We start from the raw sequence: 57,671 nt of genomic DNA on the forward strand, positions 1-57,671 counted from the left end.
TTCCTAATGCGACAATTATGTGCATAGAAGGGGCCGAGCGCTTTGGCTTATCCCAATTACACCAATTACGAGGTCGCGTGGGACGTGGTGACATTCAGGCGTATTGCATATTAGTTAGCGATTCTAAGGGGGATGTTAGTCAAGAGCGTCTGCGATTGATGGAATCCACGCAAGATGGATTTGAATTAGCAGAACAAGATTTATTGCTTCGAGGTTCGGGGCAATTGTTTGGACTTGCGCAATCAGGATTACCTGATTTGCGGGTGGCTAATATCATAAAAGATATAGATATACTAGTTACGGCACGTAATGATGTACTGTCATATATTCGAGAATTTGGCATCGATCAACTAGAAATTCAAATGAAAGAAGAATTATCTAAAAGATTTGGTGAAAAATTTCTTAGAATATTGTATAATTAAGAGGTAGGGCTAATAATTCTATAAGGTGCGATAATACTAGGTTTTATCTAGGTTTTCCCCTTGTATATAACGGCCTATTCTCGTATAATATAAAAAACAATATTTTTGTATCTATGGAGGTGCCATATGCCATTAATTCATGTTGAACTCGTTGAAGGTCGTACAAAAGAACAAAAGAAACAATTAGGTGAAGCAATCACTAAGGCTACTGTAGACATCGTAAAGGTTCCTGCAGAAGCAGTAAAAGTTATTTTTGTAGATATGAAAAAAGATGATTTCATGGAAGGCGGCATTTTGCGGTCTGAACGCTAATGAAAGCTACGATTATCCGTTCTAGCCCAATGGGCTAGAGCGGGTCGTAGTTTTGTTTTTTATTATACGAGAAAGGAAAAAACAAATGAGAGACGATAAATTCGGTATGCGTGGATTGACTTTTGATGATGTATTGTTAGTGCCGGCAGCATCTGATGTATTACCATATCAAGTAGATTTAAAGACACAATTAACACGTGATATTTCACTGAATATTCCAATGATTAGTTCTGGCATGGATACTGTTACTGAGTCCCGTATGGCTATTGCCATGGCTCGTGAAGGTGGTATGGGTGTTATCCATAAAAATATGTCCATTGAAGAACAAGCTCATGAAGTTGATACAGTTAAACGTTCTGAGCATGGTGTTATCGTTGATCCGATTTTCCTAAGCCCTCAAAATCTTCTTTCTGATGCAGAAGAATTGATGCGCAAATATAAAATCTCTGGTGTACCTATTACAGAACATGGTAAACTAGTAGGGATCATTACAAATCGCGATATGCGTTTTGAAACTGATTTATCCCGTCAAATTGGTGAATGTATGACAAGTGAAGGTTTAGTTACCGCTCCTGAAGGTACTTCCTTGGAAATGGCTAAATCCATTTTGAGCAAACATCGTATTGAAAAATTACCATTAGTTGATAAAGATGGTAATTTAAAAGGCTTAATCACTATTAAAGATATTGAAAAAGCTACAAAATATCCTAATTCTGCAAAAGATACTAGTGGCCGTCTATTAGTTGGTGCTGCTGTTGGTGTATCCAAAGATATGTATGATCGCCTAGATGCTCTCGTAGCAGCTAAGGCTGATGTAATCATCGTCGATACTGCCCATGGTCATTCTGCAGGTGTATTGCGTACACTAAAAGAAATTAAACAAGCATATCCGCATATTCCAGTTATTGCTGGTAATGTGGCAACGGCAGCTGGTACGGAGGCTCTTATTGAAGCTGGTGCAGATGCTGTTAAAATTGGTATTGGACCTGGCTCTATTTGTACAACACGTGTCATTGCTGGTATTGGTGTACCTCAAATCACTGCTGTCTATGAGTCCGCTCAAGTAGCAAGACGCTATGGTATTCCGATCATCGCTGATGGTGGTATTAAATATTCTGGCGACATTGCGAAAGCGATTGCAGCTGGGGCCAATGTTGTTATGATGGGTAACATTCTTGCTGGTACTGATGAAAGCCCAGGAGAAACTGTTATTTACCAAGGCCGTTCCTATAAAGTATACCGCGGTATGGGTAGCTTAGGGGCTATGAAGCTTGGTAGTAAAGATCGTTATTTCCAATCAGAAGCTAAAAAATTAGTTCCTGAAGGTATCGAAGGTCGTGTACCTTATAAAGGTATGTTGGCGGATACTATTTTCCAAATGGTTGGTGGTTTACGTGCAAGTATGGGATACTGTGGTTGCCATAATATTAAAGAAATGATTGAAAATACTCAATTTATTCAAATTACGGCAGCAGGCTTGAAAGAAAGTCATCCACATGATGTAAGTATCACCGTAGAAGCACCAAATTATAGTGGTTTATAATGGAGTATTATTTTGAGTAAACGTATTTCGGTATTATCCGTCCCTATTGATTGCATCACTATGGACGAAGCAGTTTCAAAAATTATAGAGATGACAGAGCAACCAGGGCTACATCTTGTAGCAACTGCCAATGCTGAAATGGTTATGCTAGCAAATCAGGATCCCGTGTTACACGGGATCTTGAATTCAGCTAGTCTAGTTGTTCCTGATGGAGCTGGTATATTGTGGGCAGCGGAACGCATGGGTGAAAGAGTGCCTGAACGCGTTACTGGTGTTGATATTACCAAAGAATTGTTTAAACAAGCTGTAAGCAATCAAATCCCCGTATATTGTTTAGGTGCTGCTCCTGGGGTAGCACAAAAAGCAGTTTCTAATTTACAAGCAATGTATGGTACTATTAATATAGCTGGTATCCATGATGGTTTCTTTGATGAAGCAGAGGAACAACGTATTATTAACGATATTAAAACTTCGGGTGCTAAGCTCGTATTTGTTGCATTAGGTGTGCCAAAACAGGAACAATGGATTTCAAAAAAACTATCCTCTTTACAAGGCGTTGTGGCCATTGGTATAGGAGGGTCTTTTGATGTATTGGCTGGAAATATTCCACGCGCACCACATTGGATGCAACGAAATCGTTTAGAATGGTTGTATAGATTGTATCTAGAACCTAAACGTATAGGCCGAATGTTGGCTATACCAAAGTTTATGTGGACTGTTATTAAGAATAAATAGGGGAGTTTAGTTGTGCCTACAGGACCAATAATAAAAGAAGGATTTCCTTTAATCGGAGTGATGCTCTTCATCACGATTATAGCGGCGTATTTTGGATATTATAGTATCGCAATTATTACATTTATTTTGGCATTATTCTTTGTGAACTTTTTTAGAAATCCAAAACGCAACATTCCTACTGATCCAGATGCTATTTTATCTCCTGCTGATGGAAAGGTTATGGAAATTGAAGATGTATATGAAGATTTGTACTTACATCGGGAATGTAAAAAGGTAACAATCTTTTTATCTGTTTTTGATGTACATGCAAACCGCGCTCCTATTGAAGGTAAAATTACATATCGTCATTATACGATGGGGAGTTTTTTACCTGCTTTCAAAGAAGATGTGGGGTTTGAAAATGAACGTCATACAATTTGTATAGAAAACGATAAAACAGAAGTACTCGTAACACAAATTGCAGGTTTATTAGCTCGTCGTATTGTTTCTTGGACAGATCTTGATAGTGTATTACAACGTGGCCAGTTATATGGTATGATTAAATTTGGTTCATGTACTGAAATTTACATGGATAAAAATGTAGAGATTTGCATTGAAAAAGGTCAACATATTACTGGTGGCGATACGATTATCGGGAGGCTCGGTCATGAATAAATCAATTATTCCAAATTTATTTACTAGTTCTAACTTAGCATTTGGTGTTATCGGCATTACATTGGCCGCTACGGGCAATACATTTGGAGCGGCTATTTGTGTGATATTATCGCTGATTGCAGATGGTTTAGATGGACGTGTGGCACGTGCATTAGGCGTAGCAGGCCCAATGGGACGTGAGCTGGACTCTTTATCCGATGTAGTTGGGTTCGGTGTTGCACCAGCATATATGTTGTATGTTCATGATTTACAAGGCTTAGGGTGGATCGCCTATGTTCCATTGTTGGCATTTGCTGTATTCGGTGCATTTCGTTTAGCCCGTTTTAATATCAAAACAGATGAAGTTCACGGCTATTTTGAAGGGCTACCTATCCCAGCAGCAGGTTGTTTAGCGGCTACTTATGTATTGTGTGGTGTACAAGTACCACAATTGGTTGTGTTTGTATCCATGATTATTGTTGGTATCCTTATGGTTAGTGAAGTAAAATATCCTGACTTTAAAGGTCACAGTGCAGTTCGTATTAGCAAAATTGCTATCGCATTGGTTGCTCTTATCATCATTGCTGCATTGGTATATGATTGGCATACATGGGCTGTTATGATTTTTACTGGTTATGTGTTGTTTGGTCTGTTTAATACGGCGTTGAATATAGTGCGCAAATAGACTGTGGAGGTTTGTCTTATGGATTACCTACTGGATCTGATATTGATCCCTATGCAGGTAATAATCGTAATTTATACGGTTTATTATTTCGTACTTGCCGTTATAGGTATGTGGCGGTCTCGAGTTCATAAAAACTATACGCCAAAAAATTCATTCGCCATTGTTGTGTGTGCTCATAATGAAGAGGCTGTAGTAGGAGAGCTCGTAAAAAATCTAAAAAGTTTAGACTACCCTGATGAATTATATGATATCTTTGTCGTAGCAGATAATTGTACTGATAAGACTGCTGAAGTGGCTAGTGCTGCTGGGGCTAATGTACATGAACGCTTCAATAAAGAAGAGGTCGGTAAAGGCTATGCCATGGGGTGGATGTTTGACCGCGTGGATCAGATGGATAGGAAATATGATGCGTTTCTTATCTTTGATGCTGATAACCTAGTACATCCTCAATTTATGTTAGAAATGAATGATCACCTCGAAAAAGGTGAATCTGTTATTCAAGGGTATCTTAACTCCAAAAACCCTACAGATTCATGGGTTGCGGGCACTTTCTCCATCATGTTCTGGATGGTTAACCATATGTGGCATTTAGCCAAATATCGTATTGGTTTATCAACGGCACTTGGCGGTACGGGTATGTGTATTCGTACATCTATTATTAAAGAATACGGATGGGATTGTACAAGCTTAACGGAGGACATGGAGTTCTCTATGAAGTTATTAACACATGGCATTAAGACGACATGGGCTCATGATGCTATCGTGTATGATGAAAAAGTAACAACTATGATGGCTTCTTGTAAACAACGTTTGCGTTGGGCACAAGGTCAATTTGATTGTGCAGATCGTTATATTCCTAAATTATTTGCAGCGGGTATTAAGCAAGGTAATATTGTCATTTTAGATGGTATTTTGCAAGTGAGTCAGCCTTATTTCTTATTGTTGACGACTGTATATTTGGTATTTTCTTATATCAATGCATATGTACCGATTTACACCAATATTTTGTACCAAATTATGCCTATGTCCGTATGGCAAATTATTGGTATTGGACAATATCTATTCCCATTAATTGTATTGTTGAAAATTAAGGTACCACCTAAAATTTGGTTTTACTACTTGTTATATCCAATTTTTGTATATTCATGGGTTCCAGTAAATATTTTAGGCTGGTTCCGTCGTCATAATAAGGAATGGTCTCATACGGTGCATACAAGAGCTGTTGGCTTGGAGGATGTTAAATTAACTCGTATGGGAGATATGAATAAGAATAAAAAATAGAATCTATAGGAGTGACTATGCATATCTTAATGTGTAACGATGATGGCATTTTAGCTGATGGCTTACGCCAATTAGCGACGTATTTAAGTCAATATTATCGTGTTACCGTTGTAGCACCAGCTACTGAACAAAGTGCTAAATCCCATGCATTGACGACTGAGATTCCTTTAAAATTAGATGCGTACAATGGCGAGGATGAAAATCCTCGCCTTTATGCACTTACAGGAACTCCATCTGATTGTATGAAATTTGGCCTCAGTTATTTATTAGCCGATGACATGCCTGATCTTGTTATTTCAGGTATTAATCATGGCTTTAATTTAGGTTCTGATGTATTGTATTCGGGAACCGTATCTGCAGCCATGGAAAGTGCTTTTTATGGAATCCCTGGCCTTGCTTTATCTGTAGAGCGATATTCGATTGAGCGTGGTCATGAAATGCATCCGTTTATTCATGAATTAATTGAGAAGATTTATGTAAATGAACATTTTGATGGCCTATTAAATGTTAATTTCCCAATGCGAGGCATTTGTGATTGGGAACATTTTAAGATTGTGAGCCAAGGACTTCAAACGTATAGTAATATAATAGATGCTAGAATCAATTCGCGAGGCCAAGATTATTATTGGTTGGCTGGTGATTTGGATTGTGGTAAAGAGGATGTACCTACAGATGTCGAATACGTTCGAAAAGGTTATATTACAGGTGTAACATTGACTTGGAAACAACAAGATAATGAATCGATGAATAGATTAACAAATATTTTAGATAAAATATAAAATTTTTGTTGACATGCATTTGTTATTCCGATATAATAACAAATGTTCCGAGATGCCGGAGTGGCGGAATGGCAGACGCACTTGACTCAAAATCAAGCGGGTAACACCGTGTGGGTTCAAGTCCCACCTCCGGCACCAACTACAAGCGGAAACGCTTGCACAGGTGATAAGAGTAATCTTATCACCTGTTTTTTGTTTATAAAGCTTGCATAGATAATAGAGGTCACTATGGATATACAACATATTATGGATTATCTACCAACAACATATGCACTGCATCAACAGGAAGTGACTAAGACTATGGTTGATTTAAAACTATTAAAGGAAGTACCTATTGATAGCTCGGTCAATCAATGTCAAGGATTTTGCTATAACTCAAAAAAAGACGTTTTCGTACTGGCTTGTATCAATTCTGAGAATACGAGACAAGTTATATATGAATTGGACCCGAAAACATTTGATATTGTTGGGATCTATAAGTTTCGTAATTCTATGGAGTTGGCTCATATGAATACGCTTACCTATAATCCGGATACGAATTTGTTGTATACTACGAATGCCAAGGTTGATGGACATCGTATCACTACAATAGATGCAGATACAATGATAATTAAGGGCTCTATTACTATTCCTGAACGGGTATTTAATTTAGCCTATGATAAAAAGACGAATCAGTTTATATCGATTGTCCCTATCGATGCTACAATGAGACGTATCAATTACTATACATCACAGTTTCAACTAGTTCAGTCTAAAGATATAGATGCTAATTATGATGATTATAATAATAATGGTGCCTTTGCTAATGATGGTAACACTATATTTGCAACATTATCCACCGTTATTACTGTAGATAAAACGGGTAACGTTACTAAGATTGCTTCTTTTCCCAAAAATCTTGAAATTGAAGATATGGATATGCGTCATAACATAATGTATGCAGCTGTTAATATGAATCATAAGGTTTTTATTTATACTATGCTTAACTATTAATAGACTGCACTTCATCAATGATTAATCTAACAAAATTGTGTATAATGAAATGATAGATAATCAACATATAAGAGGTTATGATATGAGATTAGGCACAGATATAATAGAAATTGATAGAATAAAAAAAGCCATAGAACGTTCGGACCGCTTTCGACAGCGCGTATATACGGAACGTGAAATTGCTTATTGTGAAAGTAAACGCACAGGAATCTATCAATCCTATGCGGGGATTTACGCAGCAAAAGAGGCTTTTTTGAAAGCACTGGGGACTGGATTACGTTACGGTTCATGGCATGATATTGAGGTGAGCCATGATGAATTCGGGGCTCCATTTCTAAGCATAACAGGGGCTTTCAAAACAATCATGCAAGAACGAATGTATACTGAATCTATAGTTTCTATTAGTCACTGTCAGTCGTACGCTATGAGTACGATCATCATAAAGGGGTAATTTATGTACAGTTTAACGAGAGAAGCATCACAGCATATTGATGCTTATGTACCGCGTCATCTACACGTACCGTTGGAGTTGCTCATGGAAAATGCAGGTCGAGGTATAGCTGATGCGTTGGTAGATGTAGAAGGAGAACGTTTTCACGAGGATCCTTTTACAGGTATGGTTCTATTTGTGTGCGGTGTTGGCAACAATGGAGCCGATGGACTGGTAGCGGCTCGTCATTTAATGGAACAAAGAATTCCCGTTACCATTGCATTAGTAGGCAATGTATCACATGGTAGTGAGCTATTTAATAAACAACTGACCATGGTGCGCGCCATGGGAATTGATATTGTTTCTTTTGAAAGTTTTAGTGACTGGTCCCGTGTTCATGTTGTCGTAGAAGGTTTGATGGGAACAGGTTTTCAAGGTGAATTACGAGAATCTGTAACATCTGTACTACATGACATCGATGTGGAACGCAATCAATATGGATTTTCTCTATGGGCTATCGATGTGCCCGCTGGTGTTGATGCCACTACAGGACAGGCTTCTGATTATGCATTATCTTATGATACGACAGTAACCTTTGGATCTATTAAAGAGGGGCTATTGTTATATCCTGGTAAATCCTTGGCAGGCACAGTAATAATCGCACCATTGGGAGTGCCTTGGGAATTAGCATTAGAATCAGAGGCGCCGTTTAACACATCTCATTATGTTTTGTATGATCGTTTAGCCTCATTGGAACTCAGTGATCGTATGCCGCAGGCACATAAGGGGGTTAATGGTAATGCTTTAATTGTGGGCGGTTCTGAATCAATGGTAGGGGCACCTATCATGAGCGCAGAGGCAGCTGTACAAGGTGGGGCCGGTAAGGTTTCATTAGCAGTTCCTAATGGTGTGCGACCTATTGTTCAGTCTAAATGCATACCAGAAGTCATGGTATTGCCATTAGAAAATATAGGTTCCATTAATTTACAATCGTATGACGTCGTTGCCGTTGGCCCTGGACTAGGTCGCACAGATGAAGCTAAAGTATTGGTAAATTTTTTGTTAGAACGACAATCGGGACATATGGTTATCGATGCAGATGGCCTATATGCTCTCGGTACGATTGGTCATGTATATGCACATGGTGATAAGACAATTACTTATGAAGGTAATATGCAGTTCAAAAATTGTATTATGACCCCGCATTTAGGAGAATTCAGCCGGCTTATTGATACATCCATTGATTTTATAGAAAAACATTATGTAGATTTAGCGATTCAATTTGCTGTCGCTCATAATGTAGTGCTCGTTTTAAAAGGAATACCTAGTTTAGTTGCCTTCCCTACAGGAGAAGTATATATCAATATGCAAGGTAATCCTGGTATGGGAACCGGCGGCATGGGTGACGTGTTAACTGGCATTATCACGGCCTTTGTAGCACAAGGCTATGCTTTACAGTCTGCGGCTTTATTAGGTGTGTATGTACACAGTCGAAGCGCTGATATATTGGCTGAAGAAAAACCTTGGGGTTATACGCCAAGTGATGTAAGCCAATCCGTTGGTTTGGTACTACAAGAGTTATTGAAAGGATAGGTATATGACGCGATTACAACGAATACTACTATGCTTCGTAGCTTTATTAGTGCCACTGTTTGTGCTAGCAGGTTGTTCAAATTCAGATGTATCCAAAGCAGCTACACAAGCCGTGTCGGCATCATCCAATTATTCTATTGATACAAAGCAGACCAATGCAGAAGGTCATGTTGATATTTATATGCTAGATATTGGCCAAGGGGATGCAATACTTCTTAAAGTTGGTGATGAGTATAGCATGATTGATACGGGCGATATAGAACATCGTGAAAATATTGTAGCCCAACTACATAACCTTGGTGTTACTAAGTTAAAAAATGTTATCATCACACATCCTCATGCAGATCATATGGGTGGTTTCTTAGCTATTGCAAAGGCGATGCCTATAGAACATGTATATGACGATGGTATCTCTGTCGATAATAATATGTATAAAACATATGAAAAATGGATTGAGAAAAAGAATATTCAACGCACTACGTTAAAGAAAGGTAGTACTGTTGATTTTGGTCATGGTGCAGTATTTGTAGTATATGCGCCTTGGGATGATACATTAGTAGATAAAAAAGGGCAACCGGATTTAAATAATAATTCTATTGTTGGTAAATTTATATTTGGTAAATTTTCTATGCTCTTTACCGGTGATGCAGAATTACAAGAAGAACAACGGCTTATAAAAGAGCAAAATAGTAAGCTCTTTGCTCGTATTTTGAAGGTGGGGCATCACGGATCGCGCACAAGTAGTTCTGAAGATTTCCTAAAATCCGTCAAACCAGAGAGTGCATTAATCTCTTGTGGGTTATATAATAAATATGGTCATCCTCATGATGTGACATTACGTCATTTGAATGAACACAATATCGCCATTTATCGTACAGATACGATGGGACGTATTCACATTAGTACGGATGGGAATGAATGGCAAATTTCTACAGAACGATGATAGATATGTATAATCCGTATACATATCTTCATGTTTGTATGAAATAATTTATCTATAATCTAACATTAGTTTATGGATAGATTGGAACGATGAGACGAAGCATTAGTATCATCGGCTCATCTCTATGGTTTGGACAAAAAGTATGTCAGTTAGATTGGAGTGAATGTATTGCGTAAACTATTTTTGATTTGCTTTGCTTTTCTCATGGCTATTCCACTGATGTTAAGTCAAGCAAAGGCTGCTAATTTACAGGATGCTCGTTGGGTAACGAGAACTGATGCACCTGTTCCATATGTACGTATGGTTATGGATTTATCGACTCCTGTAAAAGCGGCAGCGTCCATCAGTAAAGATGGAAAAATGACAACGGTTACTTTGAAGAATACAAAGCTAAAAACAGCGAAGAATACAATTTATATGGATTCTTCTATTGCTAGCGTAGCTCAATTTTCACAAGTTGGTAAAGATGTGGCAGTTACGATTAAAACTCCATCCGCATTGGATACTAATGATGTGAAGGTATTTTCTTTGAAGAAGGATACAGTCAATCAAAAGCCGTATCGAATCGTTGTAGATGTACAGAAAAAAGGCGTGGCTCCAAAACCTATCAATTATGGTAAGAAACCATCCCCAGCTACAGCGCCAGCAAGTAGTAAAGGGTCCGGTAAATACTCTGTATCAGGAGGATTATCCGGTAAGGTAATTACTATTGATCCAGGTCATGGTGGTAGCGACCCAGGTGCTATTGGCCCTACAGGGTTCCAAGAAAAAAGTGCAACATTACCGATTTCTAAATATTTGAAATCAGCTCTAGAAGCTCGCGGTGCTAAGGTATTCATGACTCGTACTACAGATGTCGATGTTTATGGTCCTAATGCGAGTGGTGTTGATGAGTTGGGGGCTCGCGTTAATATAGCAAACTCCCATAATTCAGATGCTTTTGTAAGTGTTCATATTAACTCTTTCAACAACCCAAGTGTAGGTGGCATTGCTACATACTACTATTCTAAAACTAGTAATGACGCTCGCTTAGCACAAAAAGTACAAAATCAAATTGCTAATGTACCAGGTTTCAATGGTGACAGAGGTATCCAAGAAGGTAATTTGTATGTATTGAGACATACAAATATGCCGGCTATTCTCGTAGAATTAGGCTTTATTTCTAATCCTAATGAAGAACGTGCATTGAAGAGCGACCAAACAGAACAAGACTTTGCTAATCGCATTGCTGCTGGTATTGCTAGTTACTTTGGAGGCTAAGGATGAATATTCGAAATCAAATAACAGTGATTGCTTGTATCGGCATCCTAGCTTTTACAGCGGGCTGTAATTCCAATCAAATGCAAAACACAGGTTCTGCAAACGTAAGCCAAGAGGTGAAGGTCAATAAAGATGCTGAAACTGCTAAGGCTTCTAGTGAATCCGTTAAAATGGTATTCTTTGTTCCTACTGAAGATGGTTCCGGTGTTAAACAACAATCCGTGGATATTTCAGCAGATAAGGTAACGCCAAAGGCTGCATTACTTGCCATGTTAAAGGCTGATCGCCAACAAAAGTATCCTATTTTTGATAAGGCGATAGAAATCAATTCTGTAACTGTTAAAGATGGCATTGCCTCTGTAGAGGTAAACAAAGCTTTTGTTGATGGCAAAGGTGGCGACCTGACTGTTAAGTTGCAAATGGCTGCTATCGTGAATACATTGACATCCTTTGATAATATCAATGGTGTGCTCTTTGTATGTGATGGCAAAAAGGTTCCTGTCGTAGGGGCATTCGATACGAAAAGTCCTGTTAAACGGATGGATCAACTCATAAAAAAATAATGTACGAATCGACCTCATCGGTATGATGAGGTCGATTTTTTTTGCATTCCTATATATGTTACAATACATATAGTGCATAAGATAAAAAGGGTGATATTGTGGAACTTAAAACTCTTGGTGAATTTAATTTCATACATAGTATTGAATCGGATACAATATATGACGATAGAACAGTGGTGCAAGGCATCGGCGATGATTGTGCTATTTATAGGGCAACGGAAGGGTATGACCAACTCGTAAGCACGGATACCATGGTGGAAGGCGTTCATTTTAGCTTTCACTACATGATGCCTTATGATGTGGGATATCGTTTGATGACGGCTAATTTGAGTGATATTGCTGCGATGGGAGGTATACCTCGTCAAGTTGTACTGTCTGTGGCTGCATCTGGTCATATAGATACGCGAATTTTAGATGAAATTTATAGAGGTATTAAGGAGCAATGCCAACGATATCATGTAAATCTTATTGGTGGTGACACGGTCAGTACAGATGGACCTATGGTATGGACCATTACCATCATAGGCGAGGTACCTAAAGGTAAAGCGATACTACGAAGCGGTGCCGAACCTGGAGACGTAGTGGGCGTTACTAATTATATCGGTTATGCTGCAACAGGGTTAGGCTCTTTATCATATAACCTTGATGGCTATCCTATGACGCGCATTGGTCATCAACGACCAGAACCACAGATTGAATTAGGCCAATCGTTACGCGAACTTGGTATTCACAGTATGAATGATATTAGCGATGGTCTTAGCAGTGAGTTAAATGAAATCGCAAAAGCATCTCAAGTTTCGATTGTCATTGATGAATCGCTTATACCGTTGCATGAAGAAACATATAAATTAGCAAACACATTACATACTAATCCTGTTGATTATGCATTGTTGGGTGGCGAAGATTTTCAGCTCGTATTTACGGCGCCTAAGGAGCTTTCACAGACATTAGAACAGTTGGGACCTATTACATTAATAGGTGAGGTCATAGAAGGAAAACCGATGGTACAATCGGTGACTAAGGATAAAGAGATACGCTTATTAGAAGCGAAAGGATATAATCATTTTCATGAGTAAAAATAAAGTTATATTAGAAACGTATTCCGTACAGGATACGCAATGTTTTGGCGAACGCCTAGGACAGTGGGTCAAAGAGTCTGGTAGTCCACTATGCATGGCATTAATTGGTGATTTAGGGACTGGTAAGACTCATATGTCTCAGGGTATAGCAAAGGGACTTGGCGTGTCGGAGGATATTACAAGTCCTACATTTTCTCTTATGAATACCTATATGACATTGGCCGGTGAAATATACCATTTTGATTTATATCGCATGGACGATGTAAGTGAATTAGAAAATATTGGATTTTATGAATTTACAGAGAATCAAGTTGCCATCGTAGAGTGGGCAGATAAGTTTGAAGATGAATTGCCCGATGAAACGTTATGGATTCATATTGATTCGATTGATACTCACTCTAGACGGATTACATTAGAGAGCGATGTACTTGACGCTGAAACATTAAATACTTTAGGAGGTACGTATGTGGTTGGGAATTGAAACGAGTTCTGTCGTTTCTAGTGTTGCTGTAATGAATGAAAGTCAGTTACTTGGTGAAATTACAATACAAGCCAGCCTGACTCATTCTGAGCAATTAGTACCTCATATTCAATCATTGCTAGAGATGACGCGGGTAGAAAAATCCGATTTAAAAGGAATCGTTGTTGCTAGTGGTCCTGGTTCCTTCACGGGTTTGCGCATAGGAATGGGAACGGCAAAGGCGATGGCGTATGCATTACACATACCTTTATACGGTGTTATGACTATGGATGGATTAGCGCGTAATATTCCATACACTACAGATACGATTTGTACGGTAATTGATGCGCAAAAGAAACATGTCTATGCGGCTCTGTATATATATGATGGAGAGCATTTACAGGTTAAAGAAGAGCCATTCGTAGTAGAGGCTGCTTCATTAGTAGAACGATTACGAAACCAACATAAACGCGTCATATTTGTGGGCGATGGTATTAAGCGGATTGCTCCACTAGTAGAAGATGATGAGTTATTAATCATTGGTGATTCTATCTATCGCATACCTAAGGCTAGTTCTTTATTATTAAGTGCTCGTCCTATGATTGAACGCGGGGAAAGTGCCGATCCTATGGATATGATACCGTACTATATTAGACGGTCCGAAGCAGAAGTATTGTGGGAAGAAAAACATAAAGATAATCCTGCTATGTTACAGGAGAATCCTACAGTCACTGTAATCGAAGCGGCAGGTGAAAAATAGAGATGACAGTCCGTAGAGCAACGATTGAGGATGCAAAGGAAATTTTTGCTATTGAAATGGAATGCTTTTCTGTTCCTTGGAGTTTAGATTCCATAGAAACAGAATTACTGAATGAAGATAAGAAACTCTATTATGTCATAGAAGATGCTAATGGTGTTGTAGGTTATGCAGGCGCGTGGCTTGTATATGATGAAGGGCAAATTACGAATATTGCGATACGTCCATCTGCAAGACGCCAAGGCTTTGGTGCTAAACTAACAAGTGCATTAATAGAGGAATGTTTTAAACGAGGCATGCATGAAATCTTTTTAGAAGTTCGTATATCTAATCTATCTGCTTTATCCCTATACCGACAATTGGGGTTTACTGTAAAAGGTATGCGAAAAAATTATTACTCTGAGCCTAAAGAAGATGCGTATATCATGTCGCTTATTAAAGAGGAAGGAAAATGAGTGTATATACATTAGCATTAGAAAGTAGCTGTGATGAAACATCGGCAGCTATACTTAAGGATGGCCGTACAGTACTTTCTAATGTCATATCGAGTCAGGTGCCAATTCACCGAAAATTTGGTGGTGTAGTGCCAGAAATTGCATCCCGTCATCATATAGAACAAGTTATCCCTGTTATTGATCAAGCATTAGCAGATGCTCATGTCACATTGAATGATATCGATCATATAGGGGTTACCTATGGGCCTGGATTAGTAGGGGCCCTATTAGTTGGCGTAGCAGCTGCAAAAGGATTATCCTTTGCTACGGGGATTCCTTTAGTACCTGTTCATCATATGGAAGGTCATATTTTTGCTAATTTCTTAGCTAATCCTACATTAGAACCACCATTTTTAAGCCTTGTTGTATCAGGTGGTCATACTATGTTAGTTCATGTGAAAGGCTATGAAGAATTTGAGATTTTAGGACAAACACGGGATGATGCGGCAGGTGAAGCCTTTGATAAAATTGCCCGTGTTATGGGGTTTCCATATCCTGGAGGACCTCATATTGATGCATTAGCAAAAGAGGGCAATCCAGATGCTATTGAGTTTCCGAAGGCCCTTAGTGAGTCGGGGAATTTTGAATTTAGCTTTAGTGGTTTAAAATCAGCTGTTTTGAACTACTTAAATAGTAAATCTCAAAAAGGTGAAGACATAAATAAGGCTGATGTGGCAGCGTCCTTTCAAAAGGCCATCGTAGATGTTCTGGTAGAAAAAACTAAGGATGCAGCTCATACACTAGGGGAAACTAAAATAACCATCGCTGGTGGTGTATCGGCCAATCAAGGATTACAAGTAGCATTAGAGAATATGTGTAATGAAGAAGGGTTTACGTATTATAAACCCGGTAAAATTTTAGCTACTGATAATGCGGCTATGATCGGGTGCCGTGCTTACTATATGGCACAAGCCGGAAAGTTCTGCGATTTACATTTAAATGCTAAGCCTAGTGTGCCAATTGGTACCGTTGCATGGGTAGAAGGTAAGTAGTATGACTGTACATATATATGATGAACTTGTTAAGGAAACAAACCTATCTAGTTTGCAAGCAGCCTTACTAGTTCATATTAGTCATATGATTCGCTTTGGCCAATCGGTGAGTAAACACAAGATTGTCTTGTTTACAGAGATTGCGAATGATGACATGATGTGTATATATGAGTCTAATGACTCATTAGTTACATCTCGCATACCTAGTTCTGATATGTGGAAAAAACTAATCACCACCGGTGAAAGCTTTCAACAATCCACACAAAATGGATTTGAATATCTATTTCCCATTGTCGATAATGGCGGTAAGACGATAGGCGGAATTTCTTTTTCCTATGTAGCACTTGCTAATGGATTAGAAGGTAAACGAGGATTTATCGTAGCCGATACAATGCAACGACTGATGTTGACGGCCACAGATGAACAAATTAAAGAATATGAGCCTATATCGTATTTGGATGGGCTCATCATTTTTGACCAAAATGGGACTATCTTGTATGGTAATGATACGGCATTACATTTAGCGGATATTGTTGGTGTTGATCGACGTTTGGTAGGCACATCCATTTTTGGTAGTTCTTTAAAAATATCTGCGATTCATCGTGTGCTAGCAGATAGAAATGATTATGTATCAGAAGAAATCTATCATAACATGGTCCTTAGGCAACATATGATCCCTATACCTATGGGGCGCAATGAATGTCGTTGCTTTTTAATTCTTCATGATTGTACCCGTGAAAGTAAACAGCAACAAGAACTACTAGTTAAAAATTCCATTATTAAAGAGATACATCACCGTGTTAAAAATAACTTACAAACAGTAGCAGGTTTACTACGAATGGAAGCGCGTCGCTCTGATTTACCAGAGGTAAAATCCGCATTGCAAGAGGGCATTTCACGCATTGAAAGTATGGCTCTCGTCCATGATTTAGTATCCCATTATGATGAGGATTATATTTCTATACGGTCTATATATGATGAATTATGTCGATTATTACGCCAAAGTATGGTGGAGCGAAATCAACATGTAGAATTTCGCTATCACGGGGATGATTGTATTATTTCATCTCACCAAGCCAGCTATATTTCCCTTGTATTCAATGAATTAATTTCAAATAGTATTATTCATGGATTAACGGGTGATGATGGTGTGATTTCCATCTTAGTATCATGTATAGACGATATAATAGCCATTACCTTTACCGATTCAGGGAAAGGATTACCATTAGATTTTGATATGACAAAAAGCAAGCGTCTTGGAATGCAGATTATTAATAATTTAGTAACCCATGAGCTAGAAGGTCATATGACAATTGAAAATGGTGATGTGGGCGTTATTGTTACAATTCATATTCATAAGGAGCAATAAATGCGTATTTTAATCGTCGATGATGAATCATTAATTCGCATGGATTTGCGAGATATTTTAGAATCTGAACACCATGAAGTAGTGGGGGAAGCATCGAATGGTGTTGAAGCTATTACGTTGTGTAAAGAGTTAAAACCTGATGCGGTGTTAATGGATGTAAAAATGCCTGAGCTAGATGGCATCGAAGCGGCACGTCAAATAGGATTTAACCATTTGGCACCTGTTGTGCTTTTAACTAGTTATAGTCAACAGGATTTGGTGACAAAAGCTCGTGAATCTGGTGTATATGGTTATTTAATAAAACCTGTCAGAGAAGAACAATTAATTCCAACACTAGAAATGGCATGTGGCCGATTTTTAGATGAATTAGAATCTCGTCAGCAAATGGCTGATTTAGAGAAAACACTAGAGGAACGAAAATTAATTCAAAAATCTACAGGGATTCTCATGGATTTATATAAAATCACTGAGGATGAAGCATATAATCGAATTCGTCAGTTAAGTATGAAAAAGCGTGAATCCATTGCTAGTATATGTGAATTAGTTATTAAGCAAACATCATCTAATTAATATAATAGAGAAAAAATACAAATAGCCTTCTATAAATTTATATAGGAGGCTATTTTATATGATTTAATACATATAAAAACTAAAAAGTCAAAAAATCAAAATTAGTACTTGCAATTATTTTAACATCGGTTATAATAATACATGTGATTAGCACTCAGTAACTTAGAGTGCTAATAGATTATAAATAATAACTAGTAAATAAGGAGTGACATCATATGTTAAAACCATTAGCTGACCGCGTTCTTATCCGTTTAGAAGCAAAAGAAGAAAAAACTAAAAGTGGTATCTTCCTTCCTGATACAGCAAAAGAAAAACCTCAAGAAGGTGTTGTTGTAGCTGTAGGTGCTGGTAAAGTATATGACAATGGTCAACGTGTAGCTCCAGAAGTTAAAGTTGGCGATACTGTTATGTTCGCAAAATATGCTGGTAGCGAATTAGAAATCGATGGCGCTACTCACTTGATCATTAGCGAACGCGATATCTTGGCAGTATTATAATAGCTGATTAATAGCTTTCACGGCTATACATATTAATGATACATTCTATATTGCCTTAGGGCATATATTTCTTTACATTGGATAGTGTTACTATCTAGGAGGTAATACATATGGCAAAAGAAATCTTGTTTAATGAAGAAGCTCGTCGCGCTTTGGGTCGTGGCGTTGATCAATTAGCTAACGCTGTAAAAGTAACATTAGGACCAAAAGGCCGTAATGTTGTATTGGATAAAAAATTTGGTTCCCCAACAATCACAAATGATGGTGTAACTATTGCCCGTGATATCGAACTTCCAGATCCATTTGAAAACATGGGTGCTCAATTGGTAAAAGAAGTTGCAACTAAAACAAACGACGTAGCAGGTGATGGTACTACTACTGCAACAGTATTGGCACAAGCTATGATTCAAGAAGGTATGCGCAACGTAGCAGCTGGTGCTAACCCAATGATCTTGAAAAAAGGCATTGAAACAGCTGTAAAAACTTTGGTTGAAGAAATCAAAAAACGCTCCATCAAAGTTTCTGGTAAATCTGAAATTGCTCAAGTAGCTAGCGTATCTGCAGCTGATGAAGAAATCGGTGGTTTGATTGCTGAAGCTATGGAAAAAGTAGGTAACGATGGCGTTATCACTGTAGAAGAATCCAAAGGCTTGCAAACTGCATTAAATGTGGTAGAAGGCATGCAATTTGACCGCGGTTACATTTCCCCTTACATGGTAACTGACCCTGATCGTATGGAAGCTGTTATGGATAACCCATACATCTTGATTACTGATCGTAAAATCAGTGCTATCGCAGATATGTTGCCAACACTTGAAAAAGTTGTAAAAGTAGGTAAAGAACTTCTTATCATCGCTGAAGATGTAGAAGGTGAAGCATTGGCTACATTGGTAGTAAACCGTTTACGTGGTACATTCAAAGCTGTAGCAGTTAAAGCTCCTGGCTTCGGTGACCGTCGTAAAGCTATGCTTGAAGATATCGCTATCTTAACTGGTGGTACTGTAATCACTGAGGATATGGGCCGTAAACTTGATTCCGTAGAACTTACTGACCTTGGTACAGCTCGTCAAGTTCGCATTACTAAAGATGAAACTACAATCATCGATGGTGTAGGCGATAAAGATGTAATTGCTAAACGCGTTAGCCAAATCCGTGCACAAGTTGAAGAAACTACTTCTGAATTCGACCGTGAAAAATTACAAGAACGTCTTGCTAAATTGTCCGGTGGTGTTGCAGTTATCGAAGTAGGTGCTGCTACAGAAGTTGAAATGAAAGATAAGAAACTTCGTATCGAAGACGCATTGAACGCAACTCGTGCTGCTGTTGAAGAAGGTATCGTAGCTGGTGGTGGTACTACATTCATCGATATCATCCCTGCATTGAACACATTGGAAGCCACTGGTGATGTTCAAACTGGTATCAACCTTGTTAAACGTGCAGTAGAAGAACCTCTTCGTCAAATCGCTTACAATGCTGGTCTTGAAGGCTCCGTTGTAGTTGAAAAAGTTAAAAATACAGAAGCTGGCGTTGGTTTCAATGCTTTGACAGAAGAATATATCGACATGGTAAAAGCTGGTATCGTGGATCCTGCAAAAGTAACACGTTCTGCTCTTCAAAATGCTGCATCCATCGCTTCTCTTGTATTGACTACTGAAACAATCGTAGCTGACAAAGTAGAAGAAAATGCTGCTGCTCCTGCAATGCCTCCAATGGGCGGTATGGGCGGTATGATGTAATCAACTGTTTTTAGCGACATATAGATAATATATTAAAATCCTAATGAATGTAACTTACTGCATTCATTAGGATTTTTTATTCTTAGAATAAGTCTTGATAAATTGATTTCATAAACAATTTATGATATAATTCTATAGAATTTCATATAAGAGTCTTAGTTTGACAGACACTAGTATATAGCATATAATTTTTATATCTAAAAATATCTATATAATAAAGAGGTGTTACTATGTTGAACTTTTTATTTAAAAGTAAACCTGATTATATTAATTTTGGTCTTTTATTCTATCGCTTTGCATTAGGTATTTCCATGTTCTATCATGGATACTTAAAATATGTAAGTGGAGAACAAGTTCTCTATAAGGTAGGGGCTATGTTATCCGCTTTAGGTGTACCAAGTGGCTTTGAGGTAATTCTAGGTACTATTGCCTCCTATGCAGAGATGGTTGGTGGTATTCTTATCATCATAGGTTTGTTTACACGTATAGGCTCCCTTCTGATTATAGGTACATTAGCAGTGGCTACTATACTAAATCTTAATGGTAATTTCTTTAGTTGGGATTATCCATCTCAAATGGGCTTTGGCGCTATTATGTTGTTCTTTGCTGGTGCAGGTAGCTATAGTTTAGATAAGGCCTTATTTAAATAATCAGTTAATTAGAAGACTCATCATAGATGAGTCTTTTACTATGTAGAGAGGTTATTATGAATCAAAAAACAGTTCCATTTACATCTGAACAATTAGAAGCAATTATTGCTAAATATCCGACTCCATTTCATATTTATGACGAAGAAGGCATCGTTAATAATATGAAGAGATTCATCGCCACATTCTCTTGGAATAAGGGCTTTAAACAGTATTTTGCTGTGAAAGCTACTCCAAATCCATATATTATGCGTGTATTACAAAAACTAGGGGTAGGTGCTGATTGCTCTTCCTTAGCTGAATTACTTCTTTGTGAAAAGGTAGGTATCACTGGACATGATATTATGTTCACATCCAATGACACACCTTATGTAGAGTATAAAAAGGCGTTGGATATGGGGGCTATCATCAATTTAGATGATATTACTCATATTGAATATTTAGAACAACATCACGGCTCTCTACCAGATACATTCTGCGTACGTTATAATCCAGGTCCTTTGAAAGAAGGGGGCAATACGATTATCGGCCTTCCAGAGGAAGCAAAATATGGTATGACTCGTGAACAAGTGTTTGAGGCATATAAGCAATTACAAGCAAAGGGTGTAAAACATTTTGGTTTACATACTATGGTTGTATCTAATGAACTTGATATTGATGGATTGGTAGGTACAGCTGAAATCTGCTTTAACCTTGCTGTAGAAATTAAAGAAAAATTAGGCATCGATGTTGAATTTATCGACCTTGGTGGCGGTGTAGGCGTAGCGTATAAACCAGAACAAACACCTGTTAACTTTGAAATCTTGGGCGAACGCGTTCATGAAGCTTATGATAAAATCATTAAAGGCAATGGTCTTAATGATATCGCGTTGGCCTATGAATGTGGTCGCATGGTAACAGGCCCATTTGGATATCTTGTTTCCACAGCTATTCACAAAAAAGATATCTATCGTCATTATATCGGTTTAGACTCTTGTATGGCTAATTTAATGCGTCCAGCATTGTATGGTTCTTACCATCATATTACGGTAATGGGAAAAGAAAATGCCCCTAAAGATTATGTGTATGATGTAACTGGTTCCTTGTGTGAAAATAATGATAAATTTGCTATTCAACGGGAATTGCCAAAAATTGATATTGGTGACCGTATCATCATTCATGATGCAGGTGCACATGGTCACTCGATGGGCTTTAACTACAATGGCAAATTACGTTCTGCTGAATTGTTGTTGCACAAAGATGGATCTGTTACACAAATTCGTCGCGCTGAAACATACGATGATTTGTTTGGTACATTGGACTTCTCCAATTTATAATATTGAGAATTAAATAGAGTTGAGAACTACTATTAATAAACCATGAGATATACGGATTTATAGGGATTTTTCTTAATTCCTGTATATTTTAGTAGGAATATCTTGCTATCATTTAGATAAGAATGTATAATGAGTATAGATTGTTATGCACATACTTGCTAAAGTGGCGAGAGAATACGGCGGTATCACCCTTGTGCGTACCGCCGTTTTTCTATGTGACTATAAAGTTTTAATCATATAATCAGATTATCTGATACGAAGGAGTGAAATATTTTGGCTGAATTACTTCAGATTAAAGATTTGGAAGTGTCTGTAGAAGAGAAGAAAATTCTTAAAGGCATTAATTTAACAATAAATAAAGGTGAGATTCACGTCGTAATGGGTACGAACGGTGCTGGTAAATCCACATTGGCAAATGCTATTATGGGTAACCCATTGTACACAGTAGATAAAGGTTCTATCGTATTTGATGGCAAGGATATTACAGAAGATGCTGTAAATGATCGTGCAAAAGCAGGTATCTTTATGTCATTCCAAAGCCCAATTTCCGTTCCTGGTATTACTGTAGAAAACTTCATCCGTACTGCAAAATCTACAATTACCGGTGAAAATGTACGCGCGTTGGCTTTCAAAAAAGAATTGAAAGAAAAAATGGATGAATTGTCCTTTGACACATCCTATGCACAACGTTATGTAAACGAAGGTTTCTCCGGCGGAGAACGCAAGAAAAATGAAATTCTTCAAATGTCTATTTTAAATCCAAAATTGGCTATCCTTGACGAAACTGACTCTGGTCTTGACGTTGATGCTGTTCGCATTGTATCCGAAGGCGTTAATCGTTTCCACAATGAAGATAATGCAGTATTAATCATTACTCACCACAATCAAATTCTTCAAAAATTAAAACCTGATTTTGTACATGTTTTGATTAACGGTAAAATCGTTAAAACTGGTGATGCTTCATTGGTTCGTGAAATTGAAGAAAAAGGTTACGACGCATACAAAGCATTAGCATAGGAGGCAACATGGAAGAAAGAAAGAAAACCCAAGTTGCGGATATGGACCGTGGCGTCTATGATATAAAGAATAATTTTGAGTATTCCTATATTGCTGATGCTGGGTTAACAGAAGATATTATCCGTGAAATTTGGTCTAATAAAAATGAACCGGAATGGATGCTTGACTTCCGTTTGAAATCCTTAGAGATTTATAATCGCATGGAAATTCCTAACTGGATTCCTGATATTTCTGGCTTAGATATGGAACATATTTATACATATGTAAAGCCTAAAGTAGATATGAAGGGCGATTGGGACGAAGTACCTGACGATATTAAGAGCACATTTGATCGCCTTGGTATTCCAGAAGCAGAAAAAACATCTCTTGCAGGTGTAGGTGCCCAATATGACTCCGAAGTCGTATATCACAGCATTCAAGAAGATCTTGTAAAACAAGGCGTAATTTATACTGATATTGAAACAGCTCTTCATGAGCATGAAGAAATCGTAAAAAAATACTGGATGACATTGATTCCTCCTACAGATCATAAATGGGCAGCTCTTCATGGTGCCGTTTGGTCTGGTGGTTCCTTTGTATATGTTCCGGCAGGCGTGCAAGTAGATATTCCATTGCAATCCTATTTCCGTTTGAATGCACCAGGTGCTGGTCAGTTCGAACATACGATGATCATCGTAGAGGAAGGTGCTAAGGTACACTTTATCGAAGGTTGTTCTGCTCCTAAATACGATGTATCTAATCTTCATGCAGGCGCAGTAGAATTGTTCGTTAAGGATAACGCTACATTGCGTTATTCCACAATTGAAAACTGGTCTAAGAATATGTATAACCTCAATACAAAACGTTGTGTTGTAGGTAAAGGTGGTACTATTGAATGGGTATCTGGTTCCTTTGGTTCTCACGTATCTTGTTTGTACCCAATGAGTATTCTTAATGGCGAAGGTGCTCATGCTGAGTTTACAGGCGTAACATTTGCCGGCGAAGGTCAATTCCTTGATACTGGTTGTAAGGTGGTTCACAATGCGCCATATACAACAAGTAATGTAAACTCTAAATCTATCTCCAAATCTGGTGGCGCTGCTATTTATCGTGGCCTTTTGAAAATTGGTCCTAATGCAGAACATGCAAAAGCAACAGTATCTTGTGAATCTTTGATGTTAGATGAAATTTCACAATCTGATACAATTCCAGCTATTATTGTAGAAAATGATAATGTCGATTTAGGTCATGAAGCTAAGATTGGCCGTATTTCCGATGAAGCTATTTTCTACCTTATGACGCGTGGTATTAGTGAAGAAGAAGCTCGTGCAATGCTTGTTCGTGGTTTCGTAGAACCAATTTCTAAAGAATTGCCATTGGAATACGCTGTTGAAATGAATAATCTAATCAATCTTGAATTAGAAGGTTCTATCGGTTAAGGAGGTACTATGAGCGAATTACTATTTAATGAACTTCCTAGACCTACCTTTAGATGGTTGCGTGTTAACCATACTCCAGCAAGTCTTTGGGGAGAATCAGAAACAACTACATCTGTATTGGTAAAAGGTAATGATGCCATTATCAGCCCATTGCCAGCTGGTACAGCTTTGTTGAATACAAATTATAAAGGTGCTAATGGTGAGGCCGTAGCTAAGCTTGTAAACGAAGCTGAAGGTTATCGTATCCACGTGCCTGCTAAGACAAAAGAAGTGGTGGGTATTCGCATTGATGCGAGTGCACGTATTGCCGGTCGTTTCCAATTTATCGTCGAAGAAGGTGCTGATGTAGAAGTACAATTCTTCTTAGATGGCGGTACAAAAGAGGCGACTAATATTCAATACCTTAACGAATACGATGTAAAATCTAATGCTAAGATTGTTGTTAAAAAAGTAAATCTTTTAGATGAAACTGTACAGCATATCGAACATCGCTATACAAAACTAGAGGATAATGCCGATGTAGAATACATCAATGTAGAAATTGGTGGCAAAGAAAACTTCTTAAACTATGAACATGATTTACAAGGTGAATCTAGTAAAGTCGTTCATGACATTGCTTATTTAGGCAATAAGGAACAAAAATTTGATATTGCTATGCTCATGACACATGTTGGTAAAAAATCCTTTAGTGATATTCATACATTAGGTGCCTTAAGCGATACATCTAAAAAATCTTTCCGTGGTACATTGGATTTCCTTCGCGGTGCCGTTGCCGCTGAAGGTGCTGAAGAAGATACATGTTTATTGTTAGATCCTACTGTTAAATCTATTTCTTTACCATTGTTATTGTGTAAAGAAGATAATGTAGTAGGTAATCATGCAGCTAGTGCGGGACAAATTGATCAAAATAAATTGTTCTACCTTATGAGCCGTGGCTTTAGTGAAGTAGAAGCTAAACATATTATTGTAGAATCAATGATTCGACCAATCATCGATCGCATTGGTGATGACGTGATTGAAGAAGCTGCATTAACTGCAGTACGTAATAAGATTTAAGAGGATTGACTATGAGACCTATTACAGAAGCATATAAGGATTTTCCTATTTTACATAAAGAACATAATGGTCATCGCCTTATCTATTTAGATAGTGGTGCAACAGCGCAAATTCCTCAAATGGTAATGGATCGCCTTACAGACCATATGCTTCATCATAATGGTAATCCACATCGCGGTTCTCATATCCTCGCTATTGAAGCGTCGGAAGCGTATGAAAATGCACGTGACCGCGTTGTTGAGTTTATCAATGCCCGTGAACGAGAAGAGATTGTCTTTACCCGTAATAGTACGGAATCGATGAACTTAATTGCTCATAGCTATGGCGCTAATTTTGTAAAAAAAGGTGATAAGATTGTCATTACTGTTGCAGAACATCATGCCAATCTTGTTACATGGCAATATGTTGCTGAGAAAACAGGTGCTACATTAGAGTATATGTACTTAGATGAATCAGGCCATTTGAAAGATGGTGAAATCAATAAGATTGATGAAAGTACTAAAATTGTGGCATTTGCCCATGTGAGCAATGTTCTTGGCATGGAATTCCCTGTGAAAGAATTGACTAAAAAAGCTCATTCTGTAGGGGCTATTGTCGTTCTTGACGGAGCTCAGTCTACACCTCATATGAAGGTGGATGTACAAGCCTTGGACTGTGATTTTTTCGTATTCTCTGGCCATAAAATGTGCGCTTCTCAAGGTATTGGTGTGCTATATGGGAAAAGAGGATTACTTGAAAAAATGCCACCATTCTTACTCGGTGGTGATATGATTGAATATGTAAAAGAACAATCTACTACATTCAATGAATTACCATATAAATTCGAAGCTGGTACACCAAATGCTCATGGTGCTGTAACGTTACATGCCGCTATTGATTATCTCGAATCTTTCGGCATGGATGCTATTGAGGCACATGAAGAAGAATTGGTATCCTATGTATTGCCTAAGATGCTTGAAATTCCTCATGTTCATGTATTGGGCTCTCAAAACCCTCGTGAAAAACATGGTGTTATCGCTTTCACAATAGATGATGTACATCCTCATGATGTAGCGACTATCCTTGATTCCAAAGGTATCTGTGTACGCTCTGGACATCATTGTGCACAACCTTTGGGGGCATTCTTTCACGTAGCAGCATCTACACGCCTCAGCATGTATTTATACACGCGTAAAGAAGATTTAGATGCATTCTTAGAAGTATTAAAAACTGTCCGTTCGGTAATGGGCTTTAAAGATTAGGAGACATTCACATGGAAATGGATCAATTGTATACGGAACTTATTTTGGAACATAATCAAGATAAGCGTAATAAACGTGAGTTAAGTGAATTTACTGCTTCCGAACATGGCCACAATCCAAGTTGTGGTGATGATTTGACGCTACAAATTGATGTACAAGATGGCATTATTAAAGATGCAGCGTACACAGGCTCTGGTTGTGCTATCAGCCAAGCTTCAGCATCCATGATGATTGATATTATCAAGGGTAAATCTGTAGAAGAAGCATTGCGTTTGGTAGAATTATTCTTGGGTATGATTAAAAAAGAGGTTACCGACGAATCTAAGCTTGAAGATTTGGAAGATGCTATGGCCTTACAAAATATTTCTAATATGCCTGCTCGTGTAAAATGTGCTGTATTAGCATGGCATACATTAAAAGAGGCTTTAAAGAAATAATTATGAATAAGACCATTATTTTTGACTTGGATGGAACCTTAACAGATTCAGAAGAAGGAATTTTGAAGAGTGTCACATATGCACTCGAATCCTTTGGATATGAAATTCCACCTCGTGAAACATTGTTATTGTTCTTAGGTCCTCCACTTGTAGATTCATTTCAAGAACACTGTGGCATGTCATTAGAAGAAGCAGAAAAAGTTTATAAAAAGTTTGGTGAACGCTATGGTACTATTGGTAAATTCGAAAATCAATTGTATCCTAACATCATCGACTTATTGGACAAGGTTAAAAATGAGCATTATACTGTGGCTTTGGCTACGGCTAAGCCAGAAGTGTATGCACGCGAGATTTTAGATCATTTCTCTATTACACCATACTTTGATGTCATCGTAGGTGCCAATTACAAAGAAGGCTTGGTTCATAAGAAAGAGATTCTTCAAAAGGCTATCGAATTGTGTGGTAATCCCCTAACTGATGATACGGGACGTCGTCTCGTATACATGGTAGGGGATAGAAAATACGATGTTGAGTCAGGCAATGAATTAGGCTGTATATCTATAGGTGTTACCTATGGATATGGTACTGAGATAGAGTTAAACGATGCAAATGCAGAATATCTTTGCGATGATGTTGATGATATTGTTATGACCTTAGACTTAGAGGAAATGCTTGTTCGTAGATAAGATTATAAACGTTCATATTAAAAGGCTAGAGATTCGTCTCTAGCCTTTTTGGTGCAGTAAAAAGACCTTGTTCGTATTGAGCAAGGTCTTTTAGATTTTTCTTATGCTATTTTTTTAGGCCACTTTTTTTTGCTAATGATTTGATAACCTTAGCGCTTTGTTTTTTGAGTTTGCCCCCAGTTTGTTTTAATTGGATACGTGTACGGAATACGCGACCGAGTGTTGTAATTTTGGTTTTGCGACGCGGTTTCATATCTCGTTCGTTCCCAAAATCGCCACGTTGGACCGTGGTTGCTTTTACCTTTTCAGAACCAAATGATTGACGTAAGGATTTCATAAATTGTGTAAGTGGTAGAGTACGATTGAAGGCGAATAAATCAACTGCTACATAACCCAATTCCGGATAGGCATGTAATGTGAAGTGAAATTGTTTTGCAATAGCAAGAACGACAATTTCATCATCCATAACTTGATAGTTTATTTCGTCTAACTCAATGTCTGCTAACTCAAATGCAGCAGCTACACTTTCTTGTACGGCTGCAGCGGAAGAGAGGGATTCTTCATTGCAAGAATATAAATCTAGTAATAATTGATGACCTAATGCATCTGCCATTGTAGCACCTTCTTTCGTACATACGTTATTATATCTTTAATATTATACATTGAATTCTTGTATTAGTCTATTCGTAGAAACATTCACGTATATGCATTGATTTGTTAGCGCAATTCATGCAATAAATTTACGTATTTTGGTAATAGTCAAATAATAATTAATAAAAATTTGACTTTTTATTTGACAATGGTCAAATAGTCAAATATAATAAAGTTATATTAAAAGAACAAAAAGACAAATTAAGAGATAAATTTATAAAGAGGTGTTATTATGAGCGTTATAGCTGATAAAATAGAAAAATTTATACTTAATAAATTGACAGAAGAACAAGAAAAATTGATTTTAAAGAGAAATGAGTTGGCCGATGAATTAGATTGTGCACCATCTCAAATTAGTTATGTATTGAGTACGCGTTTTTCTAATGAACGAGGATTTGATGTTGAATCTAGACGTGGATTAGGTGGATATATTAGGATTCGTAAGTTGCAACCAGAATCTTCTAATATGGTACCAGCAGTGACAACTTATCATATCTATGAAGGTCCAAATCGCGTGGAACGGTTAATCGATTTGCGCGATGTTGATCAATCTTTATTTCAATTGTTACAAGATAATAAAATTACAAAGCGCGAGGCTCAAATGATGCATAATTCATTTGCTAGCATCATTGAACATGTAGATTATGAATCTAGAAATGATGCTATTCGCAGTCTTTATGCATCTATGATAGAGACATTGCGGAAGGAGTGATGTCATATGAAATGCGATCATTGCCATACAAACGAAGCAACAGTGCATATGACAAATATCATAAATAATCAAAAAACAGAACAACATTTATGTTCGTCCTGTGCTAATAAATTACAAAAAGATGGTAAATTATCACCGTTTAGTTCTTTCGTAAATGATATGTGGGACAATGATTTTTTCTCCAATGATTTTTTCAAGAATATGGTGTATCCAGACCATATGTTACAATCTCAACAGATGAAACGCTGTCCAAATTGTGGAAATACATTTGAAGATTTTAATCGATTTGGAAAATTTGGATGTCCTAGTTGTTATGACACATTTAAAGATCAGATCTTATCGCTTGTTCAACGTATTCAAGGGGCTGGTGAATATGAAGGGCGTGTGCCGAGTCAAGGACATAATATGTTTAAGGCCCAGTATGAAATTAAGCAACTACGTCGTCAATTGGACATGGCTGTCAGTGATGAAAAATTTGAAGAAGCCGCTCAAATTAGAGATAAAATCAAAGCCTTAGAATCTAAGGCCCATAATAAAGAAAATTGAGGAGGATAGTATGTTTGATAATATTTTAGATGCAGCCCTTAGTAAATGGCTCCAACATACGACATCCGATTCAGATCATATCGTTATTTCTAGTCGTATACGATTAGCTCGGAATTTTAGAGACACATTATTTACCAATAAAAATGATGAATCAGCTCTAAATCATGTTGATTCCATTGCACGTGGATTGGTTACTACGTTAAAAGATTCAGACAATCAAGATTATTACTATATCAGTCTAGATAAATTGTCTGATACAGAGCGTGCTATTCTTGTGGAAAAACATTTGATTAGTCCTGTTATGGCTGAAAAACTGCCATATCGTAGCTTACTTGTATCCGATGACGCATCGGTGGCAATCATGGTTAATGAAGAGGACCATTTACGCATACAAACTATGGAGGCGGGCCTCAACTTAATAGATGCTTTTCACCATGCAGAACGCATTGATGATGCTATTGATGAGAAGCAACCATTTGCTTTTAATGAATCCTTTGGATATTTGACGGCATGCCCAACGAATGTGGGCACTGGTTTACGCGCTTCTGTTATGCTTCATCTTCCTGCATTAGCAATGACTGGACGCATTAATCGTCTCGTTCGCAGTATTGTTCAGCTTGGCTATTCTGTGCGCGGTTTATATGGCGAAGGTTCTGAAGCATTAGGTCATATTTATCAGGTGTCTAATCAACGTACGATGGGCATCAGCGAAGCCGATACCATTGAGCAATTGACGAAGATTGTAGAAGGTATCATAGCAGAAGAACGAAAATGTCGCCAAACATTGGTGCACAACGATAAAGATGGTCTTGAAGATCATTTGTGGCGGTCTTATGGTATATTGCGCTATGCAAGGTCTATGAGTGGTCATGAGTCCCTAGAAAAATTAAGCGATGTTCAATTAGGTGTAGATTTAGATATCTTACCCGCATGGTCGAGCGATAGTTTTAATGAGGTGGTGGCTATTACAAGACCTAATTCTTTACTTAAATATATGGGAAAAGAAGAGGTAAGTCCTCAAGAACGCGATAATTATAGAGCGACAGTCATTAGAGAAAAACTTTCACAAAAACAATAAGTGATTTTCCTATTTTTTATGATATTTAAGAATACTATTCATGGAGACATTCCATTTAATATAGATTGATAAAATGTACCTTCATTTCATGAATGAAGTTTATATAGAGAGCGCAAACTGATGTTTGCGAACGAGGTAATACATATGATGCAACGATTTACAGATGATGCACAACGAGTGTTATCCTTCGCCCAAGAAGCGGCCTTAGAACTAGGGCATGACTATGTGGGAACGGAACATGTACTCATTGGGCTCACAAAGGTTAAAAATGGTGTTGCCGCAAAAGCTCTTAATGAGCTGGGTCTTAGTGCGGAGTCCATTATTGAAGATGTGGAAAATCACATTGGGCGTGGACATAAGAAAGCCAGTTCCGTATATATGACACCTCGCGTAAAACATGTGCTAGAGTTAGCTGTTGAAGTAGCTAATCGTATGAATCACAATTATGTGGGAACGGAACATATTCTATTAGGTTTGTTGAGCGATGGTGGCGGTGTAGCAGTCGGTCTGTTACGCAATCATAATATTCGCGCTAATGATGTTGTTGACGCAATTCGGGATATCCTTGGTTCGTCTGGCAGTACTAGTCATAGTGGTGAAGATAATAAAGAAAGTAGCTCATTAGGCGATCTTGCTGATTTTGGAACAGATTTAAATGAATCTGCTAAACAAGGGAAAATTGATCCTGTAATTGGTCGAGATAAGGAGATTTCGAGGGTTATTCAAATTTTGAGTCGTCGTACCAAAAATAATCCAGTACTTATCGGTGAACCAGGTGTAGGCAAAACGGCTATTGCAGAAGGCTTGGCACAGCGTATCGTAAACGGTAATGTGCCAGAAATTTTACGCAATAAGCGAATTATTTCATTGAGCATCAGTTCGATGTTGGCCGGTGCTAAATATCGTGGTGAGTTTGAAGAACGGTTGAAAAAAGCCATTGATGAAGTTCAAAAACATGACGATATGATTATATTCATCGATGAAATTCATACATTAGTTGGCGCTGGTGCCACTGAAGGCGCCATGGATGCAGCGAACATCTTAAAACCTGCATTAGCTCGTGGTGAGTTCCAAGTGATTGGTGCTACAACCTTAGATGAATATAAAAAGCATATTGAAAAGGATGCAGCCTTAGAACGTAGATTTCAACCGGTTTTAGTCGGCGAACCTTCTGAAGAGGATGCACTCGAAATTTTAAAGGGGCTACGCGATCGGTATGAGGCCTTTCACAAGGCTAAGATTACTGATGAAGCACTGGAAGCTGCCGTATCATTATCAAGTCGATATATTACGGATCGATTCTTGCCGGATAAGGCAATCGATGTTGTCGATGAGGCGGCTTCCAAGGTGCGGATGAAAGTGTTTTCTGCCGCACCCGATGTGAAAGCATTGGAAACACAATTAGCAGATGTCAAAAAGGAAAAAGAAGCTGCTGTAACAGCTCAGGAATTTGAGAAGGCGGCTGAGATGCGTGATGAAGAAAGGCGCATTGAAAAGGAAATTAACGATAAGAAAAAAGCGGCCAAGGAAAATAGTGATGCTAAGTTAGTTGTGACTGACGAAGATATCGCCTCTGTTGTAGCACAATGGACAGGTATTCCGGTTTCTAAAATCGCACAGGAAGAATCTGAATCATTATTACACTTAGAAGAAGAGCTTCATAAACGCGTCATCGGTCAAGATGAGGCCGTTGTGGCTGTCTCCAAGGCTATTCGCCGTGCGAGAGCCGGCCTAAAAGATCCAAAACGTCCTATTGGATCCTTCCTATTCCTAGGTCCTACTGGGGTTGGTAAGACCGAATTGGCTCGTGCCTTAGCTGTTGCCTTATTTGGTGATGAGACAGCCCTGATTCGTCTAGATATGTCAGAATATATGGAAAAACATACAGTATCTCGTTTAGTTGGTGCACCTCCAGGCTATGTGGGCTATGAAGAAGGTGGTCAGTTAACAGATGAGGTACGGCGTAAACCATATAGCGTAATTCTTCTTGACGAAGTAGAAAAGGCTCATGCAGATTTCTTTAATATCTTATTACAAGTTCTTGATGATGGTCGATTAACAGATAGCCAAGGTCGTACTGTTGATTTTAGGAATACTGTTATTATCATGACAAGTAATTTAGGTACAAATGCACTACGTAAAGGTTCTCCTGAACTTGGTTTCTTGGCCGCAAAGAAGTCTGATAGTGCATCTGATACTTCTAATGAAGTTAATTTTAAGGAAGCCAAGAAATCTGTTATGGATGCGGTAAAACGTCATTTCCGTCCTGAATTTTTGAATCGTATCGATGAAATGATTGTATTCCATGCTTTAACATCAAATGATTTAAAACAAATTGTTACAATTTTAATGGATACTGTAGTAAAACGCCTTGATGATATGGGTTTATCCCTTGAAATTACTCCAGCAGCTATGGATATGCTTGTGAAAGAAGGATCTGATTTTTCAATGGGCGCACGTCCATTGAAACGAGCTATTCAACGGTTGATTGAAGATCCTATTTCAGATCTTATTTTACAAGGTAATGCTCCGGAAGGTGCTACCATCAAGGCTGATGTAGAAGATGAACACATTATTGTAAAATCTTCTAATTAACTGGGAATAGATATTGTTCTCATACAGTCTTTTATGTAAAATTTAATGTCAAAATGGTATACTATTAGTGATAATAGTTGACCGTAGTATAAATTATGCACAAAAGGTCATGAGTGAATTATCATTCATGACCTTTTACTTTTCATGGGGGTTGTATGGTAAAGGTAAAAACCGTTTTCTTTTGTAATAATTGTGGTGCTGAATCTGCCAAGTGGATGGGAAAATGCCCTCAATGCGGTGAATGGAATACACTGGTTGAAGAAGTGGTAAAAGACACTAAACATAGTCGTACGCCATCTGTGCGTGGTGTGGGCACCAATACGACTAAACCTGTGCCATTGCCAGATATTGAAATGTCCGCCGTATCTAGAATTCCCACGACCTATAAGGAAATAGATAGAGTGCTTGGCGGTGGGATTGTGCCTGGTGCGTTAATGTTATTAGGTGGCGATCCTGGTATTGGCAAATCAACATTGCTCTTACAAGTTTCTCAAAAGGTAGCCGATACAGTTGGTACTGTTTTATATGCATCTGGCGAAGAATCACAATTGCAATTAAAACTGCGGGCGGAACGATTACATATTAATAGCGAACGATTACATGTTATAGCCGATACAGATTTAGACCACATTCTTGAGGTCGCATTAGGCCAAAAACCGTCTTTATTGGTTATCGACTCCATACAAACCATGTATACTGCAGATATTGAAGCAGCACCGGGGAGTGTTAGTCAAGTTCGTGAATGCACATCCCGATTATTGAGATTTTGTAAGGAACAGAATATTCCAACCATCATCATTGGCCATGTAACAAAGGAAGGTAATATTGCAGGCCCACGTATGCTCGAGCACATGGTGGATGTAGTACTTTATTTTGAAGGGGAACGTTCCTATCAATTCCGTATATTACGAGCTATTAAAAATCGTTTTGGATCTACATCGGAAACCGGTATTTTTACCATGATTGAAGATGGTTTAGCAGAGCTTGCTAATCCGTCGGCGTCCTTGTTAGCTGAACGAGCTGATGATGAAAGTGGTAGTGCGGTCATGATTTATCTAGAAGGGGTTCGTCCCATTCTGGTAGAGGTTCAAAGCTTGGTAGCTACAACAGCATTTGGAATGCCAAGACGTACGGCTATTGGCTATGATTTGAATCGTCTAATTGTGCTACTAGCAGTATTGGAAAAACGCTGCGGATTTACGCTGGGCAATAAGGATGTTTATGTCAATGTAATTGGTGGGTTAAAGGTTAATGAACCGGCTTGTGATTTATCGATGGCCGTTGCCATTGTATCTAATCTTAAAAATCGTGTAGTACCGCATGACATGGTAATTCTTGGTGAGGTTGGATTGACAGGTAATGTTCGTAGCATCCCACGCATAGAACAACGGATTAACGAAGCTAAGAAATTAGGCTTTACAAAGTTTATTATCCCAGAAGGAAACTATAAACAAATTAAGCACGATGATAAGTCTATTCAAATCCGCGGTGTTACGTCCATTGCACAAGCGATGCAACTTGTATTCTCCTAATTATTTTTTTGTTCATAGTAGGCTAATTCAAACAATATACACTTTATCTATTTGAAGGAGGTGATGCCATGATTTATGGCATTTTACGGTATGTGATTGCTATCCTCATTGGGACGGCAGCATACGTAGGTATGGACAATTTAGCCCCTATTATCGATCCTTATTTAGTATCTCAATTCGCAAGCTTTGGAGATATGTCGCTCACTGTAGCGCGTATTTCAGTTATTGTAATTGGTACGATTATTGGTATTTTAATAGGCTATTTTATTTCGTCCTTTATTTTAAAACAAGGTTTAGTTATTGCTAGACGATTGGAACGGGTATTAACACATATTCCTAACCAAGAATTGATTGCAGGCACCATCGGTTTATTATTTGGTCTTATTATTGCTAATTTAATTGGTGCAGCATTTAATCAGGTTCCTATTATTGGCCCGTATATTTCAATCATTTTAAGTGCTATTTTTGGCTATAGTGGTGTACGTTTGATGGCGCGTAGGGGACCAGAAATGTATATGAACTACTTGAAACAATGGAAACGCAGTGAGGCGGGGACTAAAAAAGGTAGAGGATTCAATATGTTTGGGTCTCATAAGTCCACCGATTCTAATGCGACTGCGAAATTACTAGATACTTCTGTTATTATTGATGGTCGTATTAAGGAGTTGTGCGCAACTGGCTTTATTGATGGGCCATTGGTAGTTCCAGTCTTTGTTTTAAATGAGTTACAAATTATTTCTGACTCCGCAGACGCGATGAAACGAAATCGTGGACGTCGTGGATTAGATATTTTGAAAGAAATGCAGGATGCAAAACTTGTACCTATTGAAATTGTAGAAGATGACTATGATGATCTACACGAAGTTGATTCTAAATTGATGCGATTAGCCTTAGAGAAACAATGGAAGCTCATGACCAATGATTTTAATCTCAATAAGGTGGCTCGCGTACAAGGCATTAAGGTTTTAAATTTAAACGAATTAGCCAATGTATTAAAACCGGTCCTCATTGCAGGTGAATGGATTCGCGTACAAGTGATGAAGGAAGGTAAAGAGGTTCAACAAGGCGTTGCCTACCTAGATGATGGTACCATGATTGTCGTAGAAGATGGTCGCCCGTATGTAGGTCAAGAGGTTGAGGTTATGGTTACATCCATTTTACAAACCAGTGCAGGTCGTATGATTTTTGCGCGTGTAGATGGAGGTAAGCATGAGTAAGGTTAGCTGTATTGTATTAGCTGCCGGTGCAGGTCGCCGGATGGGTCATGATGAGAACAAAATTTTCATTAAACTTGGCAATAAATCGATTATTCAATGGACGTTAAGTCATATTGAACAAGTTAAAGCCGTTAATGAAGTCATTCTCGTTGTTGCTGATGGTGAAGCAGCCTATATGGAGCAGCATATTGCGTCATTAGGGCTTTCAAAATCAATTAAAATTATCACAGGTGGCAAAGAGCGTCAAGATTCTGTGTATGCAGGTTTACAAGCGGTTAGCGATGATATGGATATTGTCCTCGTTCACGATGGCGCTAGACCTTTAGCAAAGCCAGAGTTATTTGAACGGGTCATTGAAGGCGCCAAGACTCATGGTGCTGTGACTATAGGCGTACCATCTACAGATACAATTAAGCGTGTTGATATCGATGGACAGGTTTTAGAAACATTAAATCGTAACGAGTTGATGAATATTCAAACGCCACAAGGCTTCCTAAAAGATATATTCAAAGAAGCTCAAGAAACGGCTAAGCGTGATGCTTATTTGGGAACGGACGACGTGTCCTTAGTTGAATTTATCGGCAAAGATGTGTACATTTTAGATGGTGATTATGAAAATATCAAGGTCACGACACCAAATGATATAGCAGTGACTAAGCGGTATTTAGGAATCAAGGAGCATCGTATGCGCGTAGGTTTTGGATATGATATTCATCGATTGAAGGAAGGAAGACCTTGTATTTTGGGCGGTGTTCATATCGAATCGCCTGTTGGCCCCGATGGTCATTCCGATGCAGATGTATTGATTCATGCGTTGATGGATGCCTTACTTGGTGCTGCTGGTTTAAAGGATATAGGCTACTATTTTCCACCGGAAGATGATGCATATAAAGGGATTTCTAGCATGATTTTATTAAAACATGTGAATTCCTTGTTGAAAGAAAGAGGCTTAGAAGCCTATAATATAGATATTATGGTTATTTCTGAAACGCCAAAATTAAAGCCACACATCGATATGATGAAGGCTAATTTACAATCTGTTTTAGAAATTCCATTAGATCGCATTAGTATTAAGGCTACTACCAATGAAATGCTTGGTGCCATCGGGCGCCGGGAAGGCATTGCAGCACAGGCAGTAGTTTCCGTATATGAAGGAGAGGTTTAATTATGAAGGTACGTTTTGCGCCAAGTCCAACAGGTCCATTTCATATTGGCGGTGCTCGATCCGCTTTGTTCAACTGGCTATTAGCACGTAAGGAAAAAGGTACGTTTGTACTTCGTATTGAGGATACAGATTTATCTCGTTCTACTCGTGAAAGTGAAGAAAATATTAAAGCATCTTTGCAATGGCTCGGTATGAATTGGGATGAAGGCATCGACGTAGGTGGTGAAAATGGCCCTTATCGTCAAACAGAACGTCTTGATTTATACAAAGAAGTAACACAACGCTTACTTGATGAAGATAAAGCTTATGAATGCTTCTGTACAGCTGAAGAGCTTGATGAAGTACGTCAGGCGCAAATGGAACGCGGTGAAACCCCTAAATATAATGGTCATTGCTGCCATCTTACAGAAGAAGAAAAAGAAAAATATCGTGCAGAAGGTAGAAAACCAACAATCCGTCTTCGTGTACCTTTGAATAAAACCTATGCATTTGATGATATGGTTCGTGGTCATGTATCCTTTGAATCCAATGGTGTAGGTGACTTTGTAATCGTAAAATCCGATGGCATCCCTGTATACAACTTCGCCGTTGTAATGGATGACCATATGATGAAAATCACTCACGTTATCCGTGCAGAAGAACATCTATCCAACACACCACGTCAAATGGCTATCTACGAAGCACTTGGATGGGAAATTCCTACATTTGGTCATATCTCCTTGATTCTTGGCAAAGACTATAAGAAGATGTCCAAACGTCATGGTGCTACATCTGTTGATCAATATAAGCAATTGGGCTACTTGCCAGAAGCATTAGTGAACTTCTTGGCACTCCTTGGTTGGGCTCCAGAAGGTGAAGAAGAATTCTTTACACAAGATGAATTGATTCAAGCCTTCTCCATGGACCGCGTTGCTAAGAACCCAGCTGTATTTGATATTGATAAATTAAACCACATCAATTTCCATTACATGAAAAACTTGAGCGATGAAGAATTATTCCGCCTCTGCTTGCCACATTTAAAAGAAGTCGGTTTAGCTCCAGACAGCTTGAATCAATCTGATATTGATTGGTTAACATTACTTTGCTCTACATTCCGTGATCATATTAGCTTTGGTGCTCAAATTAAAGATCATGTAGGCATGTTCATGGGTGAAACAGTATTCCTCGAAGAAGGTCATGAAGAAGAGTTAAAGGCTGTACTTAACGAAGAATCTGCGCCAACTGTATTGGCAGCTTTCAAAGAAAAATTAGAAGACATGGACGAAGTTACACCAGAAGCCGTTAAGAAGGCTATCAAGGCTGTTATGAAAGAAACTGCTTTGAAAGGTAAATTTGTGTTCATGCCATTGCGTGTTGCCTTGACCGGACAAATGCATGGTCCTGACTTAAACAATATCGTTACATTGCTTGGTAAAGAGAAATGCTTACATCATTTAGATAATGTAAGTGCATTAACTAAATAATGTAACAGCAGTTAACCAAAAACAAATTGCTGAAACAGGGTTCATTATCTTTGTTGCTTGTTTAGCACAAAATCTAAGTGGTTATGTAGTTACATTCTTTATATGTAAAGCTCTTAGTGTTGATGTATCATCCCGTCGTGCTATGCAAATCGAAGTGGCTATGCAAAATTCCGCTTTATCCGTATCCTTAGCAATGAAACATTTTACTCCACAAGCTGCGGTGGCAGGGGCCGTATTCTCGATTATCCATAACTTTACAGGATCCATTTTTGCTGGTATTTGCCGCAAACATGATGATAAAGAGAAATTAGAACAGGCATAATCCATAAAATTGTACATATGAATATTGAGAATTTATTTCAATAAAATCGTATAAAAACCTCCATTTTCATAACCTATAATATGTTTAATTCCCTTGATATGGGGACATATTTAATGGTGCTGAAGGTGGAGGCTTTTCTTGTAATTATTGACATTATATAGCATTATTGGTAAAATATTTCTATATCTTAATATAGGTATTGATTAATAGCTAAGATTGAAAGAAGTACTCTACAACTAACTTTTTAGCGAGAACCGATGGTGGGAGGGTTTAAGGATAGGTAGACGAAATGCATTCATGAGCTGACATCCCGATTATAGGTAGGTTTGTCCGGTGACGCGCCGTTATGCGATGAGTGGGTACCATAAATGGCACCTAACAGAGTGGAACCGCGGACCATCGTCTCTGTATGAGATGAGGGTTCTTTTTTATTTTTCGAACATGGAGGCATCAGTATTGATGAGAGAAATTACAGTTTATAATACAATGACGCGCCAAAAAGAGGTATTTACGCCTGTAACAACAGGGGAAGCAAAAATGTATGTATGTGGTGTAACACCATACAATCATCCTCATATTGGTAATGCCCGTCCTTTTGTAACATGGGACGTGATTCGTCGCTACATGAAACATGTAGGATATAAAGTGACATATGTACAAAACTTCACTGATGTAGATGATAAAATCATAAATACATCTAATGGAGAAGGCGTGGCATGGGATGTAATTGCTAATCGTTATATCGATAGCTATTTTGAAGTAATGGATGCGCTCGGTGTGGAACGTGCCGATGTATACCCACGCGTATCTACACATATTCCTGATATCCTTAAGATGATTGAGACTCTTATTGATAAGGGCTATGCGTATGAACTCGATGGCGATGTGTATTTTAGTGTAGAAAAATTTGATCATTATGGCGAATTATCTGGTCGTACATTAGATGATATGGAAGCAGGCGCTCGTATTGAAGTAGATGGTCGTAAAAAGAATCCTATGGACTTTGCACTTTGGAAGGCTGCAAAACCTGGTGAACCATTCTGGGAAAGTCCTTGGGGCAACGGTCGACCAGGTTGGCATATCGAATGTTCTGCTATGAGCCAAAAATACTTAGGTGAGGAATTCGATTTCCATGGTGGCGGTAGTGATTTGATTTTCCCTCATCATGAAAATGAAATTGCACAATCTGAAGGCTGTTCCGGTCATCATCCATCTGTAAAATACTGGTTACATAATGGATTCATTACGATTAATTCCGAAAAAATGTCTAAATCCTTGAATAATTTCTTCTTGGTGAAAGATATTTTAGAACAATATAGCCCAGATGCTTTACGTTACTTTTTATTGAGTACACATTATCGCAGTCCATTGGATTTCTCCGATGAACGCTTAGAAGAAGCTAATAAATCTTTGGAACGATTAGGTACTGCTATCGAAAATCTTTTATATCTTGAAAAATGCGAAGCCGGTCCTTGCGATGATGCTCAACGTTTATTAGAAAAAGCTAAAGAATATGAAGAAGAATTCGAAGCTGCTATGAGCGATGATTTTAACACTGCATTGGCTACATCCAGTATGTTCGGTCTTGCTAAGGAAATCAATATTTACTACCAAGTTGTAACAGGTAGAGAAGGCGTTGTTTGCCAAGATGCTATTGCTGAGGTAAAACGTATCTTTAAATTTATGACAGAGGTTATTGGCGTATTAGAAAAAGCTTGGGAAGGTAATACTGGTGCTGACGCAGCAGAATACGAACAATTGATGGACGTTATTCTCTCTGTTCGTCAAGCATGCCGTGAACAAAAACAATGGGCTCTTGCCGATTGCATTCGCGACCGATTAGCTGAAATTGGTATTACTATTGAAGATTCTCCTACAGGAGCGCGGTGGAAAAAGCGTGAAATTTAAACAATTTCAATTTCTGAAACAAGAAGCTATTAAAAAATTAATACTCTTAGATACGGAGGATCATTCTTTTGTATCTAAACCAGCATCTGAAGTTTTAGCTTCAGATGCTGTTATGTTGGCCTATATTGGTGATGCTGTATATTCTATGTACATTAGACAACGCGTTGTAGAAATGAGCATTTCAAAGGTTCAGGTTCTACATACATTGGTAACCGAATTTATTTGTGCAAAATCTCAGTCAAAAGTATTGGAACAATTAGAATCAATACTTACAGAGGATGAACACACAATTGCTAGACGAGCCCGAAATAGTAATGTCAATGTACCTAAGAGTAGTTCTGTACGAGAATATCGAAATAGTACCGCCTTTGAAGCAGTCCTTGGTTTCTTATATGAAACAGGTCAGCAGGATCGACTTAATGAATTGATGAAAGAGGCCTATTCTATTACATTAAGAGGACTTTCACATGGATAATTATATTGTAGGCAGAAATGCCGTAAAGGAAGCATTAAAAGCAGGCCGTTCTATACAACGCATTTTAGTGAGTGACGACAAAATTAAAACGGGTTTATCTGATATCGTGGGTCTAGCGAAATCTAAGGGTGTAGAAGTTCGTCCCACACCTGTTAAGCAGATGAATCGATATGAAACAGATGTACCTCATCAAGGTGTCATTGCATTTGTTAATGCTGTAGAATTTAAAGACCTTGGAGAAGTGCTGCAAGAGTCCAATCATGAGAATCCATTGCTTATTTTAACGGATGGTGTAGAGGATCCTCATAATATGGGGGCTATTATCCGTACTGCTGAATGTGTGGGAGCCACTGCAGTTTTGATTCCCAAACGTCATAATGCACCTATTAATGCAACGGTTGCTAAAACATCTGCCGGTGCAGTAGAACAGATTCCACTCGTTCAAGTGGGGAATGTTACGCAAACGATTAAACAATTACAAAAGCAAGGATTCTGGGTCCTTGGCGCTCATATGGAAGGTGATCGCACCTTGTATGAAGCGGATTTAACCATACCTACGGTCCTCGTCATTGGCAATGAAGGGAAAGGCATTAGTCGCGTTGTAAAAGAAGCTTGTGATTTTCTAGTCACCATTCCGATGTATGGCAAGTTAAATTCTTTGAATGCATCTGTAGCAGCGGCTATCCTTATGTATGAAGCTGTTCGTCAACGGACTATAAAGGCGAAATAGAGGTGCTGTATGCTAAAGGATATATTAATCGTCGATGGGTATAATGTCATCTTCGCATGGCAACAATTAAAGCAGTTGGCTAATGAATCCTTGGAACATGCTCGTATGGAACTGCGTAATCAACTATTGAATTATGGCAAATTTAAAGGATATGAGGTTATACTTGTTTTTGATGGTAAATATACCAAGTCAATTGTGAGCATAGAGGAAATCACTAAAGGATTTATTGAAGTATATACTGATGATGGTGAAACAGCAGATTCCTTTATTGAAAGAGAGGTATTTTTGCGCCAAGGTAAGTATACCAATGTTTATGTTGTAACCTCTGATGGAGCCGAACAAAATCAAATATTAGGTTCTGGTGGATTGCGAATCCCTGCGAGAGAGTTGCAAAATGACATGCGCCTTGCTAAGCAAGAAGAACGCTTGCAATATACACATAAACACCATCGCGACCAGATGGTACTTAGGAGAAATGAAGTATATGACCACTTAAATCCCGATGTGGCTGAAAAATTAGAAGCTATACGGAGAGGTACAAAGTAAGCAGAACAGATAGACCTACTGTAGTAGTATGAAGTACATTCTATTTCATAAATATTGCAGAACATATATAATTCAAGTATAATAACATATATTGGTATTTCTACAATATGTGATTGTATGGAGGACCTATGAACAATTTTCATATGCAAAAGTCCGATTACAATTTCAAAGAAATGACTGATGAGCAAGTTGTGGTCATAGCTCAACAAGAGCATAATGAGTTTGCAATCGACTATATAGTCAATAAATATAAAAACTTTGTGCGCGCTAAGGCGCGTACGTATTTTCTCGTAGGTGCCGATCGAGATGATATCATTCAAGAAGGTATGATTGGTTTGTATAAAGCCACTCGTGATTTTAGACATGATAAGTTAGCCTCGTTTCGGGCCTTTGCGGAACTATGTATTACACGGCAAATTATTACGGCCATAAAATCTGCGACGCGTCAAAAGCACGCACCACTTAATTCTTATATTTCTTTAAATAAGCCTGTGTACACAGAAGAGTCTGAGCGGACCCTGTTAGAAATGCTTTCATCAGCACGAAATACAAACCCAGAGGACTTAATCATTAGCCAAGAGGAGCTAGATGATATAGAAAAAAACATAGGACATATTTTAAGTGAGTTAGAGTGGCAAGTGTTAGAAGGCTATTTAGATGGTAAATCATATCAAGAGATGGCTAAAGGTACTAATCGAAGCATCAAGTCGATTGATAATGCTTTACAAAGGGTTAAACGTAAATTAGAGAAGTTTTTGGAACATCGTGTATTAGATGCTCCTACACAGGAAGGATGACTATTGTGACAAATTTTTTGATGGTTTTAGAAATCATTGTGTCCATTTTATTGATTGTTGTTGTAATTGCTCAAACTAGTAAGAGTTCTGGTATGGGCGGTGCCGTTTCTGGTGCAGCAGATTCTACATTCGGTGGTAAAGAACGTGGTTTAGATGGGTTCTTATCTCGTTGTACAGTCATTTTAGGTGTTATCTTTGCTGTGTTGAGCTTAGTGCTAGGGGCAATGATTAACCAATTCTAATTTGAAAGCCTGCCTAGCAGGCTTTTCTTTTTTTCAGCAAAAATAAATATAAAGGAGGTGTTTATATGAAAGAAAAAGTGTTAGCGTTTTATAAATCTATTTATCCCCATACATATCATATAGATGATGCTGCTATGGATTGTCATATTAAAGGCGGACGTGAATTGGATGCCTTTATGGATGCCGCAAAGGAACTTTTAAAGGAAGGGCACTTAAGTTTTATTCGACGCGATGTGTATGCTTATAATAATGATACTGAGTTTATTGAGGGTATCTACAAAGGCTATAGAAAGTCATTTGGATTTGTCATCACCGTGCCTGATGAAGAAGATGTGTATATAGCAGAACAAAATAAGGGTACTGCTATGCACAATGATAAGGTTCGTGTACGTATTATCACATCCCGAGATTCACGCCATAAACGAGAAGGCGTTATAACTGAAGTGTTAGAACGTGCTAATGAAACTGTTGTAGGCACCTATGACAGACAGCAATCCTTTGGATTTGTTATCCCTGATGATGAACGGTTGGGAACCGATATTTATGTCGATTTACATAATACCCTAGATGCTCGTAGTGGTGCTAAGGTTCTCGTAAAAATCATCAAATGGCCAGAAGACGATAAGAAACCAGAAGGTGTCATTACAGAAGTATTGGGCTATAAAGGTGACGTAGGCCTTGATATTAACTGTATTATGGCTAATTATGACTTGCCATTTTCCTTCCCAGAAGATGTTGTGAAAGCGAGTCAACATATCAACACGACCATTACAGATGATCCTAAACGTTGGGATTTACGCGACGTGCCAATGGTTACCATCGATGGAGAAGATGCAAAGGACCTAGATGATGCAGTCAGTGGTCGTAAACTCGATAATGGTAATTATGAACTAGGTGTACATATTGCTGACGTAAGCCACTATGTAGTGTCGCAAAAGGCTATTGATAGAGAGGCCTATAAACGCGGTACATCTGTCTATTTGGTAGACCGAGTTATCCCCATGTTACCAGAGATACTATCCAATGGTATCTGTAGCTTAAATGCTGGTGAAGATCGGTATGCCATGACCTGTATGATGGAAATTGATACACATGGTAAGGTAGTGAACTATCGGATTCAACCATCTATTATCCATGTCAATCGCCGTTGCAGTTATAAAGAGATTTATAAAGCATTAACCGAAGATATTATTCCTGATGACTTGGCACCTCTTATGCCGATGATTCACAATTTATCCGACATCGCAAAAACTTTAAATGATATGCGTCGTCGGCGGGGTGCACTGGATTTTGATTTCCCTGAATTTAAGGTGCTGTTAGATTCAGAAGGCACACCATTGCGCATCGTACGTCGCGACCGGACATTAGCGGAACGGCTCATTGAAGAATGTATGCTTATAGCTAATGAAACGGTAGCTACTCATCTAAAGACTACAAACCGTACTAGCGTATATCGTATCCATGAAACACCTAGCGAAGAAAAGATGAGTATGTATCAAAAGGTACTCAATTACTTAGGGCAAGATATTCGCTTACATCTTGATGAATTGGAACCACGCGTGTTCCAGCATATTTTAGATGCTGTTAAGGGAACCGATGTTGAACAAGTGGCTCAAATTATGACATTGCGTTCTATGCAACAGGCTAAATATAGCATCGAAAATGTTGGTCATTTTGGGTTGGCATCGAAATGCTATACGCATTTTACATCGCCTATTAGACGGTATCCAGATCTCATGGTACATCGCTTATTAAAAGCTGATCTGGGATGGCCTGATGGATATGCAAATCGCGATACTAAAACAGAATTTTTAGAACGTGCCGCTGTGCATTCTTCAGAACGTGAACAAGTGGCTGTAGCTGCTGAGCGTGACACAGTCGATTTAAAGAAAACCCAATATATGGTTCCATTTATTGGCGAAGTATTTGAAGGCAAAATTTCCAGCATCACATCCTTTGGTATGTTTGTTGAGTTAGATAATGGTATCGATGGTCTTGTTCATATGAATATGATGACCGATGATTACTATTTTTATGATGAAGAACATTTCCTATTAGTTGGTAAGCGTACAGGTCAAATCTATCATTTAGGCGATACGGTAACAGTGACATTAGTGAAAGCTGATGTAGAAAAACGTCAAATCGATTTCGTACTCGGCGAAGTGGATAATCTTATGAGAATTCAAGAAATGATGAAGAATTTCGAAGGTTATGTAGGCTCTAGAGAAAAGAAACCGTTTGGCCGTTCTGGTATCTCTAAACAATCAAAACGAAAAGGTAAGGGACATAGTAAGTCTTCTAAACGGAGAGAACGGTATGTTGGCACGTCTAGTGCTCCAAAGAATAAAAAGGGACGTAAAGACCATATAGGGTCTAAGAAGAAAGTAAAAAAACGTAAACGATAATGAAATATTAATACCTATTGTGAGGTGACTATGGCAAAAAAAGATGCACAATCATTAATTGCAGATAACCGCAAGGCGCGTCATGATTTTAATATTCATGAAACCTATGAAGCGGGCATCGCATTGACGGGAACAGAGATTAAATCAATTCGCCAAGGTAAATTAAATCTTAAGGATAGCTTTATCCGTATAGATAAGGGAGAAATGCTTCTATATGGTGTTCATATTAGTCCTTATGAACAAGGTAATCGCTTTAATCATGAGCCTGAGCGAACACGCAAACTATTGATGCATAAATCGGAAATAAAAAAATTATTCCAACAAGTGAAAGAAAAGGGATTCTCCTTGATTCCGTTAAACTTTCATTTTAGTCGTGGCTATGTGAAGGTAACGGTTGGTCTTGTAACAGGCAAAAAATTGTACGATAAACGCCAAGATATGGCAGAACGCGATGCAAAACGAGATATTGCTAAGCGTTTAAAAGAACAACAAAAATACTGATATATAATAGGAGGATGTTTAGTGGAAGTTAATCAATACTTTTATAGTTTGGCAAAAATATCAGCTCAAAAAGCAGCTGAAAACGGAGTGCATGTAGATCCTAAATTTATATATACTCAATGGTACATTGAAACAGGTGGGTTTACATCTCAACTACAAGCAACACATCATAATCTAGGTGGTGTTACAGCATCAGATGGTAGCTGGAGACATTTTACAGATTTTATTGATTTTGCAAACTATTTTGGCAATTATTTGACATACTATAGAGAAGATGGCATGACAAATGCTACATCTTTGTATTCGTATATCAATGCCTTGTATAATGGCGGATACTTTACAGCAGATTTTAATTCCTATTATGGCTCTGTATTACAAGTATTTAATACAATTAATTTCTAAATATGTTAAGGGACTGTGTTACAGTCCCTTTTTTTCATGCGTATTGTTAACTTAATACAAAGTATAAGTTGATAAAAATCACATATTTTCTTATAATGTAAACAAAGTGTGATTTATTTAGTTGACAATGTAAGTACATGAAGAGGTGAATACTATGAGTCAAATTCGTCAAATCACAGAAATCGGTATTCTAACAGCTATGATTACAATCTTGGGAGCCATTAAGATTCCAAATCTCGTACCAGGCATTGAGTTCCAGCTATCGGCACCACTTGCTGTTGCTATTTGTGCAGCCTTTGGGTTTAAAAAGTACATCATTAGCGGTTGTTTATCTAGCCTTATCGGTTTAGCATTGGGGACACAAAATTTTCTAAGTGTTGCTATTGCTATGCAGTTTAGATTGGTTGTTGGTTTCTTATTATGGATTTGCAAAAATCATATGCTTGGTGTTATCCTAAGTGGTCCTATTGCGTCTACTGTGGCTCGATTAACACTATCTGTCTATGTAGGTAAAGGTGCTCTTGCTATGGTTATGCTCGCTGTACCTGGTATGATTTTTACTGCTATTATGGCACCTATCATGACGGCCGTATTTAAAAAGGTTGTATCAATGGCTACCCATAGTACACCACGAAAGGTCGTGCGGTAATGGGCTTGTACAGTATTCGTATGCGCGGTGCAGAAGGAGGACCTCATGAAGAAGGTGGCCGCCATATATCTGGAGCTGAGCGCATCGTCGATGAAAGTGATCTAGAATCGGTAGCATCCTCGTTAATTCATCGTGCATTGCATCACAGTAAAGGAAAATCAGATTTTATAAATATTCGTATAGACTCAGTTCGAGATGAAGATATTACGTATGTTGATTGTATTGGTATAGATGAACATAAGACTGAGTCTGTTAAAGAATCTCATGAATTAGCAAAAAAATTATTACAGTCTGTTGTAAGTCATAAAGCCATAGAACATGCTTTCACAGAACTAGTACAACTACCAGGCAATATGCGTGGCGCTATTTTGATGGATGCTAAAACAGGTGTGCGATTGGATCAAGATACGATGCGCGGTATTCGTGTAAGTCATATGGATGCGTGTGGTAACGAAACACGACCTATGAATGTGCACATGCGTGAAGCACTAGTACTAGCTACAAAGGTACAGTCCTGCCCTGGTATTGTAGGAGAACTTTGTTGGTCCGACGATCCAGATTATACAGTGGGGTATGTGGCGTGTAATGGCATATATCATCGCATTCCGAATATGAAAGAAATGGGAAATCCTATCGGGGGCCGCGTATTTTTTGTAGATACCAATAGGCCTATTCGTGAAATTGTCGATTATTTAGAGAATACAACAGTATTGGTACGGTGGTAACGTGGATTATTATCAAGACTTTCAGAAGCAACTAGAGGCTAAAGAACAAGAACAAAATAAGAGAGTGATTAAGACCTATAATCCTGTAGATGCGGTTCGTGTACAACGCGATGACCGTGAGTATATTATGATGGCATCTAATAATTATCTAGGTCTCACTCACGATTCTCGAGTACAACAAGCAGCAATTCAAGCAATTCAACAATATGGAACTGGATCTGGTGGTGCTAGACTCACATCTGGTTCATTTCCGTTGTTTAAGGAATTGGAAATGGCCATAGCCAATTTTAAAGAAACGGACCAATCTCTTGTATTTAACACAGGTTATATGGCTAATGTTGGTACGATTACTGCCTTGATGAATAAACATAGTGTTATCATTAGCGATGAACTGAACCATGCTAGTATTATCGATGGGTGTCGCATTAGTGGAGCTCATATTGAGCGGTATAAACATAAAGATGTAGAACATGCAGAATATATTCTTAAGAATTACAAATCGGCGTATAAAATGATCATTACAGATGGTGTATTTAGTATGGATGGTGATATTGCACCATTGGATAGACTGTATGAGTTAAGTAAAGAATATAATGCTCTTCTTATGGTAGATGATGCGCATGCAACTGGTGTCATCGGCAATGGACGCGGTACGGCTCATCATTTTGGTCTTACCGATGTAGATGTACAGCTTGGTACCTTGAGCAAGGCCTTAGGTTCTGTTGGTGGCTATGTGGCAGGTCGTAGTGAATTAATAGAATACCTGATTAACTATAGTCGTAGCTTTATATTTTCTACAGCTTTGTCCCCAGCGGATATCGGTGCAGCTTTAGAGGCCTTACGAATTGTACATGATGAACCATCTGTGGTCGATACATTGCGTGACAACACTGTGTATATGGCTCATAAATTACAGGCTATGGGCATTGATTGTGATGACGAAACACCAATCTTCCCGATTGTGGTAGGCGAGAATGATCGAGCCTTAACATTGGCCCGTGAGTTGGAGGAACGAGGCATTATTATTACAGCGATTCGACCTCCTACGGTTCCTGTTGGTGAAAGTCGGCTACGCATGACGGTTACAGCTGCTCATAGTAAGGAACAACTTGATTATGTAGCACAAACGCTACATGAATTACTTATTGACATGAATATACATTAGGGGTATGATAGATAAACCAACAAACCCATGGGGATGTAAAGGTTTCGACAGGGGCGAGTGTGGTATAGATAGCGAGTCGGCGTTCCATTGGGCCGTTAAACGGTGGGAAAACATTTAAACGCAGAAGAAAATTTTGCATTAGCTGCATAAGCTACGTCCCTCATACTTGTGCCTACCAAGTGTGAATGGACGTCAAACCGTAGGCTGGCTTAATTTAGTCGTTCATATGAATTAGGCGAGACAACATGAACTGGAGTGCTGTAGTTTGTCTGTGAACGATAGGTACTTGAGACTTAAATCATAGACTGTGCTCGGAGAAGTCTATATGGCAACGCTTTTGGACAGGAGTTCGACTCTCCTCATCTCCACCATGAGATGATTCATACCGAAGATTTAGTATCTTATGATGATACAAAATCTTCGGTATTTTTTGTTTTGTACACAAATTTTAATGAAAGTCAACGATATATAGAGTGAAATTGTACACAATTAAACATATAAAAATATAGATAATATCTAGCTTTATTAATGGTTTATAGGATATAGAAATCTTGACTATCTAATCGGAATAAAGTACAATATATTGAGATATTTATGAATTTGGATCTTATAAATTTGGTGTTATGAAAAGGAGTACATGTAATGAAGTCTCGATATTCACGCATGTTAGCAGTATTAGCAGTATCTGCTTTACTGGTGGCAGGCTGTGGTAGCCAACAACAGCAATCAGCTGATGTGGCGGTAAACTCGTATAAAATTGTATCGCAAAACGCACAAGTTGATCAAACCTATACGGGTACGGTTAAGGCAGAAAATTCTGTGGCTGTACATGCTCGTGTTACTGGTTATGTGGTGGAAAAATTTGTTAAAGGCGGGGACCAAGTAGTAGCAGGTCAACCTTTATATCGAATCGATTCTCGCCAATATGAATCCAATGTAGCAACAGCGGAAGCTAATGTGGCAAGAGCAAATGCAGATTATAAAAATGCAGAAACTGATTTAGATCGTTATGAAACATTGGCAAGTCAAGATGCGATTGCACGCCAACTCGTAGATACACAACGTTCTGCCACGGAACAAGCTAAAGCAGCTGTAGAAGCACAACAAGCTGCATTGAAGATTGCTCAAGATAACTTAGGTGATACTATCATTTATGCACCATATTCAGGTACATTGAGCATGGATGCTGTCGATATAGGTACATTTGTTAATGCAGGATCCACAACATTGGTAACCATCGATTCTGTAGATCCTATTTTCGTTGAATTTAGTATGACTGAACAAGAGTATCTTGAATTTATGGCTACTCGTTCTGGTGATGAAAACAGCGGTCTTAATTTGAAATTACGCTTAGCTGATGGCAAGGAATATAATCAAGTAGGTTCTGTTGTTCAAGCGGCAAGAACATTAGATCCTTCCACAGGTAAGTTGATTTTGAAAGCTTCCTTCCCTAACCCTGACCATTTATTGTTACCTAATATGTTTGCTACCGTTATTTCTCCTGGTGAAAAATTAACGGATGCCATTTTGGTACCTACAAAAGCTATTTTACAAATTATGGATAAAAACTTTGTATATGTCATCGGTCAAGATGGAACAGTATCTCAAAAGGCTGTTGAACTTGGTGGCACTACAGGGGCTTTCACAATCGTTAAATCTGGTCTTGTAAATGGTGATGAAATCGTTGTAGATGGTTTAACTAAGGTTAAAAATGGTGCAAAGGTACAAGCCACTGAATTGTCTAAAACACAAATTGAAACAGCTAAACAATAGGAGGTAAGACGTGTCGAAATTCTTTATTAATCGACCTATCTTTGCCATTGTTATTGCCATCATGATTACATTAATCGGTTTGCTTTCAATGGTTAATCTTCCGGTAGCTCGATATCCACAAATTTCACCACCAAGTGTACGTGTTAGTACCATGTATACAGGTGCTACGCCTCAAGTACTGAATGATACTGTAGCCAGTGTAATTGAGTCTCAAATTGTAGGCGTTCAAGATTTAGACTATATGACATCTGATAGTGCTAGTACTGGTACATATTCTTTGTCATTACAGTTTAATCAAGGTAGTGATCCCGATATGGATACGGTTAATACCCAAAACCGTGTGCAAGCGGCGCTAGCTCAACTGCCTTCAGAGGTCCAACAAGTTGGTGTAACAACGACAAAATCCTCTGGCGATATGGCGTATATTTTCTCCTTGAATTCTCCAAATGGTACCTTTGATAGTACATTCCTTAAAAACTATGGTACAAACTATTTGATGGATGCCATTAAGGGCGTAAAAGGTGTTGGTTCCGTTCAAGAATTCGGTTCTGACTATGCAATGCGCATTTGGTTAGATCCTAGCAAGATGCAAAAATTAGGCATTACCATGTCTGATGTAACATCTGCTATTAAAAGCCAAAACGTACAAGCTGCGGCTGGTACAGTTGGTAAAAATCCTACCAATGGAGAACAAGCATTCCAGTATCCAATTAAAATTGATGGCCGTCTAGTGACAGAGCAACAATTTGGTAATATTGTTATCAAGAACTCTAATGGTACTGTATTACATTTAAAAGATATAGCTCGTATTGATGTGGGCGCAAAAGGGTACGATTTTGTCGCTAAGTCTTCATATCGCGATCCAAATGCTCCATCTGGTGAGATTTTATTTGTTGAACATCGTCCGTCTGCTGGTTTTGCCATTTCTTTACAAAATGATGCAAATGCTTTAGAGACGATTTCAAATGTTCAAAAAATATTGCAAGAACAGTCTAAGTCTTTCCCACAAGATTTGGAATATCACGAAGTCGTAGATAATACGAAATTCGTACGTGCCTCTATTAATGAAGTAGAGCATACATTCTTTGAAGCTTTATTGCTCGTACTCATCGTAGTGTATGTATTCTTGCAATCTTGGCGTTCTACATTGATTCCGATGATTGCAGTACCTGTATCATTACTAGGAACATTTGGCGCGTTTGTATTATTAGATTTCTCCATCAATACATTAACACTGTTTGCCATGGTATTGGCTATCGGCCTTGTCGTCGATGATGCTATCGTAGTGGTAGAGGCTGTTGAATATGAGTTAAAATATAATGGTTTATCTCCAAAAGAAGCTGCCATTGCGGCCATGAAAAATGTACAAGGCCCAGTTATCGGTATTGCCTTCGTATTGGCTGCCGTATTCGTACCTGTTGCGTTTATGGGTGGCATGACGGGTATATTGTATAAACAATTCGCCTTAACGATTGCTGTATCTGTAGCAATTTCTGCTGTTATTGCATTGGTATTAACACCTGCGCTCTGTGCGATAATGTTAAAACCTCATGTGCAAAAAGACCGTGAAGACTTTGTTCATCGTCAACTCAATAAATTTAATCGTGGTCTTGAACGTTTTAGCGATTGGTATGGCAAGGTGTTAGCTCGATTAAGTCATCGTTTGAGCTTAACCGTTATTACATTGCTCGTCTTTGCTGCTGGTACAGGTATCGTATTCCATTTCTTACCTACAAGTTTCGTACCTGCAGAAGACAGTGGATATTTCCTTATTGCTGTAAATGAACCACCAGGAGCAACGTCTGCTCGTACCGTGGAAACTCTTGATAAAATCAAAGATTTCTTAGAACAAACACCGAGCATTAAAGATAATGTAGAACAAGTATTTACTGTTTCTGGGTTTGACCTTTTAGGGGGCTCTCAAAAATCTAGTGCTGGTGTTTCCTTTGCGGTATTAAAAGATTGGGATCAACGTAAATCATCTAATCAATCTGTTAATGCTATGGTGGGTGCAGTATTTGGCTTTGGTGCGAAGAATGTACCTGAAGCCAGTGTAGTAGCTTTGAATCCTCCATCCATTCCAGGCCTTGGTAACACTGGTGGCTTTACAATGTATATCATTAATAAAGCTGGTGATAGTGCTGAGGTAATGGCGGAACGGGCTCAGGCATTTATGGCAGAAGCTAGAACTAATCCGGCTATTAAAACAGTGTATACCACATTTGATACATCAACCCCATCCTTACAATTTGAAATCAATCGTGATAAGGCTGCTCAAGATGGTGTTCAACTCACTGATATCTTCACTGCATTGCAAGGTTTCTATGGTAGTATTCAAGTTAATGATTATACATCGTATGGTAAGAACTATAAGGTTGTTGTTCAAGCAGAAGATCAATTCCGTCAAAATGCTGACAACTTGAATATGCTTGCTGTTCGTAATAGTAAGGGTCAAATGGTTTCTATTGCTAACTACATTACTAAAGATAAGACGTCAACCCCTTCATCCATCACGCGTTTCGATAATGCTATGGCCGTTAAAATTGGCGGCTCTGCGGCTCAAGGATATGCTTCTGGTGATGCAATTCAAGCATTGAAGGATGCAGCTGCTAAAACATTGCCAGCTGGTTATACCTATGATTGGGGCGATCAATCCCGCGAAGAATTGAAGGCTGGATCACAAACCATGTTGATTCTAGGTCTTGGCTTGACATTTGTATTCTTAATTCTTGCTGCCTTGTATGAATCCTGGAAGGTTCCATTTGCCGTACTATTCTCTGTACCATCTGGTATGATTGGTGCTGCATTAGTACCATTCTTATTGAACTTTACCGGTCGATTCCAATTAGCAAATGATATTTACATGCAAATTGGTTTGTTAACATTGGTAGGCTTGGCTGCGAAGAATGCCATTCTGATTATCGAATATGCGAAAATTCGTGTAGATGAACGCGGTATGGATATCGTCGATGCGGCTATCGAAGCGGCTAAGATTCGTTTGCGTCCAATCTTGATGACATCCTTTGCATTCATCTTTGGTGTATTGCCATTGGCAATTTCTACTGGTGCCGGTTCTGGTGCTCGTACTTCTATGGGTATCACGGTAGTAGCAGGTATGACAACCGCTACATTCTTTGGTATCTTTATCATTCCAATGCTTTTCATCATTATTGAAAAGATTGGTCCTGGATTCTTTACGAAACGTAAAAAGAATCACTAAATCCAAATTTCATAACACAAATAAAACACGCTTATAACATAGCTTATAGGCGTGTTTTTTTGACTGTTTTATGGTATAATATGCTAGTTAAAACGATTTAATTATCGCATGGGCGATATTGTGAAATATTTATATAAAAGAGGTATAAACATGAGTGAAGTAAAAACATTTGTAGCTGGTCATAAAAGCCCTGATACTGATTCTATTTGTTCTGCAATTTCTTATGCTAATTTGTTAACACAAATGGGTACCCCTGCAACGCCTGTATGTGCTGGTGATGCGAATAAGGAAACTAAATACGCATTGGAACATTTCGGTTTCGAACACCCACAAATCGTTACAAACTGGGAAGAGTTCGCTCCTAATGGTGGCGATTTATACTTAACTGACCACAATGAATCCAAGCAAATCATCGACGGTTATAAATCTATGAATATGTGTGGTGTTATCGACCATCACCGTATTGGTGATTTTGAAACTGATGGCCCTGTATTTATTCGCATGGAACCAGTAGGTTGTACAAATACAATTTTGACTAAACTTTATATTGAAAATAATCAAGAAATCCCTAAGAATATTGCTGGTTTAATGTTGTCTGCTATTATTTCTGATACTGTATTGTTCCGCTCTCCAACATGTACAGAAACAGACAAAGAAATGGCTCATAAACTAGCTGCCATCGCTGGTGTAGATATTGAATCCTATGGTTTAGAAATGTTGAAAGCTGGCGCAGATATTTCTGATTTAACAAACGATGAAATTGTTCGTACTGATATGAAGGAATTCTCCGAAGCAGGTCAAACGATTTCTATCGGTCAAATTTCCGTTATGGATACAACTGATGTATTGTCAAAACAAGCTGAATTAGTAGCAGCTCTAGAAGCTCTTCGTACAGCTAATGGCTATGCGGCATCCTATATTATGGTTACCAATATTCTTGATGAAAGCACAACATTGATCTATAGCGGTGATGTAGAATCCGTTGTAGTTAACGCATTTGGTAAAGATGTAAAAGATAATGCTGTATTCTTACCAAATACAATGTCCCGTAAGAAACAAATTGTACCTCCAATTTTAGGAGCTATGAAATAATAAAGGATATAGACATATCATGGTAATAAAAACGTTGCTCTTGCAACGTTTTTATTATATGTGATGGTCATTTATAATTACTCATTTTATGTTATAGATAAGGAGATACCATGCAATCATTGTTAGATGGCTTGAATCGGGAGCAACAACAAGCTGTACAACATACCGAAGGCCCACTATTGATTTTAGCAGGTGCAGGATCAGGGAAAACAAAGGTATTAACTGTACGTATAGCATATTTACTAGCTCAAGGTGTAAATCCTTATGAAATCTTAGCCATCACATTTACCAATAAGGCGGCTAAGGAAATGAAGAGCCGTGTAGAAGGCCTTGTAGGCGATGTAGCTAACCAAATTTGGCTAAGTACATTCCACAGCTTTTGTGCTAAATTTTTACGCTTTGAATTAGATAATTTTTTAGGTTATAACAGTAATTTTACAATTTATGATACATCCGACTCTCAAGTTGTTATAAAAGCAGCATTGAAGGCCCTTAATCTGGACGATAAATATTATCCTGTAGGTGCCATGATCAGTGCTATTTCTGATGCGAAAAATAAATTGATGTTCGCTTCAGATTATAGAAAACAAGCACGTGACTTTTACCAACAAAAGGTAGCTGATGTATATGAATACTACGAACGAGAGTTGCGTAAAAACAATGCATTAGATTTCGATGATTTATTGCTCATAGCTGTTAAATTATTACAATCTAACGCTGCTGTGTTAGAAAAATACAGCAAACGTTTTAAGTATGTTATGATTGACGAATATCAAGATACAAACCACGCTCAATACTTATTGGCTTATTTATTATCATCGCATTGGAAGAATATTGCCGTCGTAGGTGATGCAGACCAAAGTATTTACGCATGGCGTGGTGCAGATATTCAAAATATCCTCGATTTTGAAAAGGATTATCCAAATTGTACATCCATTAAATTAGAGCAGAATTACCGTTCTACAAAAGTCATATTGGATGCAGCTAATGCAGTTATCGACAATAATGAAGGACGTCCAGAAAAGAATCTTTGGACCGATAAGGTAGAAGGGGCTAAAATTCAACACTTTACGGCTCAATCGGAACATGAAGAGGCCGCTTTCATAGGCGATACAATCGTAAAAAAACACGATATTCATGGTGTACCGTATGGTGATATGGCTATCTTATATCGTACCAATGCACAATCCCGTGTGTTAGAAGAAGCGTTGATTAAACGTGCCTTACCGTACACTATGGTAGGTGGCACTAAGTTCTATGATAGAAAAGAAATTAAAGATGTGCTCGCCTATTTGCGCGTATTATATAATCCATTTGATGATTTAAGTTTGTTGCGTATTATCAATGTACCAAAGCGTAGTATAGGTGCTACTACTGTTTCTAAGTTACAAGATTATGCTCGTGAAAATGGTACATCCTTATTTATGACCTTAACTCAATTGCACTTGGTCGATACCATTAAAGGAAAAACGAAAGAGAAACTTGAAGAATTTGGCATTTTAATTTTTACACTTGTTGCAGAAATGGATGATAAATCCGTCCTTGATATTTTAGAGGCTATTCTTGATCGAACTGGCTACTTGGCTCAACTCGAGGAAAGTACAGATCCACAAGATCAAGCGCGGGCCGAAAATATTGGTGAATTATTATCTGTGGCAAAGGATTTCCAAGATACGAATCCAACAGGTACTGTTGAGGATTTCTTAGAACAAGTGGCTTTAGTAAACGATGTCGATTCCTTTGAACAAGAAGAATCTAAGGTTACCTTGATGACATTACATGCTGCTAAAGGTCTTGAATTCCCTATCGTATTCCT

56 protein-coding genes, 1 tRNA gene, 1 other RNA gene, 1 pseudogene and 1 other annotated feature (2 of these 60 cut by a window edge) are annotated in these 57,671 nt (G+C 38.2%); of the genes and pseudogenes, 58 read left to right on the forward strand and 1 reads right to left on the reverse strand.

Features of this window, described 5'->3' with window-relative positions:
* The 32 genes from recG to O3617_RS00670 form a co-directional block, all read left to right on the forward strand.
* A protein-coding gene (recG, locus tag O3617_RS00515; protein WP_371448019.1) for an ATP-dependent DNA helicase RecG crosses the window boundary here: on the forward strand, positions 1-422 show its 3' portion. Its footprint begins 1,621 nt before the window's first position; the window shows 422 of its 2,043 coding nt (coding positions 1,622-2,043); its start codon lies beyond the left edge, outside the window; its stop codon occupies positions 420-422.
* Between the two features lie 126 nt (positions 423-548).
* Entirely contained in the window at positions 549-734 is a 186-nt protein-coding gene (locus tag O3617_RS00520; RefSeq protein ID WP_005379145.1) for a 4-oxalocrotonate tautomerase, read from the forward strand.
* Positions 735-819: 85 nt separating this feature from the next.
* The gene (gene guaB / locus O3617_RS00525; RefSeq protein WP_371448020.1) at positions 820-2,277 is read left to right on the forward strand and encodes an IMP dehydrogenase; all 1,458 of its coding nucleotides are present in this window, start codon (positions 820-822) and stop codon (positions 2,275-2,277) included.
* Between the two features lie 12 nt (positions 2,278-2,289).
* A complete protein-coding gene (locus O3617_RS00530) occupies positions 2,290-3,012 on the forward strand; it encodes a WecB/TagA/CpsF family glycosyltransferase (RefSeq protein WP_371448022.1) in 723 nt (240 codons plus the stop codon).
* Positions 3,013-3,024: 12 nt separating this feature from the next.
* Positions 3,025-3,666, forward strand: coding sequence for a phosphatidylserine decarboxylase family protein (locus O3617_RS00535; RefSeq protein ID WP_371448024.1), 642 nt, complete (start codon positions 3,025-3,027; stop codon positions 3,664-3,666).
* On the forward strand, positions 3,659-4,330 hold the full coding sequence (gene pssA / locus O3617_RS00540) for a CDP-diacylglycerol--serine O-phosphatidyltransferase (protein WP_371448025.1): 672 nt from the start codon (positions 3,659-3,661) through the stop codon (positions 4,328-4,330). The genes O3617_RS00535 and pssA overlap by 8 nt, the downstream gene beginning before the upstream one ends.
* A gap of 18 nt (positions 4,331-4,348) precedes the next feature.
* Positions 4,349-5,611, forward strand: a complete 1,263-nt coding sequence (locus O3617_RS00545) for a glycosyltransferase family 2 protein (protein WP_371448027.1) — start codon at positions 4,349-4,351, stop codon at positions 5,609-5,611.
* A gap of 17 nt (positions 5,612-5,628) precedes the next feature.
* Positions 5,629-6,390, forward strand: coding sequence for a 5'/3'-nucleotidase SurE (surE, locus tag O3617_RS00550; RefSeq protein ID WP_371448028.1), 762 nt, complete (start codon positions 5,629-5,631; stop codon positions 6,388-6,390).
* 54 nt (positions 6,391-6,444) lie between these two features.
* Positions 6,445-6,528, forward strand: a tRNA-Leu gene (locus O3617_RS00555).
* 90 nt (positions 6,529-6,618) lie between these two features.
* Entirely contained in the window at positions 6,619-7,383 is a 765-nt protein-coding gene (locus tag O3617_RS00560) for a hypothetical protein (RefSeq protein ID WP_371448029.1), read from the forward strand.
* An 82-nt stretch (positions 7,384-7,465) separates the two neighbouring features.
* Positions 7,466-7,834 (forward strand): holo-ACP synthase, encoded by a 369-nt coding sequence (gene acpS / locus O3617_RS00565; protein WP_371448031.1) that lies wholly within the window; start codon positions 7,466-7,468, stop codon positions 7,832-7,834.
* A 3-nt stretch (positions 7,835-7,837) separates the two neighbouring features.
* Positions 7,838-9,406, forward strand: coding sequence for an NAD(P)H-hydrate dehydratase (locus tag O3617_RS00570; protein ID WP_371448032.1), 1,569 nt, complete (start codon positions 7,838-7,840; stop codon positions 9,404-9,406).
* A gap of 4 nt (positions 9,407-9,410) precedes the next feature.
* A complete protein-coding gene (locus O3617_RS00575; protein WP_371448033.1) occupies positions 9,411-10,349 on the forward strand; it encodes a ComEC/Rec2 family competence protein in 939 nt (312 codons plus the stop codon).
* A 168-nt stretch (positions 10,350-10,517) separates the two neighbouring features.
* The gene (locus O3617_RS00580; protein WP_371448035.1) at positions 10,518-11,609 is read left to right on the forward strand and encodes an N-acetylmuramoyl-L-alanine amidase; all 1,092 of its coding nucleotides are present in this window, start codon (positions 10,518-10,520) and stop codon (positions 11,607-11,609) included.
* A 2-nt stretch (positions 11,610-11,611) separates the two neighbouring features.
* The gene (locus tag O3617_RS00585) at positions 11,612-12,172 is read left to right on the forward strand and encodes a GerMN domain-containing protein (protein WP_371448037.1); all 561 of its coding nucleotides are present in this window, start codon (positions 11,612-11,614) and stop codon (positions 12,170-12,172) included.
* Between the two features lie 98 nt (positions 12,173-12,270).
* Positions 12,271-13,248, forward strand: a complete 978-nt coding sequence (gene thiL, locus O3617_RS00590) for a thiamine-phosphate kinase (RefSeq protein ID WP_371448038.1) — start codon at positions 12,271-12,273, stop codon at positions 13,246-13,248.
* Positions 13,241-13,732, forward strand: a complete 492-nt coding sequence (gene tsaE, locus O3617_RS00595) for a tRNA (adenosine(37)-N6)-threonylcarbamoyltransferase complex ATPase subunit type 1 TsaE (protein WP_371448039.1) — start codon at positions 13,241-13,243, stop codon at positions 13,730-13,732. Before thiL ends, tsaE begins: the two co-directional genes overlap by 8 nt.
* Complete coding sequence (tsaB, locus tag O3617_RS00600; RefSeq protein WP_371448041.1) at positions 13,716-14,471, forward strand: tRNA (adenosine(37)-N6)-threonylcarbamoyltransferase complex dimerization subunit type 1 TsaB; 756 nt, start codon at positions 13,716-13,718, stop codon at positions 14,469-14,471. The genes tsaE and tsaB overlap by 17 nt, the downstream gene beginning before the upstream one ends.
* A 2-nt stretch (positions 14,472-14,473) precedes the next feature.
* Positions 14,474-14,923 carry a ribosomal protein S18-alanine N-acetyltransferase gene (gene rimI, locus O3617_RS00605; RefSeq protein ID WP_270524011.1) on the forward strand — a complete coding sequence of 150 codons (450 nt, stop codon included), beginning with the start codon at positions 14,474-14,476 and terminating at the stop codon, positions 14,921-14,923.
* On the forward strand, positions 14,920-15,954 hold the full coding sequence (tsaD, locus tag O3617_RS00610; protein ID WP_371448042.1) for a tRNA (adenosine(37)-N6)-threonylcarbamoyltransferase complex transferase subunit TsaD: 1,035 nt from the start codon (positions 14,920-14,922) through the stop codon (positions 15,952-15,954). Before rimI ends, tsaD begins: the two co-directional genes overlap by 4 nt.
* A 1-nt stretch (position 15,955) precedes the next feature.
* Complete coding sequence (locus O3617_RS00615) at positions 15,956-17,323, forward strand: sensor histidine kinase (RefSeq protein ID WP_371448044.1); 1,368 nt, start codon at positions 15,956-15,958, stop codon at positions 17,321-17,323.
* A complete protein-coding gene (locus tag O3617_RS00620; protein WP_371448045.1) occupies positions 17,324-17,893 on the forward strand; it encodes an ANTAR domain-containing response regulator in 570 nt (189 codons plus the stop codon). It abuts the gene before it with no gap.
* A 215-nt stretch (positions 17,894-18,108) separates the two neighbouring features.
* On the forward strand, positions 18,109-18,390 hold the full coding sequence (groES, locus tag O3617_RS00625; protein ID WP_004696047.1) for a co-chaperone GroES: 282 nt from the start codon (positions 18,109-18,111) through the stop codon (positions 18,388-18,390).
* A gap of 110 nt (positions 18,391-18,500) precedes the next feature.
* Positions 18,501-20,126 carry a chaperonin GroEL gene (gene groL / locus O3617_RS00630; RefSeq protein WP_005378685.1) on the forward strand — a complete coding sequence of 542 codons (1,626 nt, stop codon included), beginning with the start codon at positions 18,501-18,503 and terminating at the stop codon, positions 20,124-20,126.
* 230 nt (positions 20,127-20,356) lie between these two features.
* On the forward strand, positions 20,357-20,776 hold the full coding sequence (locus O3617_RS00635) for a DoxX family protein (protein WP_371448046.1): 420 nt from the start codon (positions 20,357-20,359) through the stop codon (positions 20,774-20,776).
* A gap of 56 nt (positions 20,777-20,832) precedes the next feature.
* Complete coding sequence (locus O3617_RS00640) at positions 20,833-22,089, forward strand: diaminopimelate decarboxylase (protein ID WP_371448048.1); 1,257 nt, start codon at positions 20,833-20,835, stop codon at positions 22,087-22,089.
* 273 nt (positions 22,090-22,362) lie between these two features.
* Positions 22,363-23,106 carry a Fe-S cluster assembly ATPase SufC gene (gene sufC, locus O3617_RS00645; protein ID WP_005378715.1) on the forward strand — a complete coding sequence of 248 codons (744 nt, stop codon included), beginning with the start codon at positions 22,363-22,365 and terminating at the stop codon, positions 23,104-23,106.
* A gap of 8 nt (positions 23,107-23,114) precedes the next feature.
* On the forward strand, positions 23,115-24,524 hold the full coding sequence (gene sufB / locus O3617_RS00650) for a Fe-S cluster assembly protein SufB (protein WP_270524004.1): 1,410 nt from the start codon (positions 23,115-23,117) through the stop codon (positions 24,522-24,524).
* A gap of 9 nt (positions 24,525-24,533) precedes the next feature.
* Entirely contained in the window at positions 24,534-25,580 is a 1,047-nt protein-coding gene (locus tag O3617_RS00655) for a SufD family Fe-S cluster assembly protein (protein WP_371448050.1), read from the forward strand.
* Positions 25,581-25,591: 11 nt separating this feature from the next.
* On the forward strand, positions 25,592-26,821 hold the full coding sequence (locus O3617_RS00660) for a SufS family cysteine desulfurase (protein ID WP_371448052.1): 1,230 nt from the start codon (positions 25,592-25,594) through the stop codon (positions 26,819-26,821).
* Positions 26,822-26,832: 11 nt separating this feature from the next.
* Positions 26,833-27,258, forward strand: coding sequence for a Fe-S cluster assembly sulfur transfer protein SufU (gene sufU / locus O3617_RS00665; RefSeq protein ID WP_005378700.1), 426 nt, complete (start codon positions 26,833-26,835; stop codon positions 27,256-27,258).
* A 2-nt stretch (positions 27,259-27,260) separates the two neighbouring features.
* Entirely contained in the window at positions 27,261-27,944 is a 684-nt protein-coding gene (locus O3617_RS00670) for an HAD hydrolase-like protein (protein WP_371444796.1), read from the forward strand.
* Positions 27,945-28,050: 106 nt separating this feature from the next.
* Here O3617_RS00670 and O3617_RS00675 read toward each other — a convergent pair whose 3' ends face one another.
* On the reverse strand, positions 28,051-28,557 hold the full coding sequence (locus tag O3617_RS00675) for an S-adenosylmethionine decarboxylase family protein (protein ID WP_005378718.1): 507 nt from the start codon (positions 28,555-28,557) through the stop codon (positions 28,051-28,053).
* A 270-nt stretch (positions 28,558-28,827) separates the two neighbouring features.
* Here O3617_RS00675 and O3617_RS00680 point away from each other — a divergent pair, with 270 nt between their 5' ends.
* From O3617_RS00680 to pcrA, 26 genes and pseudogenes are all read left to right on the forward strand, one after another.
* On the forward strand, positions 28,828-29,307 hold the full coding sequence (locus tag O3617_RS00680; protein WP_371444794.1) for a CtsR family transcriptional regulator: 480 nt from the start codon (positions 28,828-28,830) through the stop codon (positions 29,305-29,307).
* Positions 29,308-29,313: 6 nt separating this feature from the next.
* Positions 29,314-29,853, forward strand: a complete 540-nt coding sequence (locus O3617_RS00685) for a UvrB/UvrC motif-containing protein (protein WP_371444793.1) — start codon at positions 29,314-29,316, stop codon at positions 29,851-29,853.
* A 10-nt stretch (positions 29,854-29,863) separates the two neighbouring features.
* A complete protein-coding gene (locus O3617_RS00690; protein ID WP_371448054.1) occupies positions 29,864-30,931 on the forward strand; it encodes a protein arginine kinase in 1,068 nt (355 codons plus the stop codon).
* A 144-nt stretch (positions 30,932-31,075) separates the two neighbouring features.
* Positions 31,076-33,526, forward strand: a complete 2,451-nt coding sequence (locus tag O3617_RS00695) for an ATP-dependent Clp protease ATP-binding subunit (RefSeq protein WP_371448056.1) — start codon at positions 31,076-31,078, stop codon at positions 33,524-33,526.
* Positions 33,527-33,681: 155 nt separating this feature from the next.
* Positions 33,682-35,058 (forward strand): DNA repair protein RadA, encoded by a 1,377-nt coding sequence (gene radA, locus O3617_RS00700; RefSeq protein ID WP_371448058.1) that lies wholly within the window; start codon positions 33,682-33,684, stop codon positions 35,056-35,058.
* A gap of 68 nt (positions 35,059-35,126) precedes the next feature.
* Positions 35,127-36,275 (forward strand): PIN/TRAM domain-containing protein, encoded by a 1,149-nt coding sequence (locus tag O3617_RS00705; protein WP_371448060.1) that lies wholly within the window; start codon positions 35,127-35,129, stop codon positions 36,273-36,275.
* Positions 36,268-37,440 carry a 2-C-methyl-D-erythritol 4-phosphate cytidylyltransferase gene (gene ispD, locus O3617_RS00710; protein WP_371448062.1) on the forward strand — a complete coding sequence of 391 codons (1,173 nt, stop codon included), beginning with the start codon at positions 36,268-36,270 and terminating at the stop codon, positions 37,438-37,440. The genes O3617_RS00705 and ispD overlap by 8 nt, the downstream gene beginning before the upstream one ends.
* A 2-nt stretch (positions 37,441-37,442) precedes the next feature.
* A complete protein-coding gene (gltX, locus tag O3617_RS00715; RefSeq protein ID WP_371448063.1) occupies positions 37,443-38,903 on the forward strand; it encodes a glutamate--tRNA ligase in 1,461 nt (486 codons plus the stop codon).
* A gap of 1 nt (position 38,904) precedes the next feature.
* A pseudogene (locus O3617_RS00720) lies at positions 38,905-39,225 on the forward strand (bile acid:sodium symporter family protein); the annotation flags it as partial.
* Positions 39,226-39,428: 203 nt separating this feature from the next.
* Positions 39,429-39,635: a binding site (T-box leader), on the forward strand.
* Positions 39,636-39,684: 49 nt separating this feature from the next.
* Positions 39,685-41,133 carry a cysteine--tRNA ligase gene (gene cysS / locus O3617_RS00725; RefSeq protein ID WP_371448285.1) on the forward strand — a complete coding sequence of 483 codons (1,449 nt, stop codon included), beginning with the start codon at positions 39,685-39,687 and terminating at the stop codon, positions 41,131-41,133.
* Entirely contained in the window at positions 41,123-41,608 is a 486-nt protein-coding gene (locus O3617_RS00730) for a Mini-ribonuclease 3 (RefSeq protein WP_371448064.1), read from the forward strand. Before cysS ends, O3617_RS00730 begins: the two co-directional genes overlap by 11 nt.
* Entirely contained in the window at positions 41,601-42,338 is a 738-nt protein-coding gene (rlmB, locus tag O3617_RS00735) for a 23S rRNA (guanosine(2251)-2'-O)-methyltransferase RlmB (protein ID WP_371448065.1), read from the forward strand. The genes O3617_RS00730 and rlmB overlap by 8 nt, the downstream gene beginning before the upstream one ends.
* A 9-nt stretch (positions 42,339-42,347) precedes the next feature.
* Positions 42,348-42,884 (forward strand): NYN domain-containing protein, encoded by a 537-nt coding sequence (locus O3617_RS00740; protein ID WP_371448066.1) that lies wholly within the window; start codon positions 42,348-42,350, stop codon positions 42,882-42,884.
* Positions 42,885-43,012: 128 nt separating this feature from the next.
* Positions 43,013-43,681 carry an RNA polymerase sporulation sigma factor SigH gene (gene sigH / locus O3617_RS00745; RefSeq protein ID WP_371448067.1) on the forward strand — a complete coding sequence of 223 codons (669 nt, stop codon included), beginning with the start codon at positions 43,013-43,015 and terminating at the stop codon, positions 43,679-43,681.
* 5 nt (positions 43,682-43,686) lie between these two features.
* Positions 43,687-43,923: a preprotein translocase subunit SecG gene (gene secG, locus O3617_RS00750; RefSeq protein ID WP_371448068.1), complete on the forward strand. Its 237-nt coding sequence runs from the start codon at positions 43,687-43,689 to the stop codon at positions 43,921-43,923.
* 65 nt (positions 43,924-43,988) lie between these two features.
* Positions 43,989-46,328, forward strand: coding sequence for a ribonuclease R (gene rnr, locus O3617_RS00755; RefSeq protein WP_371448069.1), 2,340 nt, complete (start codon positions 43,989-43,991; stop codon positions 46,326-46,328).
* Between the two features lie 30 nt (positions 46,329-46,358).
* Positions 46,359-46,829 carry an SsrA-binding protein SmpB gene (gene smpB, locus O3617_RS00760; RefSeq protein ID WP_371448070.1) on the forward strand — a complete coding sequence of 157 codons (471 nt, stop codon included), beginning with the start codon at positions 46,359-46,361 and terminating at the stop codon, positions 46,827-46,829.
* A 21-nt stretch (positions 46,830-46,850) separates the two neighbouring features.
* The gene (locus O3617_RS00765; protein ID WP_005377606.1) at positions 46,851-47,231 is read left to right on the forward strand and encodes a glucosaminidase domain-containing protein; all 381 of its coding nucleotides are present in this window, start codon (positions 46,851-46,853) and stop codon (positions 47,229-47,231) included.
* A 154-nt stretch (positions 47,232-47,385) separates the two neighbouring features.
* Positions 47,386-47,880 carry a hypothetical protein gene (locus tag O3617_RS00770; RefSeq protein WP_371448071.1) on the forward strand — a complete coding sequence of 165 codons (495 nt, stop codon included), beginning with the start codon at positions 47,386-47,388 and terminating at the stop codon, positions 47,878-47,880.
* Positions 47,880-48,605, forward strand: coding sequence for a 6-carboxyhexanoate--CoA ligase (locus tag O3617_RS00775; RefSeq protein ID WP_371448073.1), 726 nt, complete (start codon positions 47,880-47,882; stop codon positions 48,603-48,605). Before O3617_RS00770 ends, O3617_RS00775 begins: the two co-directional genes overlap by 1 nt.
* 1 nt (position 48,606) lies before the next feature.
* A complete protein-coding gene (gene bioF, locus O3617_RS00780) occupies positions 48,607-49,770 on the forward strand; it encodes an 8-amino-7-oxononanoate synthase (protein ID WP_371448074.1) in 1,164 nt (387 codons plus the stop codon).
* Between the two features lie 29 nt (positions 49,771-49,799).
* Positions 49,800-50,141: a transfer-messenger RNA gene (ssrA, locus tag O3617_RS00785) on the forward strand.
* Between the two features lie 271 nt (positions 50,142-50,412).
* Positions 50,413-51,543, forward strand: coding sequence for an efflux RND transporter periplasmic adaptor subunit (locus O3617_RS00790; RefSeq protein WP_371448075.1), 1,131 nt, complete (start codon positions 50,413-50,415; stop codon positions 51,541-51,543).
* 10 nt (positions 51,544-51,553) lie between these two features.
* Positions 51,554-54,763, forward strand: coding sequence for an efflux RND transporter permease subunit (locus tag O3617_RS00795; protein WP_371448076.1), 3,210 nt, complete (start codon positions 51,554-51,556; stop codon positions 54,761-54,763).
* A gap of 150 nt (positions 54,764-54,913) precedes the next feature.
* Positions 54,914-55,855 (forward strand): manganese-dependent inorganic pyrophosphatase, encoded by a 942-nt coding sequence (locus O3617_RS00800; protein ID WP_371448078.1) that lies wholly within the window; start codon positions 54,914-54,916, stop codon positions 55,853-55,855.
* Positions 55,856-55,965: 110 nt separating this feature from the next.
* A protein-coding gene (gene pcrA, locus O3617_RS00805) for a DNA helicase PcrA (protein ID WP_371448079.1) crosses the window boundary here: on the forward strand, positions 55,966-57,671 show its 5' portion. It continues 484 nt past the right edge of the window; only the first 1,706 of its 2,190 coding nucleotides appear in the window; it begins with the start codon at positions 55,966-55,968; its stop codon lies beyond the right edge, outside the window.

Source organism: Veillonella sp. 27098_8_77 (assembly GCF_041431535.1).
Classification (GTDB): domain Bacteria; phylum Bacillota; class Negativicutes; order Veillonellales; family Veillonellaceae; genus Veillonella.

Bases quoted from the DNA above. Each gene is read 5' to 3' on its own strand.
- O3617_RS00520 (WP_005379145.1), top strand. From the start codon at position 549: ATGCCATTAATTCATGTTGAACTCGTTGAAGGTCGTACAAAAGAACAA.
- guaB (WP_371448020.1), top strand. From the start codon at position 820: ATGAGAGACGATAAATTCGGTATGCGTGGATTGACTTTTGATGATGTA.
- pssA (WP_371448025.1), top strand. From the start codon at position 3,659: ATGAATAAATCAATTATTCCAAATTTATTTACTAGTTCTAACTTAGCA.
- O3617_RS00545 (WP_371448027.1), top strand. From the start codon at position 4,349: ATGGATTACCTACTGGATCTGATATTGATCCCTATGCAGGTAATAATC.
- surE (WP_371448028.1), top strand. From the start codon at position 5,629: ATGCATATCTTAATGTGTAACGATGATGGCATTTTAGCTGATGGCTTA.
- O3617_RS00560 (WP_371448029.1), top strand. From the start codon at position 6,619: ATGGATATACAACATATTATGGATTATCTACCAACAACATATGCACTG.
- acpS (WP_371448031.1), top strand. From the start codon at position 7,466: ATGAGATTAGGCACAGATATAATAGAAATTGATAGAATAAAAAAAGCC.
- O3617_RS00570 (WP_371448032.1), top strand. From the start codon at position 7,838: ATGTACAGTTTAACGAGAGAAGCATCACAGCATATTGATGCTTATGTA.
- O3617_RS00575 (WP_371448033.1), top strand. From the start codon at position 9,411: ATGACGCGATTACAACGAATACTACTATGCTTCGTAGCTTTATTAGTG.
- O3617_RS00585 (WP_371448037.1), top strand. From the start codon at position 11,612: ATGAATATTCGAAATCAAATAACAGTGATTGCTTGTATCGGCATCCTA.
- tsaE (WP_371448039.1), top strand. From the start codon at position 13,241: ATGAGTAAAAATAAAGTTATATTAGAAACGTATTCCGTACAGGATACG.
- tsaB (WP_371448041.1), top strand. From the start codon at position 13,716: ATGTGGTTGGGAATTGAAACGAGTTCTGTCGTTTCTAGTGTTGCTGTA.
- rimI (WP_270524011.1), top strand. From the start codon at position 14,474: ATGACAGTCCGTAGAGCAACGATTGAGGATGCAAAGGAAATTTTTGCT.
- tsaD (WP_371448042.1), top strand. From the start codon at position 14,920: ATGAGTGTATATACATTAGCATTAGAAAGTAGCTGTGATGAAACATCG.
- O3617_RS00615 (WP_371448044.1), top strand. From the start codon at position 15,956: ATGACTGTACATATATATGATGAACTTGTTAAGGAAACAAACCTATCT.
- O3617_RS00620 (WP_371448045.1), top strand. From the start codon at position 17,324: ATGCGTATTTTAATCGTCGATGATGAATCATTAATTCGCATGGATTTG.
- groES (WP_004696047.1), top strand. From the start codon at position 18,109: ATGTTAAAACCATTAGCTGACCGCGTTCTTATCCGTTTAGAAGCAAAA.
- groL (WP_005378685.1), top strand. From the start codon at position 18,501: ATGGCAAAAGAAATCTTGTTTAATGAAGAAGCTCGTCGCGCTTTGGGT.
- O3617_RS00635 (WP_371448046.1), top strand. From the start codon at position 20,357: ATGTTGAACTTTTTATTTAAAAGTAAACCTGATTATATTAATTTTGGT.
- O3617_RS00640 (WP_371448048.1), top strand. From the start codon at position 20,833: ATGAATCAAAAAACAGTTCCATTTACATCTGAACAATTAGAAGCAATT.
- sufB (WP_270524004.1), top strand. From the start codon at position 23,115: ATGGAAGAAAGAAAGAAAACCCAAGTTGCGGATATGGACCGTGGCGTC.
- O3617_RS00655 (WP_371448050.1), top strand. From the start codon at position 24,534: ATGAGCGAATTACTATTTAATGAACTTCCTAGACCTACCTTTAGATGG.
- O3617_RS00660 (WP_371448052.1), top strand. From the start codon at position 25,592: ATGAGACCTATTACAGAAGCATATAAGGATTTTCCTATTTTACATAAA.
- sufU (WP_005378700.1), top strand. From the start codon at position 26,833: ATGGAAATGGATCAATTGTATACGGAACTTATTTTGGAACATAATCAA.
- O3617_RS00670 (WP_371444796.1), top strand. From the start codon at position 27,261: ATGAATAAGACCATTATTTTTGACTTGGATGGAACCTTAACAGATTCA.
- O3617_RS00675 (WP_005378718.1), bottom strand. From the start codon at position 28,557: ATGGCAGATGCATTAGGTCATCAATTATTACTAGATTTATATTCTTGC.
- O3617_RS00680 (WP_371444794.1), top strand. From the start codon at position 28,828: ATGAGCGTTATAGCTGATAAAATAGAAAAATTTATACTTAATAAATTG.
- O3617_RS00685 (WP_371444793.1), top strand. From the start codon at position 29,314: ATGAAATGCGATCATTGCCATACAAACGAAGCAACAGTGCATATGACA.
- O3617_RS00690 (WP_371448054.1), top strand. From the start codon at position 29,864: ATGTTTGATAATATTTTAGATGCAGCCCTTAGTAAATGGCTCCAACAT.
- O3617_RS00695 (WP_371448056.1), top strand. From the start codon at position 31,076: ATGATGCAACGATTTACAGATGATGCACAACGAGTGTTATCCTTCGCC.
- radA (WP_371448058.1), top strand. From the start codon at position 33,682: ATGGTAAAGGTAAAAACCGTTTTCTTTTGTAATAATTGTGGTGCTGAA.
- O3617_RS00705 (WP_371448060.1), top strand. From the start codon at position 35,127: ATGATTTATGGCATTTTACGGTATGTGATTGCTATCCTCATTGGGACG.
- ispD (WP_371448062.1), top strand. From the start codon at position 36,268: ATGAGTAAGGTTAGCTGTATTGTATTAGCTGCCGGTGCAGGTCGCCGG.
- gltX (WP_371448063.1), top strand. From the start codon at position 37,443: ATGAAGGTACGTTTTGCGCCAAGTCCAACAGGTCCATTTCATATTGGC.
- cysS (WP_371448285.1), top strand. From the start codon at position 39,685: ATGAGAGAAATTACAGTTTATAATACAATGACGCGCCAAAAAGAGGTA.
- rlmB (WP_371448065.1), top strand. From the start codon at position 41,601: ATGGATAATTATATTGTAGGCAGAAATGCCGTAAAGGAAGCATTAAAA.
- O3617_RS00740 (WP_371448066.1), top strand. From the start codon at position 42,348: ATGCTAAAGGATATATTAATCGTCGATGGGTATAATGTCATCTTCGCA.
- sigH (WP_371448067.1), top strand. From the start codon at position 43,013: ATGAACAATTTTCATATGCAAAAGTCCGATTACAATTTCAAAGAAATG.
- rnr (WP_371448069.1), top strand. From the start codon at position 43,989: ATGAAAGAAAAAGTGTTAGCGTTTTATAAATCTATTTATCCCCATACA.
- smpB (WP_371448070.1), top strand. From the start codon at position 46,359: ATGGCAAAAAAAGATGCACAATCATTAATTGCAGATAACCGCAAGGCG.
- O3617_RS00770 (WP_371448071.1), top strand. From the start codon at position 47,386: ATGAGTCAAATTCGTCAAATCACAGAAATCGGTATTCTAACAGCTATG.
- O3617_RS00775 (WP_371448073.1), top strand. From the start codon at position 47,880: ATGGGCTTGTACAGTATTCGTATGCGCGGTGCAGAAGGAGGACCTCAT.
- O3617_RS00790 (WP_371448075.1), top strand. From the start codon at position 50,413: ATGAAGTCTCGATATTCACGCATGTTAGCAGTATTAGCAGTATCTGCT.
- O3617_RS00800 (WP_371448078.1), top strand. From the start codon at position 54,914: ATGAGTGAAGTAAAAACATTTGTAGCTGGTCATAAAAGCCCTGATACT.